At 52.7% G+C, this 57413-nt stretch carries 56 protein-coding genes and 2 tRNA genes (2 of these 58 only partly in view); 10 read left to right on the top strand and 48 right to left on the bottom strand.

Features of this window, described 5'->3' with window-relative positions; genetic code table 11:
- Both cdaA and murB read right to left on the bottom strand, forming a co-directional pair.
- Positions 1-119, bottom strand: partial view of a diadenylate cyclase CdaA gene (cdaA, locus tag FG166_RS02400; protein WP_035430936.1) — the start only. 724 nt of this gene lie to the left of the window's left edge; only the first 119 of its 843 coding nucleotides appear in the window; its start codon is at positions 117-119; its stop codon lies off the left edge, out of view.
- Between the two features lie 14 nt (positions 120-133).
- Positions 134-1030 carry a UDP-N-acetylmuramate dehydrogenase gene (gene murB / locus FG166_RS02395; RefSeq protein ID WP_003682662.1) on the bottom strand — a complete coding sequence of 299 codons (897 nt, stop codon included), beginning with the start codon at positions 1028-1030 and terminating at the stop codon, positions 134-136.
- A 127-nt stretch (positions 1031-1157) separates the two neighbouring features.
- Here murB and FG166_RS02390 point away from each other — a divergent pair, with 127 nt between their 5' ends.
- Positions 1158-1697: a 3'-5' exonuclease gene (locus tag FG166_RS02390; protein WP_004563262.1), complete on the top strand. Its 540-nt coding sequence runs from the start codon at positions 1158-1160 to the stop codon at positions 1695-1697.
- A 129-nt stretch (positions 1698-1826) separates the two neighbouring features.
- Here the strand turns inward: FG166_RS02390 and FG166_RS02385 are convergent, their stop codons facing one another.
- From FG166_RS02385 to FG166_RS02370, 4 genes are read right to left on the bottom strand one after another with little or no spacing between them, the layout of a single operon-like run.
- Positions 1827-2342: a GNAT family N-acetyltransferase gene (locus FG166_RS02385; protein ID WP_003682660.1), complete on the bottom strand. Its 516-nt coding sequence runs from the start codon at positions 2340-2342 to the stop codon at positions 1827-1829.
- Complete coding sequence (gene tsaE, locus FG166_RS02380) at positions 2342-2794, bottom strand: tRNA (adenosine(37)-N6)-threonylcarbamoyltransferase complex ATPase subunit type 1 TsaE (RefSeq protein WP_003682659.1); 453 nt, start codon at positions 2792-2794, stop codon at positions 2342-2344. Before tsaE ends, FG166_RS02385 begins: the two co-directional genes overlap by 1 nt.
- A gap of 8 nt (positions 2795-2802) precedes the next feature.
- Complete coding sequence (gene pta / locus FG166_RS02375; RefSeq protein ID WP_003682658.1) at positions 2803-3777, bottom strand: phosphate acetyltransferase; 975 nt, start codon at positions 3775-3777, stop codon at positions 2803-2805.
- Between the two features lie 32 nt (positions 3778-3809).
- A complete protein-coding gene (locus FG166_RS02370; protein WP_004563264.1) occupies positions 3810-4499 on the bottom strand; it encodes a uracil-DNA glycosylase in 690 nt (229 codons plus the stop codon).
- A 140-nt stretch (positions 4500-4639) separates the two neighbouring features.
- Here FG166_RS02370 and FG166_RS02365 point away from each other — a divergent pair, with 140 nt between their 5' ends.
- Positions 4640-5221, top strand: a complete 582-nt coding sequence (locus FG166_RS02365) for an LURP-one-related/scramblase family protein (protein ID WP_003682653.1) — start codon at positions 4640-4642, stop codon at positions 5219-5221.
- A gap of 27 nt (positions 5222-5248) precedes the next feature.
- Here the strand turns inward: FG166_RS02365 and smpB are convergent, their stop codons facing one another.
- From smpB to gap, 9 genes are all read right to left on the bottom strand, one after another.
- On the bottom strand, positions 5249-5722 hold the full coding sequence (gene smpB, locus FG166_RS02360) for an SsrA-binding protein SmpB (RefSeq protein WP_003682651.1): 474 nt from the start codon (positions 5720-5722) through the stop codon (positions 5249-5251).
- A 20-nt stretch (positions 5723-5742) separates the two neighbouring features.
- Entirely contained in the window at positions 5743-8136 is a 2394-nt protein-coding gene (gene rnr, locus FG166_RS02355; protein WP_003682649.1) for a ribonuclease R, read from the bottom strand.
- A gap of 52 nt (positions 8137-8188) precedes the next feature.
- On the bottom strand, positions 8189-8428 hold the full coding sequence (secG, locus tag FG166_RS02350; RefSeq protein ID WP_004563267.1) for a preprotein translocase subunit SecG: 240 nt from the start codon (positions 8426-8428) through the stop codon (positions 8189-8191).
- Between the two features lie 62 nt (positions 8429-8490).
- Positions 8491-10041: a ClC family H(+)/Cl(-) exchange transporter gene (locus FG166_RS02345; protein ID WP_003682644.1), complete on the bottom strand. Its 1551-nt coding sequence runs from the start codon at positions 10039-10041 to the stop codon at positions 8491-8493.
- 89 nt (positions 10042-10130) lie between these two features.
- Complete coding sequence (locus FG166_RS02340) at positions 10131-11525, bottom strand: amino acid permease (RefSeq protein WP_003682642.1); 1395 nt, start codon at positions 11523-11525, stop codon at positions 10131-10133.
- A 193-nt stretch (positions 11526-11718) separates the two neighbouring features.
- Entirely contained in the window at positions 11719-13041 is a 1323-nt protein-coding gene (gene eno, locus FG166_RS02335; protein WP_012390876.1) for a phosphopyruvate hydratase, read from the bottom strand.
- Positions 13042-13157: 116 nt separating this feature from the next.
- Positions 13158-13925, bottom strand: coding sequence for a triose-phosphate isomerase (tpiA, locus tag FG166_RS02330; protein ID WP_003682638.1), 768 nt, complete (start codon positions 13923-13925; stop codon positions 13158-13160).
- Between the two features lie 105 nt (positions 13926-14030).
- A complete protein-coding gene (locus FG166_RS02325) occupies positions 14031-15236 on the bottom strand; it encodes a phosphoglycerate kinase (RefSeq protein ID WP_003682636.1) in 1206 nt (401 codons plus the stop codon).
- An 81-nt stretch (positions 15237-15317) separates the two neighbouring features.
- Positions 15318-16331: a type I glyceraldehyde-3-phosphate dehydrogenase gene (gene gap / locus FG166_RS02320; protein ID WP_012390875.1), complete on the bottom strand. Its 1014-nt coding sequence runs from the start codon at positions 16329-16331 to the stop codon at positions 15318-15320.
- 271 nt (positions 16332-16602) lie between these two features.
- Here gap and FG166_RS09515 point away from each other — a divergent pair, with 271 nt between their 5' ends.
- On the top strand, positions 16603-16734 hold the full coding sequence (locus FG166_RS09515; RefSeq protein ID WP_003682630.1) for a hypothetical protein: 132 nt from the start codon (positions 16603-16605) through the stop codon (positions 16732-16734).
- A gap of 287 nt (positions 16735-17021) precedes the next feature.
- Here FG166_RS09515 and FG166_RS02315 read toward each other — a convergent pair.
- Both FG166_RS02315 and FG166_RS02310 read right to left on the bottom strand, forming a co-directional pair.
- Positions 17022-17105, bottom strand: a tRNA-Leu gene (locus tag FG166_RS02315).
- A gap of 17 nt (positions 17106-17122) precedes the next feature.
- Positions 17123-17194 (bottom strand) — tRNA-Arg (locus FG166_RS02310).
- Between the two features lie 292 nt (positions 17195-17486).
- Here FG166_RS02310 and FG166_RS09510 point away from each other — a divergent pair.
- The 4 genes from FG166_RS09510 (at position 17487) to FG166_RS09500 (ending at position 19390) form a co-directional block, all read left to right on the top strand.
- Positions 17487-17621, top strand: coding sequence for a hypothetical protein (locus tag FG166_RS09510; protein WP_003682628.1), 135 nt, complete (start codon positions 17487-17489; stop codon positions 17619-17621).
- Between the two features lie 416 nt (positions 17622-18037).
- Complete coding sequence (gene clpP / locus FG166_RS02305) at positions 18038-18628, top strand: ATP-dependent Clp endopeptidase proteolytic subunit ClpP (RefSeq protein WP_003682627.1); 591 nt, start codon at positions 18038-18040, stop codon at positions 18626-18628.
- 113 nt (positions 18629-18741) lie between these two features.
- Positions 18742-19074 (top strand): thiaminase II/PqqC family protein, encoded by a 333-nt coding sequence (locus tag FG166_RS09505; RefSeq protein WP_003682625.1) that lies wholly within the window; start codon positions 18742-18744, stop codon positions 19072-19074.
- The gene (locus tag FG166_RS09500) at positions 19031-19390 is read left to right on the top strand and encodes a thiaminase II/PqqC family protein (protein WP_258409083.1); all 360 of its coding nucleotides are present in this window, start codon (positions 19031-19033) and stop codon (positions 19388-19390) included. Before FG166_RS09505 ends, FG166_RS09500 begins: the two co-directional genes overlap by 44 nt.
- A gap of 120 nt (positions 19391-19510) precedes the next feature.
- Here FG166_RS09500 and whiA read toward each other — a convergent pair whose 3' ends face one another.
- From whiA to FG166_RS02250, 10 genes are all read right to left on the bottom strand, one after another.
- Positions 19511-20449 (bottom strand): DNA-binding protein WhiA, encoded by a 939-nt coding sequence (gene whiA / locus FG166_RS02295; protein WP_003682621.1) that lies wholly within the window; start codon positions 20447-20449, stop codon positions 19511-19513.
- Positions 20450-20466: 17 nt separating this feature from the next.
- The gene (locus tag FG166_RS02290) at positions 20467-21444 is read right to left on the bottom strand and encodes a gluconeogenesis factor YvcK family protein (RefSeq protein ID WP_003682620.1); all 978 of its coding nucleotides are present in this window, start codon (positions 21442-21444) and stop codon (positions 20467-20469) included.
- Between the two features lie 21 nt (positions 21445-21465).
- Positions 21466-22335, bottom strand: coding sequence for an RNase adapter RapZ (gene rapZ, locus FG166_RS02285; RefSeq protein ID WP_003682618.1), 870 nt, complete (start codon positions 22333-22335; stop codon positions 21466-21468).
- A gap of 218 nt (positions 22336-22553) precedes the next feature.
- A complete protein-coding gene (locus FG166_RS02280) occupies positions 22554-23639 on the bottom strand; it encodes a 3'-5' exonuclease (RefSeq protein WP_003682615.1) in 1086 nt (361 codons plus the stop codon).
- Between the two features lie 89 nt (positions 23640-23728).
- Positions 23729-26590, bottom strand: coding sequence for an excinuclease ABC subunit UvrA (gene uvrA / locus FG166_RS02275; protein ID WP_003682613.1), 2862 nt, complete (start codon positions 26588-26590; stop codon positions 23729-23731).
- A gap of 9 nt (positions 26591-26599) precedes the next feature.
- Entirely contained in the window at positions 26600-28615 is a 2016-nt protein-coding gene (gene uvrB, locus FG166_RS02270; protein ID WP_003682611.1) for an excinuclease ABC subunit UvrB, read from the bottom strand.
- Positions 28616-28714: 99 nt separating this feature from the next.
- Positions 28715-28945: a hypothetical protein gene (locus FG166_RS02265; protein ID WP_003682609.1), complete on the bottom strand. Its 231-nt coding sequence runs from the start codon at positions 28943-28945 to the stop codon at positions 28715-28717.
- A 5-nt stretch (positions 28946-28950) separates the two neighbouring features.
- A complete protein-coding gene (locus FG166_RS02260; protein ID WP_003682608.1) occupies positions 28951-29586 on the bottom strand; it encodes an HD domain-containing protein in 636 nt (211 codons plus the stop codon).
- Between the two features lie 214 nt (positions 29587-29800).
- Positions 29801-31525 carry a phospho-sugar mutase gene (locus tag FG166_RS02255; RefSeq protein WP_035430931.1) on the bottom strand — a complete coding sequence of 575 codons (1725 nt, stop codon included), beginning with the start codon at positions 31523-31525 and terminating at the stop codon, positions 29801-29803.
- Between the two features lie 62 nt (positions 31526-31587).
- Complete coding sequence (locus tag FG166_RS02250; RefSeq protein ID WP_223209154.1) at positions 31588-32364, bottom strand: HAD hydrolase family protein; 777 nt, start codon at positions 32362-32364, stop codon at positions 31588-31590.
- Between the two features lie 126 nt (positions 32365-32490).
- Between FG166_RS02250 and FG166_RS02245 the strand changes: the two genes are divergently transcribed.
- Both FG166_RS02245 and FG166_RS02240 read left to right on the top strand, forming a co-directional pair.
- The gene (locus tag FG166_RS02245; protein ID WP_003682605.1) at positions 32491-33432 is read left to right on the top strand and encodes an L-lactate dehydrogenase; all 942 of its coding nucleotides are present in this window, start codon (positions 32491-32493) and stop codon (positions 33430-33432) included.
- 25 nt (positions 33433-33457) lie between these two features.
- Entirely contained in the window at positions 33458-34486 is a 1029-nt protein-coding gene (locus FG166_RS02240; protein ID WP_003682604.1) for a branched-chain amino acid aminotransferase, read from the top strand.
- Between the two features lie 189 nt (positions 34487-34675).
- Here FG166_RS02240 and cysK read toward each other — a convergent pair whose 3' ends face one another.
- The 18 genes from cysK to FG166_RS02150 all read right to left on the bottom strand — a co-directional run bounded on the left by cysK (position 34676) and on the right by FG166_RS02150 (position 52480).
- A complete protein-coding gene (cysK, locus tag FG166_RS02235; protein WP_003682603.1) occupies positions 34676-35602 on the bottom strand; it encodes a cysteine synthase A in 927 nt (308 codons plus the stop codon).
- A 20-nt stretch (positions 35603-35622) separates the two neighbouring features.
- Positions 35623-36441, bottom strand: a complete 819-nt coding sequence (locus tag FG166_RS02230) for a homoserine O-acetyltransferase/O-succinyltransferase family protein (protein ID WP_003682600.1) — start codon at positions 36439-36441, stop codon at positions 35623-35625.
- A gap of 12 nt (positions 36442-36453) precedes the next feature.
- Positions 36454-37395, bottom strand: coding sequence for a thioredoxin-disulfide reductase (trxB, locus tag FG166_RS02225; protein ID WP_003682598.1), 942 nt, complete (start codon positions 37393-37395; stop codon positions 36454-36456).
- A 149-nt stretch (positions 37396-37544) separates the two neighbouring features.
- Positions 37545-37961 carry a cupin domain-containing protein gene (locus FG166_RS02220; protein WP_004563287.1) on the bottom strand — a complete coding sequence of 139 codons (417 nt, stop codon included), beginning with the start codon at positions 37959-37961 and terminating at the stop codon, positions 37545-37547.
- A gap of 101 nt (positions 37962-38062) precedes the next feature.
- Complete coding sequence (locus FG166_RS02215; protein ID WP_003682596.1) at positions 38063-39037, bottom strand: ketopantoate reductase family protein; 975 nt, start codon at positions 39035-39037, stop codon at positions 38063-38065.
- A 24-nt stretch (positions 39038-39061) separates the two neighbouring features.
- On the bottom strand, positions 39062-40240 hold the full coding sequence (locus FG166_RS02210; RefSeq protein ID WP_003682595.1) for a pyridoxal phosphate-dependent aminotransferase: 1179 nt from the start codon (positions 40238-40240) through the stop codon (positions 39062-39064).
- 15 nt (positions 40241-40255) lie between these two features.
- Complete coding sequence (locus tag FG166_RS02205; RefSeq protein WP_003682594.1) at positions 40256-41035, bottom strand: carbon-nitrogen family hydrolase; 780 nt, start codon at positions 41033-41035, stop codon at positions 40256-40258.
- 523 nt (positions 41036-41558) lie between these two features.
- On the bottom strand, positions 41559-42470 hold the full coding sequence (galU, locus tag FG166_RS02200) for a UTP--glucose-1-phosphate uridylyltransferase GalU (RefSeq protein ID WP_003682593.1): 912 nt from the start codon (positions 42468-42470) through the stop codon (positions 41559-41561).
- Between the two features lie 62 nt (positions 42471-42532).
- The gene (locus tag FG166_RS02195; RefSeq protein WP_035423892.1) at positions 42533-43549 is read right to left on the bottom strand and encodes an NAD(P)H-dependent glycerol-3-phosphate dehydrogenase; all 1017 of its coding nucleotides are present in this window, start codon (positions 43547-43549) and stop codon (positions 42533-42535) included.
- Positions 43543-44388, bottom strand: coding sequence for a prolipoprotein diacylglyceryl transferase (gene lgt, locus FG166_RS02190; protein WP_003682591.1), 846 nt, complete (start codon positions 44386-44388; stop codon positions 43543-43545). The genes FG166_RS02195 and lgt overlap by 7 nt, the downstream gene beginning before the upstream one ends.
- Positions 44381-45343 carry an HPr(Ser) kinase/phosphatase gene (hprK, locus tag FG166_RS02185; RefSeq protein WP_003682590.1) on the bottom strand — a complete coding sequence of 321 codons (963 nt, stop codon included), beginning with the start codon at positions 45341-45343 and terminating at the stop codon, positions 44381-44383. The genes lgt and hprK overlap by 8 nt, the downstream gene beginning before the upstream one ends.
- Positions 45344-45357: 14 nt before the next feature.
- On the bottom strand, positions 45358-45711 hold the full coding sequence (locus tag FG166_RS02180) for a phage holin family protein (RefSeq protein WP_003682589.1): 354 nt from the start codon (positions 45709-45711) through the stop codon (positions 45358-45360).
- Positions 45711-46034, bottom strand: a complete 324-nt coding sequence (locus tag FG166_RS02175; RefSeq protein WP_015638619.1) for a PspC domain-containing protein — start codon at positions 46032-46034, stop codon at positions 45711-45713. Before FG166_RS02175 ends, FG166_RS02180 begins: the two co-directional genes overlap by 1 nt.
- A gap of 61 nt (positions 46035-46095) precedes the next feature.
- Positions 46096-47212 (bottom strand): peptide chain release factor 2 gene (gene prfB / locus FG166_RS02170; protein WP_178958862.1). Its coding sequence is split into 2 segments (ribosomal slippage): positions 46096-47151 and positions 47153-47212, totalling 1116 coding nucleotides; the frame shifts between segments, so codons are not numbered across the junction.
- 59 nt (positions 47213-47271) lie between these two features.
- On the bottom strand, positions 47272-49641 hold the full coding sequence (secA, locus tag FG166_RS02165) for a preprotein translocase subunit SecA (RefSeq protein ID WP_003682585.1): 2370 nt from the start codon (positions 49639-49641) through the stop codon (positions 47272-47274).
- A gap of 170 nt (positions 49642-49811) precedes the next feature.
- Entirely contained in the window at positions 49812-50357 is a 546-nt protein-coding gene (gene hpf / locus FG166_RS02160; protein ID WP_003682582.1) for a ribosome hibernation-promoting factor, HPF/YfiA family, read from the bottom strand.
- Positions 50358-50492: 135 nt separating this feature from the next.
- Positions 50493-51167 (bottom strand): ComF family protein, encoded by a 675-nt coding sequence (locus tag FG166_RS02155; RefSeq protein ID WP_035430927.1) that lies wholly within the window; start codon positions 51165-51167, stop codon positions 50493-50495.
- Positions 51164-52480, bottom strand: a complete 1317-nt coding sequence (locus FG166_RS02150; protein WP_003682579.1) for an ATP-dependent helicase ComFA — start codon at positions 52478-52480, stop codon at positions 51164-51166. The genes FG166_RS02155 and FG166_RS02150 overlap by 4 nt, the downstream gene beginning before the upstream one ends.
- Positions 52481-52543: 63 nt before the next feature.
- Between FG166_RS02150 and FG166_RS02145 the strand changes: the two genes are divergently transcribed.
- Positions 52544-53182, top strand: coding sequence for a YigZ family protein (locus tag FG166_RS02145; RefSeq protein WP_003682578.1), 639 nt, complete (start codon positions 52544-52546; stop codon positions 53180-53182).
- Between the two features lie 196 nt (positions 53183-53378).
- Here FG166_RS02145 and FG166_RS02140 read toward each other — a convergent pair whose 3' ends face one another.
- The 3 genes from FG166_RS02140 to groL all read right to left on the bottom strand — a co-directional run.
- Positions 53379-53633, bottom strand: coding sequence for a hypothetical protein (locus FG166_RS02140; RefSeq protein ID WP_015638616.1), 255 nt, complete (start codon positions 53631-53633; stop codon positions 53379-53381).
- A gap of 218 nt (positions 53634-53851) precedes the next feature.
- Positions 53852-55690 carry an APC family permease gene (locus tag FG166_RS02135; protein WP_003682574.1) on the bottom strand — a complete coding sequence of 613 codons (1839 nt, stop codon included), beginning with the start codon at positions 55688-55690 and terminating at the stop codon, positions 53852-53854.
- 139 nt (positions 55691-55829) lie between these two features.
- Positions 55830-57413 carry the 3' portion of a chaperonin GroEL gene (gene groL / locus FG166_RS02130; protein WP_003682571.1) on the bottom strand. The gene runs 48 nt beyond the window's last position, so 1584 of the gene's 1632 nt are visible here — the last part of the coding sequence; the start codon falls outside the window, past its right edge; the stop codon is at positions 55830-55832.

Raw genomic sequence — 57413 nt, 5'->3', positions numbered from 1 at the left:
TGGACGGCTCGGGTCCCCCGAACCAGAATCATCAACTCGTAAATTAAAAACCAAATTACCAGGATGTCGATTAAATTAATGAAGTTGCGCCACGTTAAGAGTGCCGCCAAATAGGTCATCATAACCACCCCCGCTAGCTTTGCCGACCGATAATGCGCACCTCAGTCTCCAGTTGGACACCAAACTTTTCTTGCACAGTTTCCTGAACGTGGTGAATAACGTTTAAGTAGTCAGTGGCCGTGCCGTGGTTAACGTTGACGATAAAACCGGCGTGCTTGGTGGACACTTGCGCCCCACCAGACGTGTAACCCTGCAGGCCTGCATCGTGAATTAGCTTGCCGGCGAAGTAGCCCGTTGGCCGCTTAAACACGGAACCACAGGAAGGGAGCTCAAGCGGCTGCTTAGCCGCACGGCGGGCGTTTAAATCCTCCATTTGGGCCGTAATGGCATTTTGGTCCCCCAACTTAAGGGCAAAGGTGGCGTCTAAAACGATCGCCCCGCTTGCTTGAACGGCGGAGTGGCGGTAGCCAAAGTCCATTTCTTCGTTTGATAGCTGGTGGATTTGGCCGTCGCGTTCCATAACGGTAACGTGATCGACAACGGTCTTAGTTTCCCCACCGTAGGCCCCGGCGTTCATGAAAATGGCCCCACCAATCGACCCCGGGATCCCGGCCGCAAATTCTAAACCGGTCAGGGAATGATCCCTAGCGATCTTGGTTACTTCGATGTAAGAAGCCCCGGCGGCCGCTGTTACCATCGTGCCTTCAACCTTAACCGTTTGCATCCGGGTCAGGATCATCACTAACCCCTCAATCCCGCCGTCTCGGACGATTAAGTTAGAGGCATTACCAATCACCGTTAGCGCTAACCCCGTTTGGTGGCAGTAGTCAACTAATTGCTGAACTTGGGCCACGTCGACCGGAAAGGCCAGCCAGTCCGCTGGGCCTCCGGTTTTGGTGTTGGTGTAGTGAGCCAGGGGCTCGTGTTCTTTAATTTCAATTTCTGGAAAGGTGGTTATCAAGTTTTCCATCTGCAAGATCCCTTCTTTTTGATATCACTTTGCCAATTATAGCATTTACTCCCCCAAGATTCTTGTTCGTTTGCCAATCCGGCAACCATCACTTAAAATGAAGTCAGCAATGAAAGGAGGCTTGTTCGTGAACTTTATCGCCATGGACTTTGAAACGGCTAGTGCGAAACGTTTTTCGGCTTGTTCACTGGCTATCACCATCGTTCGTAACAGTCAGATCCAAGATGAGTTTTATACCTTAATTAACCCACAAACGCCCTTTTTTTGGCGTAACACCCAGGTTCACGGGATCCACGAGCGCGATGTAAAAGACGCCCCTACCTTTCCGGAGGTGTGGGAGCACATCCAAGAATTCTTCACGCCCGATAAGCTCGTGATTGCCCACAACGCCACCTTTGACAACAGCGTTTTGAAAAATACCCTGCTCCACTTTGAAATTGAGCCCCCGGTCTACCAGACGCTAGACACCTTAAAGACCAGCCGCCAGCTGTTCCCGGCGTTTCCCAACCACAAGCTCAATACAATCTGTGACCAGCTCAATATCGACCTACATCACCACCATAATGCCTTAGACGACGCCCACGCCTGCGCCAACATCCTTTTGTACCAGGCTAATCACTTTGGTACGGCGCCACTTAGACCCTTCGTTCGGGTGGTCAACCGCTAAGAAAGGTCGTAATTAGGTGACGTGGACGACTAAGCTAGGGTAAGGGTCGGCTTCAGTTTAACACTTACAAATACAGCAAGAGGCTGGGAGAAAACACGGTTTTCTCCCAGCCTCTTAGCGTTTACGGAATCACAATTCCTCAATTCCTTGATACTCCATTGAAACAGCCGGCTGGTCATGGCCATCACTGTCCTTGATGGTGCACTCCGCCACCTCGACAAAGCCGTAGTGTTGATAAAGCCGGCGAGCCCGGTTATTACTCTTGTAAACGTCCAGCACCAGGTGATCTAGCTGGGCAAAATTTACAAACCAATAGAGGGCCTCGTCAAGTAGCAATGAGCCAATTCCGTTGTGCCAGTAATCCTTGAGGACCGCTAAGCCTAGTTCGCCGGCGTTCGCGTCTCCTTCTATGCGCATCACGGTGGCCAAGCCGATTAACTTACCTTGGTAAGTGGCCACCAGAATGATCCCAGTGTTAGAGCGGGCGATCTGGGCAAGGTTTTGGGCCTCACGTTCGACCGTCATGTTCGCTAGGTCACTGTAGACAATCGCGTTGGTTTCCGTTTGTAACTGTGTTAACAGGGCTAACAGCGCGGCCGCATCGGTCGGCTTAGCTTCACGTAGGGATACCGTTTCGTCTGCCATTACAACGCCTCCACTAGGGAAGTAAAGTGTTCGCCATGGGGGTCTAACTGTACTTTCCGTTGGTTATCTTGATCGGTGCGCGTAAAGGTTAGGGCTAGGTAATCAGCTGGTAATTCGTCAGCCGCAAATTGGGCCCACTCCACCACGCTAACCCCATCACCGTCAAAGTATTCATCCAAACCCAGGTCCTCTGCCCCGCCGTTTTCCAGCCGGTAGACGTCCATGTGGTAAAGCGGTAGCCGCCCCCCTTGGTATTCACGAATAATGGTAAAGGTGGGGCTTTTAATCACCTCATCGATGCCTAAGCCCTTGGCCAGCCCCTTGGTGAAAGTGGTTTTCCCGGCCCCGAGGTCGCCGTTTAAAACGAGCACGTCCCCGGCCCGCAACCCCGACGCGATTATTTGGCCGAGTTCTTTTGTTTGTTCTGGAGTATTAAAGGTAAATTGCTTCATGGTGATCCTTAAAGTGCCTGGGCGGCCGTAATCAAGGCCACCTTGTAAACTGCTTCTTCGTCCGTTCCCCGGGATAGGTCAGCCACCGGGGCGTTTAATCCTTGCAAAACTGGACCGATGGCTTCAAAGCCGCCGAACCGTTGGGCAATCTTGTAGCCAATGTTCCCGGCTTCTAGACTCGGGAAGATGAATACGTTAGCGTGGCCAGCAACGTCTGAACCAGGGGCCTTTAGTTCCCCAACTGATGGAACGAAGGCAGCGTCAAATTGCAGTTCCCCATCGATAGCAAGGTCCGGGTTGGCTTCCTTGGCTAGCTTAGTGGCTTCAGCGACCTTGGTAACCATGTCCCCCTTGGCTGAGCCCTTGGTGGAGAAGCTTAACATGGCTACCTTAGGGTCAATCCCAAACAGCTTGGCCGTTTCAGCGGATTGGCTAGCCACCTCGGCCATCGTTGGCGCGTCTAATTCAATGTTGATGGCACAATCAGCAAAGACGTAACGTTCCTCACCCTTTTGCATGATGAAGGCACCGGAAATCCGGTGGGAACCTGGCTTAGTCTTGATAATTTGAAGGGCTGGGCGAACGGTATCCCCAGTTGCGTGAACCGCCCCGGAAACCATTCCATCAACCTTACCCATGTAAACTAGCATCGTAGCAAAGTAGGAAATGTCTTCCAGCATTTGGTCCACTTGTTCCGGTGTGTTCTTCCCGTTTCGGCGTTCCAATAGGGCATCGTGCATTGCTTGCTTGTCTTCGGCTGGGTAAGTTGCCGGATCAAGAATTTGCAGGCCAGTCAGGTCGAACCCATTTTCCCCAGCGACCTTTTCAACGGCCTCTTGGTTACCAAGCACCACTGGTTCAACCAATTGATCCTTCTTCAGGCGAATTGCTGCCCCTAACACACGTGGGTCCTCACCTTCCGGGAAAACGATCGTCTTATCTTGGCCGCGCAGTTGGTCAGCTAACTTTTCAAAAATGTCCATTCGATGTTCCTCCGTTCTAAATGTACCAAATACTACAGGTGGTCGACAGTCGACGGCAGTTGCCAGTTAATTGGGGCTTGGCCGGTCATCTCCAAAAACTGATTGGTCTTTGAAAACGGCCGCGAACCAAAGAAGCCCCGGTAGGCCGACAGGGGACTCGGGTGCGCCGATTCCACCACGAAGTTGCGCTTTAGGTCAATCAAACGCTTCTTATCCCGGGCCGCCCGCCCCCATAAGATGAAGACCACCGGGGTCGGCCGTTTAGACAGGGCGACGATCGCCGCGTCGGTTAGCTGTTCCCAGCCGTGCCCTTGGTGGGAGTAAGCCTGGCCAGCCCGCACCGTCAGAACCGAGTTTAGCAGTAAAACACCCTGCTCGGCCCAGGACCTGAGGTAGCCATGCTTGACGGGCGGGCACCCCAAATCGGCTTGGAGTTCCTTATAAATATTCTGCAAGGACGGCGGTACCGCCACTCCCGGTAAAACCGAAAAGGAACACCCGTGGGCCTGCCCCGGTCCGTGATACGGGTCCTGCCCCAAAATAACCACTTTGACCTTCGAAAAGGGGGTCCAATTAAAGGCCTCAAAGATGTGGTGCATCTCGGGGTAGACCTGCTGGTGGCCATATTCATCCACCAAGAAATTATGCAATTGCTGGTAGTTGGCCGTTTCAAACTGTGGTTTTAACACCGGCCACCAATCATTGTTGATTAACTGTTTCACTTCTGCCACCTCGTAAACATTTTAGCACACTCACCCAAGCGGGAGTAGCCTTGAACGAAACCGTTTTCGTTGTCGATTCGTGAAATTAAGCGCAGTTCCTGTTAGAATACAGATAGCTAATCTTTAAGGGAGGGATTTTGGTGCGCACCCTATACCTACGTGAGCACGGTGGTCAACGTCAGGCAACCACCATCGTTCACGATGAATTCAATAATGCATGTTACTTGCTTACCGGTAAGTGGGGGCTGCGCCAAGACGTTCTTTCCTTGTATACCATGCAAGGGAGCCTGCTCGCTGAGGTGAAGCAGGTTACGCTAGGGCTGTGGCCCAAATTTGTTCTCTACCAAAACCGCCAACGGGTTGGCGTGATCGCTAAATCGCTAGGGTTTGTACGCCAGGTCATCTACATCCGTGGGCTCAACTGGATGGTGGTCGGCTCTCCCCTCTCTGACCGTTACCGGGTCTATCAAGGGAACCGGCTGGTCTTTTCAACTAGTCCCCTTGAAGACACCGGGGGGCTCTACCAAGCAGTTCACATTGCCGACCAAGACGAAGAACCCCTCGCCATTTTAGTGGCCACCATCCTAAACCACTGGTCCCACCGTCCCGATCACGAACTAGCGGTTACCTGGCACCCCCGCAGGGTCGATGATCCCCACCCGCTCCGGGGACTGTCCCCACTAGTAACCACCAGTCCAATTACAAAGCCCAACCGCCGATAACTTCGGCGGTTGGGCTTTTGGCTTTTATTAGTAATGCTTCATGACCCGATCAATCTGGCGGTCCTGCTCACGCTTTTTAATGGCGTTACGCTTATCGTACTCGTGCTTCCCTTGAGCAAGGCCCAAGAGCACCTTGGCGTAGCCGTGTTTCAAGTACATTTTTAACGGTACGAGGGTAACCCCCTTGGCCGTTAATTCGCCTTGTAACTTCTTGAGCTCCTTTTTGTGCAATAAGAGCTTCCGGTTACGTAACGGGTCGTGGTTAAAGATGTTACCACCCGCGAATTCGGCAATGTGGACGTTCATTAACCAGAGTTCACCATTATGAAATTGGGCGTAGCCATCCTTTAGGGTGACCCGCCGTGCACGCACCGACTTGATTTCGGTCCCGGTTAAAACGAGCCCAGCTTCAAAGGTGTCGGTAACCGTGTAGTCATGACGAGCCTTTTTATTTTGGGCAATCAGGTTGGCGTCGAGCCCCTGGTGGTTCTTTTTCGCCATTCTGTTCCCTCCTTTGCAGTCTAGTGGCGGCGGTTTTGTCCGTTACCGTTGCGGCGACGATTGCGGTTGCCATTATTATCCCGGTCGCCACGGTGACGAGTTTGCCCCCGGTTGATCTGGGTGGTGTTACGACTCCCGTTATCACGATCGTGGTCATCGGAGAAGTGACGGCGCCCGTTATTATTGCGCCGTCCATTACCGTTACCGCGACCACGACCGTTGCGGCGGTCATTTTGCCGTGGTGCCCGCAGCTTAGTCAGCGGCGCTTCATCTGCGTTCACCAGCTCGAAGTCAACTTCGCGTTGATCCTTATCAACCCGCAATAGCTTAACCTTTACTGGTTGACCAATCTGGAAGATGTGGTGGTGGTCCCGGCCGACCAAGTCCATGTGCTTTTCGATGTACTCGTAGTAGTCATCGTTCATCACCGAGATATGAATCAAACCTTCAACCGTATTCTCCAAGGCAACGAAGAGGCCAAACTTCATTACGGAAGAGACAACGGCGTCAAAGGTCTCGCCCACGTGGTCCTCCATAAACTCAGCCTTTTTCATCGAATCGACGTCGCGTTCGGTATCAATCCCCCGCCGTTCCGTCACTGAGGTGTGTTCAGCAATTTCCGCTAGGCGATCCCGGTACTTGGCCTTGGCCTCTTCGGTAGTCCCGTTTTCCTTGTACCACTTGATCAAGCGGTGAACGGTCGTATCCGGGTAACGACGAATCGGCGACGTAAAGTGGGTGTAGTACTGGGCCCCCAGCCCAAAGTGGCTTAGCTCATCTTCGGAGTACTTGGCCTGTTGCATACTGCGCAGCATCATCGTTTGGACCATTTGTTCCTCTGGCGTGCCGGCAACTTGCTTAAGCACCTTTTGCAACATCTTTGGCTCAACGTTGGCGAGGTCCCCCGGCATGTTAATCCCGAAAACGGAGAGGAATTCAGCAAAGTTTTTAATCCGTTCGGTATCCGGGTGTTCGTGGATCCGGTAGAGGAATGGTACGTGCATCAAATCGTAGTGCTTGGCCACCGTTTCGTTAGCCGCCAGCATGAAGGATTCGATCATCCGTTCCGACAGCCCGCGGTCGCGTAATTGGATGTCGGTTGGGTGACCATTCTCGTCGACGATGATCTTCGCTTCCGGGGCTTCGAAGTCAATTGCCCCCCGTTGGTGGCGGTGCTTGAGCAAGATCCGGTGCAAGTCGGCCATCGTTTCAAACATCGGTACCAGTTCCTTATATTCCTGGCGGGTCTTTTCATCGTGGGCCTCTAAAATGGCGTTGACACTCTTATAGGTCATCCGGGCGTGCGAACGAATCACCGACGGGAAGATCTCGTGGCTCACGATGTTTCCTTGGGGGTCAATTTCCATTTCACACGACATGGCTAACCGTTCTTCACCCGGGTTAAGGGAACAAATCCCGTTGGAAAGGCGCCGCGGCAACATTGGAATTACCCGGTCGGTCAAATAAACCGACGTCCCCCGCTTGAAGGCCTCTTCGTCCAGTGGCGTTCCCGGTTGAACGTAGTGGGAAACGTCGGCGATGTGGACCCCCAAGTGGTAGTTGCCGTTATCAAGCTTCCAAGCCACCACGGCGTCGTCTAAGTCCTTAGACTCAATTGAATCAATCGTTACCAAGGGTTGGTCAGTTAAATCCGGGCGCCCCGCCTTTTCTTCTGGTTGGACGGTCAACGGGATTTGGTTGGCTTGGTCCAAAACTTCCTTTGGGAATTCGTGGGGAACGTCGTGGGCGTACACCACCGAAAGAATGTCGACGCCGGGTTCATCCTTATCCCCGATCACTTCCAGGGCCGGCCCAGTCATCACCTCCGGAGCGTCTTCGCTTGGGTAGGTCGCAATGCTTGCGGTGACCACTTCATTATCCTGCGGGTGAATCCCATCGCCGGTCACGTAAAAGCGGAGGCTCCCCAGCTTTTTATCCTTTAAAATCACTTCACCGATGAAGTTGCCCATCGTCATGTTCTTAAATTCCCCCACCACGTGGTCATAGGAGCGGGTAATGATCTTCGTGATCTCCCCTTCCGGCCTCTGGTCGCGGGTTGGATCGCCCGCTTGTAAGATCTTAACGGCCACTTCATCACCGGTTAGGGCGTACATCGTGTGGTCCGGGTTAATGAAAATATCTGGCATTTCCGGGTCATAGGAAACAAAGCCAAAGCCCTTGGGGTTACGGTGAAAAACGCCAGTGAATTCCTTTACCTGGGGAACCAGCTTAAATTCACCATCATCCGTCACTTCCACTTTTCCTTCCCGCTCTAATTGAACGAGGGCCTGCACCAGGGGGGTGAATTCGTCCGCACTGGTCATTGAAAGCACCCGGGCCAACTTTTCGGCCGAGAAACTCAGGGCCGCGTTTTCCGTGAGGTAGTCTAGTATTTGTGTCTTTAAATCTGTCATCTTATTCCTTTCGCGTTCAAAAAAAGCCCCCGTTAAACGGAGGCGCTCACTACTAATGTGAGGAAACGTAAACCAGCGCCAAAGCAAGAACAAAGAAAATGATTCCCACAATGACAGTTACGATTTGCATAACGGCTTCGAAGCCCCGCGCCTTCCGCCGGGAGAAGAGGTCGCCACTTCCCCCGGTCAAAGCAGACATCGAATCGTTATCGTTTTTGGCCGGCTGCATCATCACGCACGCGATCATGACCACGCAATCGATCAAAAACAGGGTCATTAACGTATTTTCCACGATCTTCCTCCTATCTGCTCACACTATAACCCTTAGAGTTTAACATAGAAAAGCCTAAATTGCTAATCAATCACCTGGTGGGCACCGCTAATGATCGCTTGTTGGGACTTGAGGTGACTGGCCCCGGTTAGCTGGATTACTAGGGTGTCACCGACCTGGAGGCGGGTATCACCGTGGGGAACGATTTCTTCTTCGCCCCGGTAAACCATTAAAATCAAACAGGATGGTGGCCACGGGTAGTCTTTAACTAAGGCGCCGTCAAGGGCGGTCCCGGCGTAGATGGTCGTCGTCATCTGCGTAATCCCCTCCAGGGACTGGTGTGGTTGACGATGAATGAAGCTTTCAAACATGGCCGTGTAGACGGGAGCACCGCCTAAGACGTCCACGACTAGGTAGGCCACCACCGCCACCACCGCTAACGGCATGAGGTGGGCTAGGGAACCCACCATTTCCGTAATCAACAGGATCGCCGTGAAGGGCGCCTTGGAAATGCAGGCAAAGTAGCCGGCCATGGCGTAAATCACGTAGTTGGCTAAAAAGCGCGCCGGAATTAGGCCCAGGTGAATCAAAATGACGCAGTACAGCCCGCCGAGAACGGCTCCCAAGGTCAAAATCGGCAAGAAAATCCCCCCGGGCAATTCAGAACCGTAGGAAATCATGGAGAAGACAAACCGGAGGACAAACAACCACAAAAAGAGGCTCACTGAGGTCGGCAGGTTGGTCAAACTAATAATCAACCCGTTACCGCCCCCCAGCGTGTTTGGCCACCACCAAGCAATTGGAATCACCAACAAGAATGGGATCACCGGGTACCAAGCGGGCTTAAACCACGTTACCTTGCGGCTCCACGTCCCTAGCCGTAGGATCACGTACTGATACAGCCGCCCTAAAATCCCCAAGAAGAGCCCTAATAACAATAGGTACCCGTACTGATTGACCGGGAAATACATTTCGTGGGGCAGGTCTAAATCCGGCTTGAGGCCAAAGAATTGCATCGACACAAAGTTGGCACTGATCGAGGAAATAAACACCGATAGCCATACTAACGGGGAGAAGTTATGGTAAACCTCTTCTAAGACAAACATTGAGGAGGCGATCGGGGCGTTGAAGGCCGCCGAAAGCCCAGCAGCCGCTCCGGAGGCGATCCCCACCCGACGCTCAATGGCGGTCAGTTTCTTCTTTCCCCGCCCCTCGACGATGCCTTGGCCAACCGTGGCCCCGACTTGAATTGACGGTCCTTCCCGTCCCAAGAAGAGACCGGGACCGATGGAAAGGATGCCCCCAAAGAACTTGCGCCACAAGACTGGCCACCATTGCTCGTCGAACTGGCCCGTTAACTGACCTTCGACTTGCGGAATCCCCGAGCCCTTAATGTTGGGGTTCTTTTGGGCCATCCGCCCCAAGAAAAGGGCTAACGGGACGGTTACCGCTACCCACGCCAATAGCCATAGCGGCTGCTGGTGGAAGAACAAAAAGGCCAGCTTGGTGAGGACCAAGACGTCTTGAATCGCCAACCGAAAGACCGAGGCCACTAACCCAACGGCCACCCCAATCACAATTGCCCGTCCCACCGACCGGGCGTTGCTATACTTTAAAAATTTAAATCTGAACACTACTCCAGAGCCCCCTTGTAAGTTACCAAATTATTTTAGCACAAAAAAAGGGCGGCGCTTAGGGCTGAAAGCGTCGCCACCTGTTTAAGCTAATTTTCTTTTCGCAAGTTGCCCCGGTACCGGATCAGGTAGGCTAAAACGGCCACCACCAAGACGACCGTCCCGGCAATCACTGAAATCCGGGTATCTGGGTTAACGAACATGAAGACCACAATCACCACCAGCATGGCAAAGGCGAAGTAATTAGATAGGGGGTACAAAGGTAATTTGAAGGGATGATCCTTCATTAGGGACGGGTTGTGCTTGCGGAAGCGCAACTCAGCCAAGAGGATCACAAACCACGGGATCATCCCCGGTAAAACGGAAGACGAGAAGACAATCACGAACATATCGGTGGTCGTCTTTGAAAAGACCGTTGCGAAAATGTCGGCAATGAAGCCAAGTAAAATCCCCCCAGAAATCCCCAGGATCGCCATGTCCGGAACCACGTGCTTGGACAAGCGGCCAAAAATCTTAGGCGCATCGCCCTCGTGAGCCAATTTAAAGAGCATCCGGCTTGAAGAATAGATCCCCGAGTTGGCCCCGGAAAGGGCGGCCGTCAGGACCACGAAGTTAATCAAAGAGGCAGCCGCGGTGATGCCCACCTTGGCGAAGGTGGAAACAAACGGCGACCCCACCGCACTTAGGTGGTTCCACGGGTAGATGGTGACAATCACAAAGATCGCCCCAACGTAGAAGATCAGGATCCTGAAGAGGACTGACTTGACCGACTTAACAATCGCCTGTTGTGGGTTAGCTACTTCCCCGGCCGAAATTCCCAGCAACTCAATCCCCTCGTAGGAACCGACGATGATTGACATCGAAAAGAAGAAGCCCGAAATGCCGCCGGTAAAGAACCCGCCGTGGCTCCACAGGTTGGAAAAGCCGGTGGGGTGCCCGCCGTTACCAAAGCCAAAGAAGATAACCATAAAGCCCAAAAGGATCATTAGGATAATGGTGATTACCTTGATCATCGCAAACCAAAACTCTAATGACCCGTAAGCCTTGGCGCTGGCTAAGTTAGCGAGGGCCAAGAAGGCGATGATGACCAACCCAGCCGCCCAGGGCTTGGTGTGTGGCCACCAGTACTGCAGGTATTCCGTGGCGGCCACCACTTCCGACATCCCGACGACGATGTATTCAAAGACGTTGGCCCACTTAGCTAAGTAACCGGCAATTGGGTGAACGTATTCGGTAGCGTAATCGGCAAAGGAGCCGGTCCCCGGGTTAACGTAAATCATTTCTCCCAGGGCCCGCATGACAATGTAGAGAATCAAACCAACGAAGGCGTAAGCTAAAATCACCGATGGTCCCGTCCACTTAATCGTCGACGTCGACCCCATGAACAAACCAACCCCGATGGCTCCCCCTAAGGAGATCATCTCCATTTGACCAGCTGTCATCGAACGCCGCAGTTCGGGCGCCCCACTTGATTGCTGTTTCATTATTTTCAATTCCTCTCTAAGTTAAAGGGGGACCGTGCCCCCTTGACGATGGCAAAGCGCCAAAACAACTATTTTTCATTATAGGCGATCCGTCCCGAGGGGGCAATAAGCGGGTCTCATCAAATTATCACCAGAAATTAAAAAAGACCGGAAGAAAACAGGGTTTCTTCCGGTCTCTTTTTAATCAACCAAATTAACGGTTTTCGATGTCTTGCTTAGCTTGTTCACTAAGGTTGTAGAAGGAACGGATTCCCTTGTACTTAGCAACGTCGCCAAGGTTGTCTTCAATCCGCATTAATTGGTTGTACTTAGCAAGACGGTCGGTCCGGCTCATGGAACCAGTCTTGATTTGGCCGGCGTTAGTAGCAACCACCAAGTCAGCGATCGTCGTGTCTTCAGTTTCACCAGAACGGTGGGAAACGATGGCCGTGTAACCAGCTTCCTTAGCCATTTCGATGGCTTCAACGGTTTCCGTCAGAGTACCGATTTGGTTCAGCTTGATCAGGATCGAGTTGGCAGCGCCCATCTTGATCCCCTTAGCAAGGTAGTCGGTGTTAGTAACGAAGAAGTCGTCACCAACCAATTGAACCTTCTTGCCAAGCTTGTTAGTCAATGTTACCCAGTCATCCCAGTTGTTTTCGTCGATCGGGTCTTCAACAGAAACAACCGGGTACTTAGCGATGATGTCGGAAAGGTATTCGATCCATTCTTCGGTGGTGTATTCTTCACCAGTGGACCAGTGAAGCTTGTACTTCTTGTCTTCGTCGTTCCAAAGTTCAGAAGCAGCCACGTCAAAGGCAATCGCAACGTCCTTACCAGGCTTGTAGCCGGCAGCTTCGATGGCCTTGATCAGGTATTCGAACGGTTCTTCGTTGTTAGCGAAGTCTGGGGCAAACCCACCTTCGTCACCAACGGAAGTAACCTTGCCATCTGCTTCCAAGGCCTTCTTTAAGGCGTGGAAAGTTTCGGAACCCATCCGGATGGCTTCGCGAACGGTTGGGGCACCAACCGGCATGATCATGAATTCTTGGAAGTCCACCTTGTTGTCAGAGTGGGCCCCACCATTGATGACGTTCATCATTGGCGTTGGCATTACGTGTGCGTTAAAGCCGCCCAAGTAGTTGTAAAGAGGAACTTGCAGTTCATCTGCAGCAGCCCGTGCGGTTGCCAAGGAAACGGCCAGAATGGCGTTAGCCCCTAACTTACCCTTGTTTGGCGTCCCGTCGAGGGCAATCATTGCCTTGTCAATCGCGATTTGGTCCGTAACTTCCATCCCGACGATTTCCTTAGCAATAACGTTGTTAACGTTGGCAACGGCCTTTAAAACACCCTTGCCACCGAAGCGGTCCTTGTCACCGTCACGAAGTTCAACGGCTTCGTGTTCACCAGTTGAAGCACCGGACGGGACGATCCCCCGCCCAACACCACCAGCTTCGGTGTAGACTTCTGCTTCAACGGTTGGGTTCCCACGTGAATCAAGGACTTCACGGGCGTAAATATCTGTAATAAGTGACATTAGATGACTCTCTCCTCTTGATTTTATTTGGAAAGCAATTCCGCCTTCCATTCTATTATTTTGATCAGTTTAAAACAAGTCAGATCGCTAATTTCCTGGGAAATTTAAACAGTCCATCAGTGACCAAAGCGTTGGTAGTTAACCATCTCTAAAAAAGTGGTGGCGTCCAAACTAGCCCGTCCAATCAAAACCCCGTCAATATCGTCTTTTTGCATTAAGGTCTTGATGTTAGACAAATTAACGCTACCCCCGTATAGGATCCGTACTTGGTTGGCAACTTCATCGTTGTAGAGGTGGGCAATCGTTTGGCGAATCAGGTAACACCCCTCATTGGCTTCTTGCGGGGTGGCCGCCTCGTTACCACTACCAATTGCCCAGCTTGGTTCATAGGCGATCGTCACCCGCGAAAGCTCGCTTTCTTTGACCCCTTGGAGGCCGGAAATGACTTGGCTGACCACCCAGACAATCCGATCGTGCTCCTGCTTGCGTTTCATCGTTTCATCGACGCACAAAATCGGGCAAATTCCGGCGCTCAAGGCAGCATGGACCTTTTTGTTAATCGTGGCGTCGTCTTCATAAAACAAGCGGCGCCGCTCTGAATGGCCGATGATGACGTGCTTAATTCCTAATTCACGCAGGGCCAAGGGGCTGGTCTCACCAGTAAAGGCCCCTTCGTCTTGGTAAAAGCAGTTTTCGGCTACAATCTTTAAATTGGTCCCCCGGGTGTGTTCGACGAGCGACTCCAAAAAGAGGGTTGGCACCGCCAACTCCACTTCTTCTTGTTCCGGATCCGGCAGGGCGTCTTTGATTTGGTCAACGTAATCGACCGCTTCCGTAATTGTCTTATACATCTTCCAATTGCCGACAATCAATGGTTTTCGCATTCAATCACCCCCACGTAAAAAAGAACATGGAATTCAACCTACTCTGTATTCCACAAAAAAACGAAAAAGGGGTGGGAAACTTTTTCTTTCCAACCCCTTTCAAGTTTACTTATCAGAAATGGCAGCAATCCCCGGAAGAACGTCCCCTTCCAGGTAGGCCAATGAAGCTCCCCCACCAGTGGAGATGTGAGTTAACTTGTCAGAAATGCCCAGTTGCTTAGCGGCCGCCGTGGAGTCACCCCCACCAACGATCGTCGTTGCGCCTTCAAGCGTCCCCAAGAATTGACCAACTTCCAAGGTTCCCTTGGCAAAGTTACTCATTTCAAAGACACCCATTGGGCCGTTCCAAACAACGGTCTTAGCGTCTGCCAGCACCTTCTTAAATTCTTCGATTGACTTTGGACCAATGTCTAAGGCCATCCAGCCGTCATCGATGTCGCCTTCAACCACCTTGGTGTTAGCGTCGTTGGCAAACTTGTCGGCAACTACGTTATCCACTGGTAAGACTAACTTGTCGCCAGCCTTTTCCAAGATTTCCTTAGCAACGTCAATCTTGTCTTCTTCAACCAGGGAGTTCCCGATCTTGATGCCCTTGGCAGCGTAGAAGGTGTAAGTCATCCCCCCACCGACAATGACCTTATCAGCCTTGTCGAGCAGGTTGTTGATAACCCCGATCTTGTCGGAAACCTTGGCACCACCCAAGATGGCAACAAATGGGCGTACTGGGTTGGTAACGGCGTCACCTAAAAACTTGATTTCCTTTTCCATCAGGAAGCCCGCCGCTGCCTTGCCTGGCATGTTGGAAGCAATCCCCACGTTGGAGGCGTGCTTACGGTGAGCAGTCCCGAAGGCATCGTTGATGAAGAGGTCACCCAAGGATGCCCAGTACTTACCCAATTCTGGATCGTTACCAGATTCGCGCTTAACGTATTCGCCGTCCTTAACGTCTTCGTAACGGGTATTTTGAACCACCAGTACTTGGCCGTCTTCCATCTTGGCGATGGCGTCTTCTAATTGCGGACCTTCCGTAACCGGTACAAAGGTTACCGGCATGTTCAGCAGGTTAGAAAGGCGTTCTGCCACCGGACGCATGGACAGACCCGGCTTGTCGTCTTCCTTCTTGATCCGGCCCAGGTGGGAGAAGAGAATTGCCTTCCCCTGGTGGTCCAATACGTACTTGATGGTTGGCAAAGCAGCCACAATCCGGTTGTCGTCGCCAACAACACCATCCTTAATCGGCACGTTGAAGTCAACGCGCATTAAGACCTTCTTGCCGGCCAAGTCTAAATCTTCAACCGTTAATTTAGCCATGAAATCTTCCTCCTTATTTAAAAGAAAAGACGGGGGAGTCGCCTCCTCCCGCCTTTTTGATCACCTTAATTCAGCTTGCAATTAAAGGCTTGCAAAGTGGATCAGGGTGCGGATCATGTTGCTGGTGAAACCGTATTCGTTGTCGTACCAAGCAACCGTCTTAACTAATTGGGAACCATCGTCGGCTTCCATGATTTCGGTTTGAGATGGGTCAAAGACAGAACCGTAAGTGGAGCCAATGATGTCGGAGGAAACGATTGGGTCTTCAGTGTAACCAAAGGCGTCGTTACCTTCCGTAGCCTTCTTCATAGCGGCGTTGATTTCGTCAACCGTAACGTGCTTGTCCATGATGGAAACAAGTTCCGTCAGGGAACCGTCAACAACACCAACACGTTGAGCGTGACCAGAAAGCTTACCGTTCAGTTCTGGGATAACCAGACCAATGGCCTTGGCAGCACCAGAAGAGTGCGGAATGGTGTTCGTGCTTGCAGTACGGTTGTTACGCATCTTCTTACCACGAGGACCATCGAGGATAGCTTGCGTGGAAGTGAAGGCGTGGATGGTCGTCATCGTACCAGCCTTGAGACCGAATTCCTTGTTCAGGAAGTAAGCCATTGGGGCCAGGCAAGAAGTGGTGCAGGAACCTGCAGAAACGATCTTGTCGTCAGCCTTCAGCGTGTCCAGGTTAACCCCAGGAACAACAGTAGGAATGTTACCAGCAGGAGCGGAGATCAGAACCCGCTTAGCACCAGCATCCAGGTGTGCTTGGGACTTTTCAGCAGAAGTGTAGAAACCAGTACATTCAAGGACAAAGTCAACCCCGTCGTTTGCAACCCACGGAATGTTCTTAGCGTCGCGTTCTGCGTAAACTGGGTACTTCTTACCGTCAACAATGATCCCTTCTTCGTAAGCAGAAACTTCACCAGGGAACTTGCCGTGCGTAGAGTCGTACTTCAGTAAGTAAGCCAGCATGGACGGCGTCGTCAAGTCGTTGATTGCAACAACTTCGATTTCGTCAGAGTTGAGTTCGTGAATCCGACGGAAAGCCAAACGACCAATCCGGCCAAAACCATTAATACCAATCTTTACAGTCATACTGTAATTTCCTCCTTTAGGAAAATAATTCATGTACCCATTAAGTGTATCACCATTAGCCAAAAAATACAGCCATCGTCGTGCATTTTTTAACAAAGTTCACCTAAATTGGGTACCACCAATATAAACAACATTGTACCCATTTCACTTGTGCTTGTCCAATCATGCCGCCTAGATTTTCCGTTGGCGATTGACGGTTGCTATTTAAGGTGACTTTCGTTATAATCGGAATGTTGAAATATTTACGAGAGAGATAAAGGAGGCATGAACCATGCGCAAAGCACATCCACACGGCGTTCAAGGCCGGCGTCCAATTGCTCCGAAGTACAAGCGGGCTTTAAAAGAAAAGAAGATTGAAGCTATCCGTAAGTGGGCTAAGGAAGCACCTGCTGACGAAAAGTAATTTCAATTATGATCCCCTCCCCCATTTGGGCGGCGGGGATTTTTTATTTCCTTGAAAAAAAGCCGTCCCCTTAAGCCCACTAGTCACCTTCACATCGGCAAAGTTGACCAAACAAAAAAGAGCTATCTAATTCGATAACTCCCCACATGGTCCCATGCCAAAAATTTTTACCTCAGTTTTACCACAGTTTCGATTTAAAACTATGTTGACTGATTTTCAGTAAGAATAAAAAATGCCGTCATCCCAAGGATTTAACCATCCCTGAAAATGACGACAATAAAACTTAGTGCCCCAAACAGGATTCGAACCTGTACATGGTTACCCATACAACGACCTGAACGTTGCGCGTCTGCCAGTTCCGCCACTGGGGCATAATATTCGTTTTTAATGCGCCCCCGGGGAGTCGAACCCCGATCTCGAGAACCGGAATCTCGCGTGCGATCCATTACACTAAGGGCGCGCTACCTTTTGGCGCATTTCTTTGCCTCGCTGCTTTGTTATCAAGCAACGTATATAATAATACACATTCAGCGCCTTTTTGACAAGCCCCTTTTTTAAATTAATTTTCCTCCCCTAAAGCGAGCATCTAGACCAATTTATATCAACCGGTTGTTTAAATTTGGTCATTAAAAGGACTTGCCAACTAGACCATTGAGGGATATGATAGGTATTGTCAATTAACGACGGGCATTCCCTCGTCATTAACCAATTTAAAACATAAACCAATTAAATAATTATGGAGGACCTAGACCATGACGAAACACGAACGGATGTTAGCAGCCTTAGACGTTTACAAAAACGGCGATGACAAAGCAGAAATGAGTCAATTGGCTGCCGAAAGCGCCAGCGCTGAATTAGATCTTTTATGCCAAGACCTGGATGACTAATCACTAATTATCTGGCTCGCCGACTGTCCCGGGGGGAGCACCGCCTTCTATGGCCGAAATCTGGTTAAGATGCTGATCATCTCCACCTTTTTTCTACCTAACATTTAAAAAGCTAGCATGAGTCCGTGAGAGTACTTTACTCGCGGACTTTTTTCACACCAAGTGTCAACTAATCGAGGATGGCCCCACCTCGTTACTTCTTGCCGTTCACGTTAATTTAAAAATAATTCTCTCAATATGTTAACGGTGTGACAGATTGCGAAAACGCCCCCAATTGGGCCTGGTCCATGCCAATGGGGTGAAAAACTTTTGCCAACGAGTGGGTAAATGATTTGACCTTTTTTGACCTATAGAGTAGACTATCCCCATAAGTTAGCAAACAGTACTAACTAGTGCTAATTAAGGAGGCCAACTGAATGAACTTAGTACCAACCGTCATTGAGCAATCGTCCCGTGGCGAACGCGCTTATGACATTTACTCCCGTCTTTTAAAGGACCGGATCATCATGTTATCTGGTCCGATTGAAGACAACATGGCAAACTCAATTGTTGCCCAACTGCTCTTCTTGGACGCCCAAGATTCCACCAAGGACATCTACTTATACATCAACTCCCCTGGTGGGGTGGTTACCTCTGGGATGGCAATCTACGACACGATGAACTTCATCAAGTCTGACGTTCAAACGATCGTGATCGGAATGGCTGCTTCAATGGCATCCGTCCTGGTTTCCTCCGGGACCAAGGGGAAGCGGTTCGGTCTTCCACACTCAACCGTGATGATTCACCAACCATCCGGTGGTGCCCAAGGTCAACAAACCGAAATCCAAATTGCCGCCGAAGAAATCCTGAAGACCCGCAAGATGATCAACGAAATTCTTGCTAAGAACTCCGGGCAAAGCTTCGAGCAAGTTGAACAAGATACTGAACGGGATCACTACTTAACCGCCCAAGAAGCCGTGGATTACGGCCTGTTGGATGGGGTTATGGATTCAAACAATCTGAAGTAACCCCCGCATCTAGGCACTAGGCAGAATTTATTTCTGCTTGGTGCCTTTTTTGATTGACAGCGGGGTGCCCCTCTTTTATTCTGGGGCTAAATTTAAATTGAGAGGAGCTCACCATGAACTACACCGACCAGTGGCGCCAAGCCGTTTTACCGACCTGGCAAGCTAGCTTTGACCACCCCTTTATCACCGCCTTGCACGACGGGACCCTGCCCGAAGACACCTTTCGCTACTACCTCATCCAAGATCACCACTACCTCACCGCCTTTGCCGCCCTCCACGAGGCCATCGCTGAACACCTACCGGCCGATCAAGCTCAGGTCTTGTTAGCCCTAAACGAAGGGAGTGGTGAAGACACCATCCGCGACAAGATGCACGCGGAGCTAGGGATCACCGCTACTGACTTTGCCACCACACCGGTCGGCCCCAACCGCCTACGCCTACATTAGCCACATGTATTACCAGCTCAATGAGGTTAACCCCCAGGCCGCCGTGGCCGGCTTGCTGCCTTGCTACTGGCTTTACGCCCAAATTGACGCCCACCTGGCCAAGTTAACTAGTCCCAAGCCACTCTACCAAGCCTTCTTTAACGCCTATGCTAGCGACGACTTCACCACGTCAACTAACCAAATGCTCGACCTAGTTAACCAAACCGCAGCCGCTAGCTCCCCGGACGTGCAAACCCAAATGGCGACGGCCTTTAAGCGCAGCGCCGTTTACGAAAGCCACTTTTGGCAAATAGCCTACCAAAAAGAACGGTGGTAATCAAAAGAAGCGTGCGGCCCAACCTCCGATACGGGCCGTTTGACCAAGCTAGAGCAGGAACATTAGTTTTAAAGACAACAAGAGGCTGCGAGAAATTCCTCGCAGCCTCTTGTTTATTATTTAGATTGCCTTGCCCTGCCGCAATTCGTCGGCGTAGGCATTTAGCTTGCGGAGCCGGTGATTGACCCCCGACTTTGAAATTGGGCCCCCGGGTACCAACGTCCCCAGTTCCTTTAGACTTACTTCCTGGTGAGCCAACCTAGTTTCGGCGATGGCACGTAGCTTTTCAGGGAGGCTACTTAGCCCCACCGTCGCCTCAATCAGCATAATATTTTCCACCTGGCGATTGGCGGCATTGGCCACCTTATCCATATTGGCGTTCTCACAATTAACCAGCCGGTTGACCGAATTACGCATGTCGCGGACAATCCGGATGTTTTCAAATTCGAGCATTGAAGTGGTTGCCCCGATCAACTGTAAGAAGTTCGCGATCTTTTCGGCTTCCTTTAAGTAGACAATGTAGCCACTGCGCCGGTTGGTGGTGCGGGCGTTTAGGTCATAGCGGTTGATCATTTCAGCGATCATCTCGTTGTGCTCTTCATACAAAGAATAGATCTCGAGGTGGTAGCGCGACGTCTCCGGGTTATTAACGGAACCGCCCGCCAAGAAGGCCCCCCGCAAGTATGACCTGATCATCAAGTCGTCGGTCAACAAGTCCAAGGGAACCCGTTCCTTGATTTGAAAACCGTCCAAAATGGCCAGGTCCCCCAAGATTTCCTGGACGTGGTGGCGTAAGCGAACCACGTAGGTGTTATTCTTTTTGAGTTTCATTTTCTTGCGGACCAGAATATCACTTTCTACCTTGTAAAGTTGCTTAATCAGTGAATAGATCCGCCGGGCGATGGCCGGGCTTTCGGTCTGGACGTTTAAAATCATGGCATGGTTAGCCAGCCCAATGGAGCCGTTCATCCGGATCAGGGCCATCAATTCGGCCCGGGCGTTTTTTTCGTGTACCGTGATCCCGGTGAGTTCTTTCTTCACTTCGCTAGCGTAAGACATGGAATCTCCCCTTCAGTTTAGTAATGAACGTCATGGAGCCGGTTGATCAGCTCTTCGACGACCTTGTCGCGATCATGGAAGGCCCCGTTATCGCGCAAGCGCAAAAAGTTACTAGAAATCACCCGGCACCCCATTTCCCGCAGGGTACGGAAATCATGGGTAACCGGCTGTGAAATCTCATTCCACTCCTTAAAGTCAATGTAGTCGTTTGGCACCGGCTGAATGTTGACCAAGACGGTATCGACAAAGTTCTTTCCCAGGTGCTTATTTAAAACCCGGACGTGGTCGGCATCGGTGAAGTGATCGGTCTCCCCCTTTTGGGTCATGATGTTGCAAATGTAGACCACCTCTGCCTTGGTTTCACAAACCGCCCTCCCAACGTTTTCGATCATCAGGTTCGGTAGGATCGAGGTGAACAAACTCCCCGGCCCCAAGACGATTTGATCGGCGTCCATAATGGCCTCGATTACCTCCGGCACCGCTTCTGGCTGGTGGTGTTCCCCGTCACTAACCCAAACGTGGTCGATTTGCCCGTGGGCGGCCGTAATCTCCGACTCGCCCCGAATGACCCGGCCATCGGCAAAGGCCGCGTTTAAAGTCAGCGGTTCGTTGGCAACCGGGTAGATGTGACCATGGATTTTCATCATCATCCCTAGTTCTTGGACGGCCTCAAAAATCCCGCCCCGCATTTCTGCCAAGGCCGAGATGATTAAATTGCCGATCGCGTGCCCCGCCAAAAATTGGTCGGTACTCCGGAAGCGGTACTGGAAAATATCCTTTTCAATCCGGGGCATTTCCGCCAAGGCCACCAAGGCATTGCGAATGTCGCCAGGGGGAACCACGTTCACGTAATCACGCAGGATCCCCGATGAGCCCCCGTCGTCAGCAACGGTCACAATGGCAGTAATATCAACATTATGGTCTCTTAGGCCGCGTAAAATGATTGGCAGGCCGGTCCCGCCACCAATCACCACAACCTTCGGGAGATGATGCATCAAAACGACTCCTTCTTTCTGTTAGTTGGCCTTGTCCACGTCACGGTGATGGACGTGAACTGGGTATTGGTTATTCTTCAGGTCAGCGGCCAGCCGGTTAGCAATCGTTACTGACCGGTGTTGGCCCCCCGTACATCCAATGGCAATTATCAAACTACTCTTGCCCTCCTTGATGTATCCCGGCAAGGCGACTTCAATTAGCGAATACAAGTGTTGGTAGAAGTTTTGGGCCAGCGGATTATCCATTACGTAAGCTTGGACCGCCGGATCGTTCCCCGTCTGGTGCTTTAGGTCTGGAATGTAATACGGGTTAGGTAAAAACCGGACGTCAATCACCAAGTCAGCGTCCAGGGGAAGCCCGTACTTAAAGCCAAAGGACATCACGTTAACGTAAAACGAGTGGGCCTCGTCCGGTGAAAAACGTTCCGTAATTCGTTGCTTAAGCTGGCGGGGCGTCAGGGTGGTCGTATCAACTACCAGATCCGCTTGCGACTTCAGGTCATTTAACAGCTGGCGCTCCCGCATGATGCCTGGTAAAACACCATCTTGGTGACTCAAGGGGTGGGCCCGGCGCGATTCTTTATAACGCGAAACTAGCTCCTCGTCCGTAGCCTCCAAAAATAAGAGCCGTAGCGTAAGATCAGAACGCCCCCGTAGTTGCGCTACGCACGGCACCACCTGATCGTAAAATCCCCGTGACCGGGAGTCCATCACCATTGCCATCCGGGTAATTTCACCGGACTGCTTAACCGCGTCAACGAACTTGGTGGCCACGCTAGGAATCATGTTGTCAATGACAAAGTAGCCCAAGTCTTCAAAGGATTGGACGGCCACCGTCTTTCCGGCCCCGCTCATTCCCGTGATGATGACCACTTCTAATTGTTCCGCCATTATCAAACCCTCCCGTCTTTTCAAACACCCGTCTATTGTAACACACCGGGCGTGTCATGCCTAGCAACGCTACCCGGCGTATCAAAAAAGGAGGCCGGAAGCATCGTTTCTCCCGGCCTCCGACTGTATTCACGAACGTTAGACAGAAAGTGCGCCAACCAACCGTGGCCCTTCACTTGGGGCTACGTGGTTGGTGAGTTCCCACCTTCTTGTTACGCCTAGTTACTTTCGGGGGTTCCCTTTTCGGTTTTGATATTTAATTCCTTGGCCAGGTTAGCGACCGACAGAATCGGTACCTGGTGCTCTTCTAGGTAACGGAATTGCGCACTCTTCTTGCTGGCCGCCCGTGGCACCGTACTATTGGTGTCCAAAAGCAAGCCGAGCCGGGCTTCCTTTGGTGAAACCCGCTTAAATTGATGCTGGTAGTGATTAGCCAATTGGTCAATCACGGACTGATCGTTGGTGATCCGGGCCTGCTTGGGGTTAAAGACCACCGCCACCGGTACGCTACCGTCATCTTGGGCCAGTTTCTTTAAGGAAACGGGGTGCTCACTTAGGTCAACCAAGTGACGGTCAGCCGGTTGGTCAATTACCATCGGCACCTGCTTAGAGGAATTGGTGTTGGTCGTTGCATTGGCGGACTTGGTCACTTGGCGGTTTCCCTTCTTGGTCGCCTTGGTCCGCCCAGCCTCCTTGGTAGACTTGGTATTGGTCGGGGCTTTTTTCCAACTAGCAATTTCCGGCAGGGCGACTAAGTAGTCGTAAACCTGCGCGGTTAACAAGACATCTGAAAGGGCATGGTGCATATTTGAGACGTCAAAGCCCAGCAAACGCCCTACCCCACGCAGGCTCGGTTTATTGGGTAGTTCCCCTAACCAGCTGACCAACTCGTCAACTTCAAAGCAGCAGACCGCCTTCTCATCAACGAGCGGGCCACCGTGGTTTTTAATTGCCTCTAACAACACCTGGAGATCGCCGTGGACGTTCCACCCCCCAATCGGTAGGCTAAAGTCGATAAAGTTTAAGAGGTCGGCAACGATCTTATCCCACTGTCCCTGCTTCTTGTAGGTCTTGTAGGTGACGTTGGCGTAATCCATTCCACGCAAAATATCGTCGGCCTCGGCGTCGGCCCAGTAAACAAAGCGGTGGAATTGCTTACCGACCTTGCGCCCGTTTTGGTACTTGACCACCCCAATTTCTAAGGGGAGGTGCTCCCGGGTCTTTTTATGGGTGGCAAACTCAAGGTCTAGCATGTAGTACTTGCTTGGTAGACTCTGGAGTTTGGCCAGTTTCATTTCTTGCATTCTAAAATCCTTTCCATTAGGTGATTTATCCGAACGTGATCGTTAAATCAAGGATAGGAGGGCGCGCCCCTTTTTGTCAAGAAAGGTCCTTACTTCTTCTTTTTAGCGGCCCGTTCCGCCGCCCACTTGGCATCCCGGTCCAACATCTCCTTGAGGTAGTGACCCGTGTAAGAAGCTGGGACCTGGGCCACTTCTTCCGGGGTTCCGGTAGCGACAATTTCTCCACCGGCTTGACCCCCCTCGGGACCGAGGTCAATCAACCAGTCGGCCGACTTGACCACGTCTAAGTCGTGTTCGATTACCAAAACGGTGTTCCCAGCGTCAACTAGGCGCTGTAGCACTGCTAGCAGGCACTTGATGTCGGCCATGTGGAGCCCGGTCGTTGGTTCGTCGAGGATGTAAAAGGAACGCCCGTTAGATTGACGGTGCAACTCACTAGCCAGTTTCATCCGTTGGGCTTCCCCCCCGGACAGGGTGGTGGCTGGCTGGCCGAGGTGAACGTAGCCTAGGCCAACGTCTTGAATCGTTTGAAGCTTACGCCGAATCTTGGGAATCGCACTGAAAAAGTGGAGGGCCTCTTCAACGGTCATGTCTAAGATCTGAGCGATATTTTTGCCCTTGTATTCAACCTCCAAGGTTTCCGAGTTGTAACGGGTGCCGTGGCAAACCTCGCAGGGAACGTAGACGTCGGGCAAGAAGTTCATCTCAATCTTGATAATTCCGTCCCCGTGGCAGGCTTCACACCGTCCCCCCTTGACGTTAAAGGAGAAGCGGCCCTTTCCGTAGCCCCGTAACTTGGCCTCATTAGTTTGGGCGAACAGGCCCCGGATGTCGTCAAAGACCCCCGTGTAGGTGGCCGGGTTCGAGCGCGGCGTCCGCCCAATTGGTGACTGGTCGATGTCGATCACCTTTTCCACGTTTTCCAAGCCGCGGATCTCCTTGTATCGCCCTGGCTTGTCGCTGGCCCGGTTTAGTTGCTGGGCCAGGATCCGCTTGAGGATCTGGTTAACCAGGGTCGACTTACCGGAGCCAGACACCCCGGTGACGCAGATAAACTTCCCCAGCGGGAACTTAACGGTGATGTCTTTGAGGTTGTTTTCCTTGGCCCCCACGAGGGTCAAGACGTGGCCATTGCCGGACCGACGCTCGCTGGGTACCGGAATCATCTCCCGTCCCGACAGGTACTTACCGGTCAAAGACTTGCGTGAGCGCATAATCTGTTTCGGGGTCCCAGCCGCCATCACCTGACCACCGTCTTCGCCGGCCCCCGGACCAATGTCGATGATGTAATCGGCCGCCCGCATCGTATCCTCATCGTGTTCCACGACAATCAGGGTGTTCCCCAGGTCACGCATCTTCTTCAGTGAGTTAATCAAGCGGTCATTATCGCGCTGGTGGAGCCCAATCGATGGTTCATCTAACACGTACATGACCCCGGACAAGTTGGAACCGATCTGGGTCGCCAACCGAATTCGCTGGGCCTCCCCCCCGGAGAGGGTCCGTGCCGACCGGGAGAGGGTCAAGTACTCAACCCCCACGTTTTGCATAAAGGTCAGCCGGTCGAGAATTTCCTTTAGAATTGGCCGGGCAATCTCTTGGTCTTGTTCAGACAAGTGAACCCGCTGGAAAAAGTCAATTTCTTCAGAAATCGGCAGTTCCGAAACCTGACCAATGTTTTGGCCCGCCACCTTCACTGCCAAGGCCTGTTCGTTGAGCCGGTAACCGTGGCAGGCTGGGCACGGCAACTCGGCCATGTACTTACGCATCTGCTCGCGGGTGAAGTCGGAGTTCGTTTCCTTGTAGCGGCGGGAAACGTTATTGACCACCCCCTCAAAGGTCACGTCGACGTCACGAATGCCGCCAAAGTCATTTTGGTAGTGGAAGTGGAAGGTTAAGTCATCACCGTACAAAAGCTGGTGCTTGGTTTGGTCATCGAAGTCTTCAAAGGGGGTGTCCATGTCAATCCCGGCGGCCGCGCAGTACTGGGCCAACAGGCTGGGGTAGTACTTAGAAGAGATTGGGTTCCACGGCACTAAGGCCCCCTCGTTTAAGGTCTTCGTTTGATCGGGAACCACGAGGTCGACGTCAACTTCTAACTTACTCCCGAGCCCCTCACAAACCGGGCAGGCACCCAGCGGGGCGTTGAAGGAGAACAACCGTGGTTCCAGTTCGGGCATCGAGAAGTCACCGTACGGGCAGGCGTAGTGTTCGGAAAAGGGGATCTTCTCACCGCCAATAATGTCGGCCACCGCCACCCCATCGGCCAGGCGCAAGGCCGCTTCAAAGGAGTCAAACAGGCGTGAACGAACGCCGTCTTTCACGATAATGCGGTCCACCACCACGTCAATGGAGTGCTTCTTGTTCTTCTCCAGTTCCGGTACCTCATCGACGTCGTAGGTTTCACCGTCAACTTGCACCCGGACAAAGCCGTCCTTTTTGATCTTGGCTAACACTGCCTTTTGGGTCCCCCGCTTTTCGTGGACGACCGGCGCCAGTACCTGCAGGCGGGTCCGTTCTGGCAACTCTAGGATCTGGTTAACCATTTGCTCAGGTGATTGGCTGGCAATTGGTACCCCGTGGGTGGGACAAAGCGGCGTCCCCACCCGGGCCCACAAGAGGCGCAAGAAGTCGTTAATTTCCGTCACCGTCCCCACCGTTGAACGGGGGTTATGGGAAGTCGTTTTTTGATCAATCGAGATCGCCGGCGATAGCCCTTCAATTGAGTCCACGTCCGGCTTATCCATTTGGCCAAGGAACTGGCGCGCATAAGCCGACAAGCTCTCCACGTACCGGCGCTGCCCCTCAGCGTATAAGGTATCAAAGGCTAAGGAAGACTTGCCGGAACCAGACAGCCCCGTGATGACGACCAACTTATTCTTGGGGATCGTCACGTCAATGTTCTTTAAGTTATGTGCCCGGGCACCCCGAATTACAATCTTTTCGTTTGCCATCAATAACTCCTATTTCTTCTTCATTCGACTAGTCAGTTCCATGACCGTATCACGTAAAGTAGCGGCCTGTTCAAAGTCTAGGCGCTTGGCGGCCGCCTTCATCTGCTCGGTTAGCTCGGCGATCATCTGGGCCTGGGCCTCTTTATCTAGGGCCGCAAAGTCCTTGCTGGTAAATTCTGCCCCCTTATCGGCTTGCTCATCTTCTACCGGCTTAACGGCCTTAATTGCCTCTTGGATCGGCTTAACGATCGTCTTTGGCGTGATGCCGTGCTCCTTATTGTAGGCCTCTTGGATCGTCCGCCGCCGCTTGGTTTCGTCGATGGCGGCCCTCATCGAATCGGTAACCGTGTCGGCATACATAATCACGGACCCGTTGGCGTTGCGGGCCGCCCGCCCAATCGTTTGGATCAAGGAGCGTTCGTTACGCAAGAAGCCTTCCTTATCGGCATCCAAGATGGCCACTAAGGAAACCTCCGGAATGTCTAATCCCTCCCGTAAGAGGTTGATGCCGACTAAGACGTCAAACTTACCCAGCCGCAAGTCGCGAATGATTTGGGTCCGTTCCAAGGTCTTGATATCTGAGTGCAGGTACTTGACCTTTAAGCCAAGGTCCTTTAAGTAATCCGATAAGTCTTCGGACATCTTCTTGGTCAAAGTGGTGACCAATACCCGTTCGTTTTTTTCGATCCGCTTGTTAATCTCGCCAACCAGGTCGTCGATTTGCCCCATCACCGGTCGTACTTCAATGGTCGGATCCAAAAGCCCCGTTGGCCGAATAATTTGTTGGACCACCCGGTCAGTTTGAGCTTCTTCGTACGGGCCTGGCGTCGCCGACATGTAGATGACCTGGTGGACGTGACCCTCAAACTCCTTCAGGGTCAACGGCCGGTTATCTAAGGCGCTGGGCAGGCGGAACCCGTAGTCGATTAGCTGCTGTTTGCGGGCGCGGTCACCGTTATACATTCCGCGGACTTGGGGCATCGTCTGGTGTGACTCATCGACAATTAACAGGAAGTCCTTGGGGAAGAAGTCTAAGAGGGTGAAGGGGGGTTCGCCGGGCTTGCGCCGGTCCATGTAACGGGAATAATTTTCGATCCCGTTGGTGTAACCCATCTCCCGCATCATTTCGATATCGTAAGTCGTTCGCTGTTGGAGGCGCTGGGCTTCTAAGAGCTTGCCTTCCTTGGTAAACTTAGCGACCTGGCTCTTCATGTCGGCTTCGATTTCCGGCAGGGCTAGGTCCATGATGTCTTCGGAGGTCAAAAAGTGGGTGGCCGGGAAGATCGAAACGTGTTCCCGGTCGCCGATTACCTCGCCGGTCAAGGCGTCAACTTCGCGAATCCGGTCGATCTCGTCACCGAAGAACTCAACCCGGATCGCCTTTTCCTCCCGGGAGGCTGGGAAGATTTCCACCACGTCGCCCCGGACCCGGAAGCGCCCGCGTTGGAAATCAATGTCGTTACGGTCAAATTGGATCTCAACTAACTCACGCAGGAGCCGGTTACGAGGGATTTCTTGACCGACCCGCAGGGAAACGACGTGGTTTTGGTATTCGGCTGGCGAACCCAACCCAAAGATCGAGGACACCGACGCCACCACAATCACGTCGTTGCGTTCGATCAAAGACGAAGTCGCCGAGTGGCGGAGTTGGTCGATTTCGTCATTAATGGAGGCGTCCTTTTCGATGTAGGTATCGCTAGAAGGAACGTAGGCCTCCGGTTGATAGTAATCGTAATAGGAAACAAAGTACTCCACCGCATTATTAGGGAAAAACTTCTTCATTTCCCCGTACAACTGACCGGCCAAGGTTTTGTTGTGGGAGAGAATTAGGGTCGGACGGTTGACGTTTTTAATCACGTTGGAAATCGTAAAGGTCTTCCCGGTCCCGGTCGCCCCAAGCAGAATTTGGGCGTGGTCACCCTCTTCAACCCCCTTGGTCAAGGCCGCAATGGCCTCGGGCTGGTCCCCGGTTGGTTGGTAATCCGATACAAGTTGAAATTCTTTATCCGGTTGGCGATAAATCATCGTCTGGCCCCCTTTGTTGCTAGCGTACAAGGGCCCGCGGTCAAAACTCCACCACGGGCCCACAATTAAGTTAAGTTTAGCACACGAACGTTTATTCGTCTAATTAGATGACTTTTCCTTGTTGACAGGGGTGCGCCCCTTCTCCTCTTCGATCCGTTGCTGCCAAAGGTGGACGTAATTAAGCCAGGCAAACTGGTAGCTAGCGGCCACCACGTAGATGACCAGGGTGATGACCAGGGGCCACCATAGTTTTAAAATCACCAGCGCCCCGGCGACAAACATGGCTAGGTTGGCAATTACCGTCACTAAAACGGGAGTCTGTTTTTTCATCTCTGTTACCTTTGAATAATCTGGGTGGTGATGATGGCTAGCTGTTGGCTGTTGGTGGCGACGTTATCCTTTAACAGTTCCGGCAAAATCTTCTTTAAAAAGTACTGAACGCTGGCCAGGTTGGAAAAGTCCATGATCGCCTCCAGGCTGGAGCGGTAGATATCCATGTAAACTGGCTCCGGGTTGCCCTTTTGGATCTCTTCAAAAGATTCGTACATCAGGTCAATCTTGTCGGCCACCGATAAAATCTGCCCCTCCAAGCTCTCATCCTTGCCCTCACCTAGCCGCCGTTCGTAGGCCGCCCGGAACTCGGCCGGGATTTCAGATTGGATGAAATTCTCGGTTAGCGACCGGTCGACCTTGGCTAACATCGTACGCAACTCGGGGGTGGCGTACTTAACCGGCGTCTTAATATCGCCGATGAAGCGCTCGGTGTAATCGTGGTTAAGCGCCTTCTCGTACAGGGAGCGCCAGTTGATTTCGTTACCAGCTTGTTCTTCAATGTCGCCCAACATCTGGGCCGCTTGGGTCACCTTAAAGGAGTGGGCGGCCACGTTATGTTCTTCAAATTTAAAGTAGCCCGGTGCCCGGTTGATCATTTCCAGGTCGCTTAGGCTCTTAAGGTATTCATGCATTCCCATGGTGATTCTCTCTTTTCTAAAAGGTGAGTGGAGTGGGAACCAACCCTAATGCAGGCCGTATGACTAAGCTTAGTCGAAGGTTGTCATGGCACGTAGCGTTCTTTGGCCTGCTTAGACACTAGGCCTGCGGTTGGTGACCACATTATCTGTGTAACATAGTGGATTTAACAAAGGGGCGGAAGAAACCAGCGTTTCCCCAACCCCCTCATTAAAATTATTCATTTGCAAACGCAGTTAGGGCTGCTTCAAAGTCTGCCAGTTTTTGGTTAGCCTCCTGGTTGCTTGACCCGGCCGTTCCAATGTAGAACTTCAGCTTCGGCTCGGTCCCGGACGGCCGGATGGCGATCCAAGTTTCGTCGGCCAAGACGTAGCGTAAGACGTTCGAATTTGGCATTCCCAGCTTTTCCACGGTTCCGTCGGCCAAAGTCTTGGTATCCTTGGCGAAGTCTTCGGTCTCTTCAATCTTGACCCCGGCAAAGTCCTGCGGCGCTTCTTCACGGAACTTCTTCATCAAAGCAGCGATCTTGGCTGGTCCTTGCACCCCGGCGTAAATCGTTGAGATCGTCTTTTCCTTGAAGTAACCGTACTTGGTAAAGAGTTCTTGCACCCCGTCAAATAAAGTCATTTCCCGGCTCCGGTAGTATGCGGCCACTTCTGCCAACAAGACCAGGGTCTGGATGGCATCCTTGTCGCGAACGAACGGCTTGATCAGGTAACCGTAGGATTCTTCAAACCCAAACATGAAGGTGTGGTTGTGCTTGGTTTCGTATTGGTGAATTTGGTCAGCAATCCACTTAAACCCGGTCAAAACATTGACCATCGTTACCCCGTAACTTTGGGCGATCTTGGTGGCAAAGTTCGTTGAAACGATTGACTTAACGGCTGCCGCGTTGTCCGGCAGGGTACCGGCCTGTTTGTTAGCTTCCAAGATGTAGTGGAGCAAGACGGCGGCAATTTGGTTCCCGGTCAACAATTGGTACTCACCGTTTGGTTGGCGAACCGCGCAGCCCAGCCGGTCGGCATCCGGGTCGGTTGCGATTAAGATATCGGCGTCGACTTTCTTCCCGAGGGCCGTTGCCCGCACGAAGGCTTCCGGAAATTCCGGGTTCGGGTTCTTTAAGCCCGGGAAGTCCCCGTTCGGCGCTGCTTCTTCTTCAACCAGCTCGTAGTTAGTGAAGCCCGCTTGCTTGAGGGCCCGTTCCCCGAGCATCCGGCCAGTCCCACACAACGGGGTGTAGACAAACTTCATGTCCTTGCCAAATTCCGTGGCCAAGTCGCTGTTGACCGTAACCGTCTTAACGTTGGCCAGGTAGGCTTGGTCGACTTCTTCGCCGATTACAACCTCTAAGCCCTGGGCCTTAAGTTCTTCTTCGTCAGCTAATTCGATGTTAAAGAGGTCTTCGATTTGGCGGATGTAGCCGGTCATCATGTCCGATTCCTTCGGTGGCATCTGACCACCGTCTTCACCGTAGATCTTGTAGCCGTTGTATTCCTTCGGGTTATGGCTAGCCGTGATCATGATCCCGGCGTAGGTGTGCAGGTGCCGGACGGCAAAGGACAATTCTGGCGTTGGGCGCAGGTCGTCATAAATGTAGGTCTTGATCCCCTGGGCCCCTAAAACCCGGGCTGCTTCGTGGGCGAAGAGGCGGGAGTTATTCCGGGAGTCGTAAGAGATGGCCACCCCACGGGCCATCGTTTCTTCCCCCAAGCTGGTCATTAACTTGGCCAACCCGGCCGTGGCCTGGCGAACCGTGTAAACGTTCATCCGGTTAATCCCGGGACCCATCAGTCCCCGCATTCCGGCCGTCCCAAAGGAAAGCGGGCCATAAAAGGCGTCCTCTTTCTCTTGGTCATCATCCATTGCTACGAGTTGTTCTTTCAGCGCTGGTTCCAATTGGTCTTGGTTTAACCATTCTTGGTAGGTATCTTTCCAGGTCACAGCAAGCATCTCCTTATGGTGTTTATTTCAATAGTTTTAGTATACCGCACTCGTGTAAGGGGTTAAATAGAAGACCACGATTTAATCAAAGTCGCTACCCCATCTTCTTCATTAGTTGGCAACAGGACCTGCGCCCGTTGTTTAACCACTGAAGCGGCATTGCCAACCGCGGCGGCGTGCCCGGCCCGGTTTAATAAGGGTAAGTCGTTTTCGTCATCGCCAACGGCCACCACCTTCGCCCGGGAAATTCCGGTACTAACAAGGTAGTCAACCGCCCGTCCCTTATCAACCCCCGGCGCCGTGATCGTTAGGTACCCGTCACCAGCCGGGCTGATCGTCAGCTTAGGAAAGGCGCTTTTCAACAACTGCCCCAACGTTTGAAACATCCCCGGGTCGCTGACGATCATCAACAACATCAGGGCGCCGGCCGGTTTTAAACCATCCATTGCTAGGGGAACGGGAACTAGGCATTGATCGAACTCGACGGCCGCGTCAACAAAGCTAACGTGCCAAGCCGCCGCGTCCATCCAGGTGAAGTTAACCTCCCCGAAGCGTTCGGCTACCAACTCCACCACCGCTTGGGCATCCCGGTCATCGATTGGCTGCGCCCTCAAAGTCTCCCCACTGGCCCCCGCAAAAATCAGGGCGCCGTTTAAGGCCACCTGGGGACCCGTCAAGCCCAGTTGGTCAATCAAAACCGTCATCTGCCCGGGGTGGCGGGCCGACGCCAGCATCACTCGATCGGCTACGGCCGCAACCGCCGCTTGGGTGACCGGACTCAGGGCGCCCCGTTCGTTTAATAGGGTGTGATCAAGGTCAGAAACGAGGTAATTGGTCATGGTAAGTCCCCCTTTCCCAAACATTTTACCATCACTTCGCTAAAATAATCGTTGCACTTTCCTTTTCAACGCGCTATATTAAAAAATAATTAGAAAATTAGACAACAGTGTAAAGGAGATGTTCAAATGGCACGAAAAGTTGCTGTTGTTGGGATGGGGAACGTTGGTGCAACCGTCGCCCACTACTTAGTCGCCGGCGGGTTTACCGACGACCTCGTCCTAATTGATCCGCGCGAAGAAAAGGTGGTGGCCGATGCCGTCGACTTTGAAGATGCGATGGCTAACCTGGAATATCACACTAATATCTTCGTTAACGACTACGAGGCCCTAGCCGACGCTGACGTGGTGGTTTCCGCCCTTGGTAACATTAAGCTCCAAGATAACCCCGACGATGACCGCTTTGCCGAACTACCCTACACCCGGGTTCAGGTCAAAAAGGTCGCCACAAAGCTTAAGGAAGTTGGCTTCAACGGGATCATCGTCGCCATCACTAACCCGGTCGACGTGATCACCTCCTTATACCAAGAAATTACCGGCTTGCCAAAGAACCACGTGATCGGAACCGGGACGCTCTTGGACTCCGCCAGGATGAAGCGCGCCGTTGCCAAGAAGCTCAACCTCGACCCCCGCTCCGTGGCCGGCTACAACCTTGGTGAACACGGTAACTCTCAGTTCACCGCTTGGTCAACCGTCCGGGTCTTGGGGAAGCCAATCGAGCAAATCGCCGACCAAAAGGGCTTGGACCTGGTGGACCTGGATAAGGCGGCCCGCGAAGGTGGCTTCATTGTTTTTCATGGAAAGAAGTACACCAGCTACGGGGTGGCCACGGCCGCCGTTCGCCTGGTTAACACGATTCTCTCTAACGCCCTAACCGAACTGCCGGTTTCAAACTACCGCGAGGAATACGGCGTCTACCTTTCCTACCCGGCCGTGGTCGGGCGCGATGGAATCGTCGAACAGTGCCAATTAGACCTGACCGCAGAAGAGTTGCAAAAGCTTCAAGTTTCCGCTGACTTCATCAAGCAAAAGTTTGCCGAGTCGCTGGAAGCCGCTGACCAAGAAGACTAACCGTTCATTGAGGAGGAACACATTTATGGCAAAAGCAACCGTCGCTAACCTGGATTGGAACCACCTGGGCTTTGAATACCACGACCTGCCGTACAGCTTCAACGAAGAGTTTAAGGATGGCCAATGGCAAGGTGGTACGCTGACCGAAAGCTCCACTTTAACCCTCTCGGAAGCCGCCGAAGTACTCCACTACGGCCAGGAGGTTTTTGAAGGGCTCAAGGCCTACCGGACCAAGGATGGACACATCAACTTATTCCGCCCCGAAGAAAACGCCAAGCGGCTCGCTAACTCTGCCAAGCGAATGCTGATGGAACCCTACCCGAAAGACAAGTTCGTCGAGGCCGTTAAGCAAGTTGTTCTCGCCAACGAGGAATTTGTCCCACCGTACGGGACGGGCGGTTCCCTCTACATCCGGCCATTTTTGATTGGGACCCAACCCATCGTGGGGGTTGCCCCGGCCGACACCTACACCTTCCACATTTACGCCACCCCGGTTGGTGCCTACATCAACGGCCTCGCTCCTTCCCCGTACACGGTTTCCAACTACGACCGGGCGGCCGGTGCCGGAACTGGTCAAGCCAAGACGTCCGGGAACTACGCTAGCTCGCTCCTGCCAGAAATTGAGGCCAAGAAGGCTGGCTTTGCCGACTGCCTCTACCTCGACCCACGCGAACACAAGTACATCGATGAATTCTCTGGCGCCAACTTCTTTGGTATCACTAAGGATGGTCAGTTCGTAACGCCAAAGTCCGACTCGATCCTGCCATCCATCACTAAGAAGTCGCTCCTAGTTCTCGCTGACGACTTGGGCCTCAACCCGGTTGAACGTAAGATCGAAATTGACAAGGAACTCGATGACTTTGCTGAAGCCGGCGCAATGGGGACCGCCGCCGTGATTTCACCGGTGGGCTCCTTAACTTACAAGGGCCAAAAGCACGTCTTCTACTCCGAAAAAGAAGTCGGACCGGTTACGACCAAGCTTTACAACACCCTTTACGGGATCCAAGAAGGTGACTTAGAAGACACCCACGGCTGGATCACTCACGTTAAGTAATCAATGGAGTGGGAAATAACCTCCTTGGCAGGTCGTATGTAAGATCGGACGAACGGTTGATGCGGTACGCACCGTTCTTCGGCCTACTTAGGCACTAGACCTGCGGTTATTTTCCACGTTTTCTTTCTAACATTCAGGAATAAAATAAGAGGCTGGGAAAACAGATTTCCTCAGCCTCTTTTTGATTGATTAAAAGTTGTAAAGGTCGGTTGATAGGTAGCGGTCCCCACCATCTGGGGCGACCGTCACGACCTTATGGCCGGCCCCCAGTTGCTTAGCCAACTGGAGGGAGCCGGCCACGTTTGCCCCCGCCGAGATCCCAATCGAAATCCCTTCTTGTTGGGCCACCGCTTGGGCCGTCTTGATTGCCTCTTCGCTTGAAATCTCGACCACCCCGTCGTAGATTTCCTGGTCGAGGGTGGCCGGGATAAAGCCGGCCGAGATCCCTTGAATCTTGTGCTTGCCACCGTGTCCTTCCTTGAGTAACGGTGATTCCGCTGGTTCCAGGGCGTAGACCTTGACCTGATCATCGACCTTCTTGAGGGCCCGGCCAACCCCGGTCAGGGTCCCACCGGTCCCGACCCCCGCCACAAAGGCGTCGGGGAGGTTCTCCTTGCCAAAGGCGTTAATGATCTCTTGGCCGGTCGTTTGTTCGTGAATGGCCGGGTTAGCCGGGTTTTCAAACTGCATCGGCATGAAGTAGCCCTTCTCGTTAACCAATTCGGTCGCCTTTTCAATCGAGCCCTTCATTCCGGCGTCCCCGGGCGTCAGGATTAGTTCGGCCCCGTAACCTTGCATCATCTTACGCCGTTCTACAGACATCGTTTCCGGCATTACGATCACCAAGTGATAGCCCTTAGCGGCCGCCACCATCGCCAGGCCAATCCCGGTGTTTCCTGAAGTTGGCTCCACAATCGTCCCCCCGGGGGTGAGCTTACCCTCTTGTTCAGCCTTTTCGACCATCGCTAGGGCGATCCGATCCTTGATCGAGCCAGCCGGGTTTAAGGATTCCAGCTTCAGGTAAACGTCGGCCATCCCTGGTTCCACTAACCGGTTTAACCTAACCAGCGGGGTGTTACCAATTAATTGATCAACAGAATCATAGATTTTACTCATTGGACATCTTCCTTTCATCGTTAACTGACTTTACACACGCCCAAGAGGCGCTTAGTGGCCACCATGTTCAACCAGTTTGCAAAATAGCGTTGCTGGGTGGCTCGCCAACGAAACTTTGGTCCTTGCATTCGCCCCTCATCTTTAAAGTAGTGCACGGGTTTTTGGTAGTGACGCGTGGGATGGGCAGCCACCTCACGCTGGTACTCTTCTAACAGGGCATTTTGCCCGTATTCCAGGTGGGCAAACAAGAAGCTCTGGTACGCGGTTGCCCGAGCGGCTAGCAAGTAGCCCTCACTTGAACGCGCCGTTACCACCATTTCTGGGGCCAACTCCCCCTCGTTTAGCTCGGCGTAACGGGCGTGGGGGGCCAAGAAGTTAGGTTCCAGCCCAACTAAGAGGGGGTCGGGGGCCACGACTTGGTTTTCAAAGACGCCGAAGTACTTCTTTGCCAGCCGGTGTTTTTCAACGCCGTACAGGTAGTTGGCCGCCACCATCGCCCCCCAGCACACGTAAAGTTGAAAGACCCGGGCCCGGTTCAAAACGTCAATCAGGTCACACACCTCGGCGAAGTACTCTACCTGGTCAAAGGGCAAGTTTTCGATCGGCGCCCCAGTGATGATAAAACCATCCATCTGGGCGGCTAGTTCCAGGTCCAAGGGCCGGGCAATCTTAGCCACCGCCTCTGGTACCGGGCGACCAGTGTAGTGGGTAACCGGGTAAAAGAAGGTCAGCTTAACCGGCAGGCCGGGTTGTTCAAGGACCCGGGTAAAACGACGCCTAGTCGCCTCCTTGTCGTGCATGAGGTTTAGCACCCCAATCCGCAGGGCCTCCATTGCCATGCCCCCCTATCCTTAATCGTTTTCGCTAATATAGTTGAAGATTTGTTGACCGGCGATCGCCCCGTCACCAACTGCCGTTGCAATTTGGCGAAGGACGGTGTTGCGGACGTCACCAACCGCGTAGACACCGGGAACGCTGGTGGCCATCTTCTCGTCGGTCTTGACCCAGCCCCGTTCGTCTAAGATGCCCAGGTCCTTAAAGGCACTGGTCATTGGCACAACCCCCACGTACACGAAGACCCCATCAGCGTCGATGTAACCATCCTCGTTAGTCTGGTTGTTGTGGGTCTTGACCCCGGTCACCTTGTTATCGTCACCCTTAATTTCGGTTACCTCAGTGTTGAAGATGAACTCCATTTGTCCATTCTTCTTCGCCCGTTCCTGGGCTACCATTTGGGCCTTCAAGTGGTCGTGGCGCACCAAGACGGTTACCTTGTCGGCAAACTGAGTTAAATACATCCCCTCTTCAACGGCGGAGTCACCCCCGCCGACCACGATCAGGTGCTTGTTGCGGAAAAAGGCCCCGTCACAAACGGCACAGTAGGAAACCCCGCGGCCGGAGTATTCCTGTTCACCCGGTGCGCCGAGCTTACGTTGATCGGACCCGGTGGCAATCACGACCGCCTTGGCAATGAAGGTGTCACCCATGTCGGTCGTCACGCTCTTGGTGCCATCTTCGTTGACGGTCAGCGCCGTTACCGTCCCGTAGCCGTAAGTCGCCCCAAACTGGGTCGCCCCGTCGTACATATTCTGGGCTAATTCCGGCCCCTGAACGGTCTTGAAGCCGGTGTAATTTTCGATCGTGGCAGTGTTGTTAAGGTTCCCCCCGTAAATTCCGCGGTCCAACAGTAACACGGACAGGTTCGCTCGGGAAGCGTACATGGCCGCCGTCATCCCCCCTGGGCCAGCCCCAATTACCACTACGTCATAGTTCATTTGCTTCTCTTCTGCCATCGTGTTTCCTCCTTTAATCTTCGCTTGGTCATATGTTGATTTTATGATACTTGCTAACTAAAGGAAAGTCTAACGATTTAACTTACTTTTTGTTAGTTGGATGTGAATAAAAAGGGCGCCGGTCATTCACTCATCGGCACCCCATTTTTTTAATCAGCTAACTTAGCGTAATCGGCGTCGGAAACTTCTTCCAACCATTCCGAAGAGCCCTTGGTGATGGCGATGTGGCTAAACCAAGAGTCCTTGGTGGCCCCGTGCCAGTGCTTAACCCCTTCGTGAATTGCCACGGCATCGCCCGGGTGCAACTTTTGGGCCGGCTTACCAAATTCTTGGTACCAGCCTTCCCCAGCGGTTACCAGCAGTAATTGGTAGCCGTTGTGATGAACGTGCCAGTTGTTGCGGCAGTCCGGTTCAAAGCTAACGTTGGCCACGTGAACATCAATGTTGTCATCGGCGGAGATCAAACTATTTAAGTAGGAGTCACCGATAAAGTACTTAGCAAAGGCGACGTTCTTGTCACCAAAACCAAACAGGTCGTTTTTAACTGCTTCTTCGTTGTTTGCCATCATTAATTCCTCCATTTATTGAACTAAGTTAATGATAGCGCCGGGTTAATTAAATGTGAAAAACCTATTCTGACTCACCTTTGATACCCAAATTGTATTAATTATTCGCCGTGGCCCCGTTGCTGGCGGGTCGATTCGGCCAGGTGCACTAAGTTACGCAAGAAGTTGTGAGTGTCGGCTTGGTAGCCGTACTTTTGCCCCAGGTCGTAAAGGTAACCATTGATGTAGTCAACCTCGGTCGGCCGGTTCTTGCTCATGTCCTGGTACATTGATGGGTAGTGAAGGGGATTAGAGACGGCGGAAACGTAGTGGATCGTCTCCCATTCCTCTTCTCGGGTCGACAGGAGCTGGATCCCCGCCCGTTCTACCACGTCGTAGGCCTCATTGATTAACTGTTTGCCCAGTTTTTCAGCGGCCGGTGACTTAATGAACTGACCCATCTGGATTTCAAAGAGGGTGCAGATCGTGTTGATCACCGAGTTAAAGACCACCTTGGTCAACAGGGTACCGTAGAAATTATCGGTTAGGTTACAGTGGATGTTGGCCTTTTCAAAGTCGGCGACAATTTCTTGTACCCGCGGGTCGTCCACCCGACCACTTTGCGGGGCCAAGTTGATCGAACCGGCACCAGCCTTACCGATGAAGTCAACGTCCCCCGCCTTGTTTAGGACCGTCCCGATTAAACAGGTGCCGCCGATCACGTTTTCTTTGGGGAAGTACTGGTTGATCTTTTCGATATGGCCCATCCCGTTCATCCCGGAGAAGACGTACTGGTGATCCGGGGCAAAGAAGTGGCTGCTGCGCTCCAAGAGGTCTTGTAAGGTCATTTGCTTGGCAAAGATGATTAAGACGTCTGGGTCGCCGTGATATTCTTCCGGGGCGTAGATGTTCACCGGAACCAAGTGCCGATTTTCGTGGTCGCGGGAAACGTAGACGCCCCCCTGCTCCTTAATCGTGTCAACTTGGGGCTGCCAGTTGTCAACAAAGTCCACCTTCACGCCCGTTAATTCTTGCAGTAATACCCCGAAGCGTAGTCCCATCGCCCCAGCACCTAAAACCGTATATGATAAAGCCATTGATTTATCCTCCTATGTACTGTGTTAATCAAACAAGTGTAAATTGCCAATCCGCTCGACGGCCTCGACCAGGCGGGCCGGTTCAATCAAGAGCCCAATCCGAACGTAACCCTCGCCGTTTTTCCCGAAACCGTTGGCCGGGGCCACCGCCACGGCCGCCTTCTCTAACAAGAGGTCGGCAAAGGCTTCGGAAGTGTAGCCGGCCGGCGTCGGCATGTAGGCGTAAAAGGTCCCCCCCGGAATGATTGGACGCCAACCGATCTTTTGGGCCGCCTCAATAAAGGCGTCGCGCCGGGCCTGGTAACGGTCAACTATTTCTTGGATTGCCGCATCCCGCCGCGGGTCGGTCAAGGCGTTAATGGCGGCGTATTGCAAGGCCGGGAAGAGTGACACAAAGAGGTGGTCTTGGATCAAGTTGAGCGCCTCAATGATGTCGGCATTCCCGACCGCAAAGGCCACCCGCCAACCAGCCATGTTGAAGGTCTTGGAGTAGGTGTAAAACTCGATCCCGACCTCCTTGGCACCCGGTGTTTGCATGAAGGAGACCGGGGCCTGGCCATCAAAGCCAATTGCCCCGTAGGCAAAGTCGGAGACCACGCCAACCTGGTATTTTTTGGCCCAGGCTACTAACTCCTCATAAAAATCAAGGGTGGCCACCACCCCGGTTGGGTTGTTCGGGTAGTTAACGTAGATGAACTTAGCCCGCTTGGCCACCTCCGCGGGAATCTTAGCTAGGTCCGGTAGGAAGTTGTTTTCCTCTAGGAGTGGGTAAGTTTCAAACTTGACCTTGCCCAGTGCCGCCCCCGATAAGTAATCCGGGTAGCCCGGGTCCGGCAACAAGAAGGTCTCCCCGGGGTTCATTAGCGCCCAGGGTAGTTCGACCAACCCGATCTTAGAACCCCCCAAAATGGCCACTTCCGTTTCCGGGTCGAAGTCAGCCCCATACTTTTCTTGGTAGAAGTCGGCTGCCGCCTTCTTAAAAGCGGGCAGTCCCCGGAAGAGGGAGTACTTATGGGTGGCCGGGTCGGCAACCCACTTTTGGGTGGCGGCCACAATGTAATCAGGGGTTGGCTTATCGGGGTTCCCCTGGCCTAGGTTAATTACGTCCGCCCCCGTCGCCACCTTAGCGTTGACCTTGGCCACTAAGTTAGCGAAGAATTGTTTGGGTAAGCCCTGCAGTAGTTCTGATTCCGGAAATTCCATGTTCTTGCTTCCTTTCTATTCGTACAGGTCTGGGCGCCGGTCATTAAAGACGGGAATCGGCCCCCGGATTGCTAGGGCCTCAGCCGGGTCGATGTCCACGTAAAAGAGGCCCTGTTCCTCGCCCGCTTCAAATAAAACCTTCCCTACCGGATCTATCACCATTGAATTCCCACCAAAGTGATTGGCGGCGTCATCACCAACCCGGTTAACCGCCACGACAAAGCACTGGTTTTCAATCGCCCGGGCCTGGAGCAGGATTCGCCACTGATCAATCCGCTGAACAGGCCACTGCGCCGGTAAAAAGAGGATTTGACTCCCACCCTTAGAAATCGTCCGTAGCCACTCGGGGAAGCGGAGGTCGTAGCAGATCGCGCTGGCGGCCTTCACCCCGTCTAATGCAAAGCGGTTCGGGGCGTGGCCGGCTGAAATGAATTCTCCTTCGTTCATCAGGCCGAACAAGTGCACCTTGTCGTAATCGCCAACCAATTGACCGGTTCGATCATAAACGTAGGTCGTGTTGTAGAACCGTTTCCCCCGCTTAATCGCCACCGAACCGCCAACGATGTTAATTTGATTGTCCCTGGCTAACCTTGCTAGGGTCTGCTTAGTGCGTTGACCATCAAGGTCGGCTAAGTCCCCCAGTTGGTCAAGGGCGTAACCGGTATTCCACATTTCCGGAATCACGATTACGTCCGCTCCCGCCTTAGCCGCCTCTTTAACGTCAGCTGCTACCTGAGCAAAGTTTTGGTCTGGCCTTGCCAACGCCACGTCTAATTGATCAATTGCCACCCTCATTTGAACACCTCCTAAAATTAAAAGCCCGCCCCTTCCGTCGTTTTCGACGCAAAGGACGGGCTGACGATCCCGTGGTACCACCTTTTTTCACGCCCCCCTCACAGGGAGCACCTCAATGGGTCAATGACCTACCGGCCGGTAACGGCGCCGCACCGCCCAAGGCTTGTTCCCTCACCCTGGGGCTGGTGGTGACCATCTTCAAGCGGGGCCCTTTTCCCTTCCAGCCACCGGGAAATCTCTGGCGTAGTGGCGTACCGCTTTACTCATCATCACATTTGCTCTTAATTATTTTATCATTTGTTGGTTAGATATTAATTGCTTTTTAATCTAATGTCAACCCTTGATGGAAAATAAAAGAGAAGTGTGAACCAACCTTCCTCGACAGGCCGTGGGCTAAGCTAGGGCCTCAGTTAGTACCCACGCACTGTTCTTTGCCCGTACTTAGTCACTAGGCCTGTGGTTGAAATTGGTGCACCAAAAAAGGAAGTGCGAACCAAACTTGGCTCCACTTCCTCATGATCGTTTATTTTGCTGGCTTCTTCTTGTCTTCAGCGGCGAACTTAACGCCCAAATCCTTGATGTACTCACGGAGTTCATCCTTGGTTTCCGGGTGCTTGAGGCCGTATTCAATGTTAGTTTCAATCCAGCCAAACTTGTTGCCGACGTCGTAACGGTGACCCTTGTATTCGTGTGCAAAGACCCGTTGCGTCTTGTTTAAGGTGTTGATGGCATCAGTCAGTTGAATTTCGTTACCCTTACCCGGCTTGGTCTTGGCCAGTACATCAAAAATTTCTGGCGTGAAGACGTAGCGGCCGATGATGGCCAAGTCACTTGGCGCATCCTTTGGTTCCGGCTTTTCCACGAAGGAGGTAACGTTGTAAAGACCCGGCATTACTTCCTTGCTTGGGTTGATGACCCCGTACTTGGCGGTGTCTTCGTGCGGCACCCGCATAACTGCTAAGGTTGATGCACCGGTTTCTTCGTAAGAGTTGATTAATTCCTTGGTCAACGGTTCGGCATCGCCGTTAATGTTGTTCAAGTCGTCACCAAGCATTACCACGAACGGTTCGTCGCCAATGAAGTCACGGGCGGTCAACACGGCGTCCCCCAAACCACGTGGGTGGGATTGGCGGATGAAGTAGATGTTAATGTCAGTGGTTTCTTGAACCAGCTTGAGCATCTCATCCTTGTGCTTATCGCGCAGGTTATCTTCCAGTTCTGGGTTAGAGTCGAAGTGGTCTTCGATGGAGCGCTTGTTCTTCCCATCAACCACCACGATGTCTTCAATCCCGGACTTACGGGCTTCTTCAACGATGAATTGAATGGTTGGCTTGTCGACGATTGGTAACATTTCCTTTGCTAAGGCCTTGGTGGCTGGCAAAAAGCGCGTCCCTAAGCCGGCTGCCGGAATAATTGCTTTTCTTACTTGTTTCATACTAACTTAAATCCTTCCATGTTAAATTCTCAATATGGAGCCGCTCTCATTTTACCACAAATTTATTCTTTTTCCGAAGTAACTTCCCGTTCCATCAAGCCGTCAATGGCGGACTTAATGTCTTCGTCTTCATAGAGGACCCGGTACAAAGCGGCGGTAATTGGCATCTGAACGTGACGCTTTTGGGCCAACTCGTAAGCAGCTTTGGTAGTCGCTACCCCTTCGATGACCATCCCCATGTTTTCCACCACGTCGGCGAGTTTCTGGCCCTGACCGAGTTGGTAGCCGGCCCGCCAGTTCCGCGAGTTCTTGGAAGTGGCGGTCACCACTAGGTCCCCAACCCCAGAGAGGCCAATAAAGGTCATCGGGTCAGCGCCAAAGGCCACCCCGAGCCGACGGATTTCCGCTAAGCCCCGGGTAATCAAAGCGGCCCGGGCGTTATCGTGGTAACCTAACCCGCTTAAGGCCCCGGATCCCAGGGCGATGATGTTCTTTAAGGCGGCCCCGAACTCGGCGCCAATTACGTCGTCATTAGTGTAAACCCGGAAGTAGTGGTTTGAAAAGAGTTCTTGGATCTCTTTTGCGCACGCTAAGTCACCACAGGCTGCGGTAACCGCCGTCACGTCCTTGATGGCAACGTCTTCGGCGTGACTCGGCCCGGACAAGACCACGATCCCGCGGCGAGAAGCCGCCGGGATTTCTTCGGCTAGCATTTCCGAAACCCGCTTGTAGGTATTTTGTTCTAAGCCCTTAGTGGCGTGAACTAACAATGGTGCCGGCGTGACGCCGTTTAGTAGTTCAGCCAATTGACCGGCAACCTGACGAACCCCCTTGGTGGGGATCACCATCAAGATGACCGCTGCCCCACTCACGGCCGCTTGCATGTCGCTAGTGGCTACTAACCCTTCGTTGTAGGTAAAATCCTTCATGTAGTGTGGGTTCTTGTGTTCTTGGTTTAACTGGTCAACTTGGGCTTGGTTGCGGGACCACAGCATTACTTGGTGCCCATTTTCGACGAGGAGGTTGGCCAAAACGCTCCCCCAGGATCCGGCCCCGAGGACGGCTACTTTTTTCATGATTTCTGACTCCCTTCTGGTACGAATAAACTCGTGTACCAAGGCAAGTCGGCTTGGTGGCGCCGACGGTAGATAAAGGTGCAAACAGCTACAACTAAGAAAATTACCGATAGCCACTGGGAAACCCGGAGGCCCCCGAGCATCAAACTATCGGTCCGCATCCCCTCAACCACCATCCGGACGCACGCGTACCAGGATACGTAGGCTAAGAAGACCTCCCCCCGTTTAAAAAGGTGGTGGCGGTGGCGAAGTAACATTAACAAGGCGAAGCCCACTAGGTCACCCAACGACTCGTATAAAAAGGTGGGGACCCGGTAGTGGCCACCAATGTACATTTGTTGGATGATCCAGTTGGGAAGGTGTTGGGCGACCAAGGCAGCCCGCGTGGTAATCACCCCGAAGGCCTCTTGGTTCATGAAGTTACCCCACCGCCCAATCCCCTGGGCCATGATTACGGTCGGGGCAACCACGTCTAATAGGGTCCACATGTTAACGTGACGGTAATGGCAAAAGATCGCCATCGTCAAAAAGCCCCCGATGATGGCCCCGTAGATGGCAATTCCCCCGTCCCAAATAGCGATAATCTCACTCGGGTGGGCGGAATAATACTGCCACTCAAAGGTCACGTAATAGGTCCGGGCACAAATAATGGCAACCGGCAGGGCGCACAATAAGTAGTCATAAAAGACGTCTTCGTTTAACCCCAGGCGGGCCCCCTCCCTAATTGATAGCCACAGGGCCAACACCACCCCGCTGGCAATTATCACCCCGTACCAGTGGACGGTAAAAGGGCCAAACTGGAGGGCAATTGGATTTAGGGCCCTCAGCACAATCTTAGTCATTCTCCGCTTCCTTTCGGTCACGTTCTGAGTTTTGCTGGATCAGGCGGTTAAGGTTTTCGTCAAAGGTCTTAGTGGCATCGTACCCCATCGTCTGGGCACGGAAGTTCATTGCCGCCGATTCGATAATGATGGCGAGGTTGCGCCCGGTCTTCACCGGTACTGACACCTTCGGAATGGCCACGTCTTGGATGAACTGAGTATCGCCCTGATCGCCTAAGCGGTCAAACTGGGAATCGGGCGTCCAGATTTCTAGGTGGACAATGAAGTCGATCGTGTCCTGCGGCAAGACGGCCCCCGATCCGTACAAGGTCATAACGTCGATGATCCCAATCCCCCGAATTTCCATCAGGTGCTGGAGGATCGCCGGCGCCGCCCCAACCAGGGTCTGTTCATCGCGGGCGTATACTTCAACCCGGTCATCGGCGACCAGCCGGTGGCCCCGACGCACTAATTCCAATGCCGTTTCGGACTTGCCGACTCCGGAGTCACCGGTGATTAACACCCCCACCCCGCTAATGTCGACCAAGACCCCGTGTAAGGATTCACGTGGGGCCAGTCGACCGACCAAATAGGAAGTCATGTTCCCCAAAATTCGCGAGGACGTTAGCGGGGTCCCCAGGATTGGGATGTGGGCCTTTTCGGCGGCCGTTTTGAGTTCGTCCATCACCGGCAGGTCGGTGGAGACCACAAAGCACGGCGTTTGCGAGGTGCACATTCTTTCAATGTACTCGCGTCGCTTGTCCGCCGGCACTTCCTTAGCAAAGGAAGTTTCGGTGATTCCGAGCAGCTGAATTCGCATGGCCGGGTAGTGCTTAAAGTAACCGGCAAACTCTAAGGACGGGCGACAAATGTCACTCGTGGTAATCTGGCGGTTCAGGTAATCTTCCCCCTGTAAAACCGTTAGGCGCACGTTTTGGGCCAAGTCGGCGACGGTAACTGAATCAACATTAGGCATGTTGTTTCTCCTCCTTATTGATTAGCGAAGTGATTGCTAATAATGGTGTTGCAAATTGACATAATCAGGGCGATCAACATCGCTGCCCAAAACGAAGAGAAATGAATCCCCGGGCCGACAAAACTCGCCGTCAACTGTAGCATCAAGCCATTGATGACGATCGAAAACAAACCGAGGGTCAAAATGGTAATTGGTAACGATAGGAATACTAGAATCGGTTTAATCAGGGCGTTTAAGATTGCCAACACGATGGCCGCTACTAGAGCCGTCCAAACGCTCGTGACGTAAAACCAGCCGGTGTTAGCAAACAGACCAGCTAGGGCCACAAATAGGATGGCATCGATAATGATGTTTTTTAAAAAGCCCACTATTTATCAGCTCCCCTTTTGACGTCTTCTTCCTCTACATCCTGGAGTTCGCGCCGGCTTTTCTTGGTTGCTTCAGTCCCGCGGTTACCCCAAAAGAAGTTATCTAAGGCCCCGTTGCTACTTGGCGCCGGGGGCATGATAATCGCCGTCATCACGTAGATCATGGTGCCGGGAACCAAGCCGGACAGAGCGGTCAACACTAGGTAGGCAATTCGAAGCCAGGTAGCGGAAATTCCAAAGTACGTGGCAAAGCCTCCAAACACCCCCGCCAAGACGCGATTGGTTCGGGAGCGGGTCAGCTTTTGATGCCGTGGTCGTTGCATAAGCATCCTTCCCTTCTTTTGCGATTATCTTACTTGCTTTTAGCCCCGGGCGCAATCCATGCTACCGGGGATTCTTCTGGGCGAGGTTCCACTGAAGGTAGGCGTTAATGAAGGGATCGAGGTCCCCGTCCATCACCCCGATCACATCGTGGGTTTCGTAACCGGTCCGGGCGTCTTTGACCAACGTATAGGGGTGGAAGACGTAGGAACGAATCTGTGACCCCCAGCCGATTTCCCTTTGTTCCCCTTCAATTTGGGCCCGTTCCTTGGCCTTCTTTTCTTCCTCTAGTTCATAAAGCTTCGATTTCAGCATGTTCATGGCGGTGATCCGGTTTTGCAACTGCGACCGTTCCGCTTGCGAGGACGTTACGATCCCGGTCGGCAAGTGGGTAATCCGGACCGCCGATTCCGTTTTGTTAATGTGTTGCCCACCGGCCCCGGAAGCGCGGAAGGTGTCGACCCGCAAGTCGGACGGGTCAATTTCAACTTCAATCGATTCATCCAGGATCGGCATCACGTCAACCGAAGCAAAGGAGGTGTGGCGCCGGGCGGCCGAATCAAACGGTGAGATTCGGACCAGTCGGTGAACCCCCTTTTCGGGGTGCAGGTAGCCATACGCATTGTGGCCCTTAATTAACAGGGTCACACTCTTAATCCCGGCCTCTTCACCCGCTTCGTAATTGGCCGTTTCCACCGCAAAGCCGTGCTGGTTGGCCCACCGCATGTACATCCGTAACAGCATTTCGCCCCAATCCTGGGCTTCGGTTCCCCCGGCACCGGGGTGGATTTCTAAAATGGCGTCGCTTTGGTCGTAGGGCCCGTCAAGTAACTGCTCCAGGCGATAAGCCCGGAGGTGTTCTTGGACACCAGGGAAGTTGTCGTCTAGCTCGGCTTTTAGCTCCGGGTCTGGTTCGGCTTGGAGCATTTCCGCCGTCAAGGCGAGCTCTTCGACTTGGTCTTGTAAGGTTAAGAAGTTGTCCCGACGCTTTTTTAACTCGTTTAACGCCGCCACCTTTTCTTGCGCCCGTTGGTTATCATCCCAAAAATCCGGCGCCGTCATTTCGTTTTCACCCTGGGCAATCGATTCGTTTAAAGCATCGAGGTCAAAGAGACCTCCCGAAGCGTGCAACCTCAGCCTGCATTGCTTCTATCTGTTTTGTGGCTTCACTTAGTTCCATTTTTTACCTCAATTCAAAAGGCGGTCGCGGTACCGTTTCGGACTGCCACCGCCTAATTGTTAACGCGTTACGTTTTGCCGAATTTCTGACTTCATGAACAGACGGGTGGTTTCATATTCAATGTCTGCCACCATTTGTTCAAACATCCGGTACCCCGTCGTTTGGTATTCGACCAACGGGTTTTGCTGGCCATAACCTCGCAGCCCAACCGACTGCCGGAATTGGTCCATGGCGTCGATGTGGTCGGTCCAGTGGGCGTCAACTACCCGCAAAATTACGACCTTTTCAAATTCCAGCATCTGGGAGTCATCGTAGAGCTGGTGCTTCTTTTCTTCGTAAACCTGTTCGGCAAAGTCCATCATCAGGTCGACCATTTCATCCTTAGACTTGCCCTCAAGCATTCCAACCGTGATTTGGTCCGGCTTAACCAAGACTTCCACCGCAAAGTCAACGATTTCTTGGAGCTTCCAGTCCTTTTTATCCCCCAGGGTGTGGGCATCAATCGCCCGCTGAATCGTCCGCTTGACCATCGGCATCAGGACCCACTTGAGCGAGTCGGTTTCGGTGATCACTTGTTGTCGCTCGCGGTAGATGATTTCCCGCTGTTCGCGCATCACGTCGTCGTATTGCAAAACGTTCTTACGGGAATCGTAGTTGTTCCCTTCCACCCGCTTTTGGGCCGATTCAACCTGGTGGGTCAGGAAACGGGACTTGATGACCACGTCTTCGTCATCGTCGTCAGTTTGTAACCGTTGCAAGAAGTTCTTAATTCTGTCGCCCCCGAAACGCTTCATTAAGTCGTCTTCTAGGGAAAGGTAGAACTGTGACAGCCCCGGGTCCCCCTGACGCCCGGACCGTCCCCGTAACTGGTTATCGATCCGCCGTGATTCGTGCCGTTCGGTCCCGATCACCGCTAGGCCGCCGAGTTCTTTAACCCCCGGGCCCAGTTTAATATCGGTCCCCCGCCCGGCCATGTTGGTGGCAATCGTGACGGCCCCAACTTGACCGGCGTTCTTGACGATTTCGGCTTCCCGGGCGTGGTTTTTGGCGTTCAAGACCACGTGGGGAATCTTTTGTTGGTCCAACAGGTGGGAAAGGTATTCGGAGGTTTCAACGGCCACCGTCCCGACCAGGACTGGTTGGCCCTTTTCGTGGAGAGCTTGGATCCGCTTTACGACCGCCCGGAACTTGCTCTCTAAAGTTGGGTACAAGAGGTCCGGCTCGTCCACCCGGGCCACTGGCCGGTTGGTTGGAATCGTGATCGTTTCCATGTTGTAGATTTCCCGGAATTCTTCCATTTCGGTCCGCGCCGTCCCGGTCATCCCGGCTAGCTTAGAGTACATCCGGAAGAGGTTCTGGTAGGTGATGTTGGCCATCGTCTTGTTTTCTTCTTGAATTTCGACGCCTTCCTTGGCTTCAATCGCCTGGTGGAGGCCATCGGAGAAGCGCCGGCCTTCCATTACCCGCCCGGTAAAGGAGTCCACGATCAGGACTTCCCCATCGTTAACCACGTAGTCCTTGTCCAAGAGCATGATGTAATTAGCCCGCAAGGATTGGTCCAAGTGGTGGGTCAAGGCGGTGTTTTCCGGGTCGTAGAGGTTCTTTAAGTTAAAGTACTTCTCGGCCTTTTTGATCCCCTCGTCGGTCAACGAAACGGTCTTTGATTCCAGGTCGACCTTGTAGTCGTCTTCGTTCTTGAGGGTCTTCACGAAGCGGTCGGCCTGTTGGTAAAGCTTTGACGTTCCCGTTCCCGGTCCCGAAATGATTAAGGGCGTTCTGGCTTCATCAATCAAGATTGAATCCACTTCGTCGACAATTGCGAAGTTCAACCCCCGCTGAACTTGGTCCTCCTTGTAAACGGCCATGTTGTCACGCAGGTAATCGAACCCGATTTCACTGTTGGTCGAGTACATGATGTCGCAAGCGTAGGCGGCCCGCTTTTCATCCGGTGACTTTTGGGCCCCGTTGACCCCCACGGAACAACCCAGCCACCGGTAGAGTTGCCCCATTTCTTCGGCGTCCCGTTCGGATAGGTACTCGTTAACCGTGATAACGTGAACCCCCTTACCACTCAGGGCGTTTAAGTAGACGGGCATCGTGGCGGTCAGGGTTTTCCCTTCCCCGGTCTTCATTTCGGCGATGTTCCCCTCGTGAAGAACAATCCCCCCCATCACCTGAACGTGGAACGGGAAGAGTCCCAACACCCGCTTGGCGCCTTCCCGGGCGACCGCAAAGGCTTCCGGCAAGAGGTGATCGAGGTCCTCACCATCTTGAATCCGTTGCCGAAACTCGGGTGTTTTCGCCTTTAATTCGTCGTCGGTTAATTTGGCCATTTGGTCTTGGTAACTATCCACCCGGTTGGCCAACCGGTTAATCCGGCGTAGTTCCCGCCGGTCACTTTCAATCCACTTTCTGAGTATGTTCGCCATGAAGCGTCCCTTTCCTTTGTTCACAGATTTGGGGTGTTTAGGCCTTCGCCGACCCCTTTTTTTATCGAAATAACCTTATCAGCTTTCAATTTTACCATGTTTGCCCCGGCAATGAAAACTAATCACGCCAACTAAAAAAGGCGCTAGCACAAGTGCTAACACCTTTTTGCCTAGTTAACTTCGATTAAACCGTAGCGCCCGTCATTACGCCGGTAAACAATGCTCGTACCATTGGTTTCGGCATCTTGGTAAACGAAGAAGTCGTGGCCCAACATATCCATCTGAAGAACGGCTTCTTCAGAGTCCATTGGCTTCAAGGGGATCTGCTTCGTCCGAACAATCTTCAGGCTGTCGCTTGCCTCTACTTCTTCACTCGGGGTGTCAACGAATTCCAGGTTCTTGTAACCCTTCTCCCGTGACTTCCGGTTAACCTTCGTCTTGTACTTACGGATTTGACGTTCTAGCTTATCAGTCACCAGATCGACACTTCCGTACATGTCGTTAGAGGTTTCTTCCGCCCGCAGCGTTAGGTAAGGCAACGGAATCGTTACTTCCACCTTGTAAGTACGGTTAGAGTACACCTTCAGGTTAACGTGGGCGTTGGCTTCCACGTTGGGTTCAAGGAACCGCTCTAACTTGGAGATCCGCTTAACTACGTAATCACGGATGGCATCAGTAACTTCAACGTTTTCACCACGAATATTGAATTTTAACATTGCACTTCTCTCCTTTCAGTACAAGCACTGGCTTGTTCTGATATCAGAAGGACCACTCTTCTCATATCCTATCTTCATTATAAGGGATCCAACCTCATTTAACAAACAAGATCCGGAAATCGCTTCCACTATCTCCTAATTAGCTAACGTTACCCCGCAAATTGTCTTGCATCCAGCCGCGCGCATTAGCTGGGCCGCATGGTACATAGTGCGCCCGGTCGTGAAGACATCATCGACTAAAACCACTGTCTTCCCCCGTACCCGTTTTCGATCCGTTAAGTCAAACGGTTGGGGCGTCTGTAGGCGTTGCTCCCGCGTTTTGGCCGACTGGGGTTCTTGTTTTTCCTGGTCCTTAGTCACCAACAACCTTTCAAAGGGGCACTCCAGTAACCCTTCGACCTGGTTAAAGCCACGCAGAAGCTGGGTCTTTTGGTGTAAGGGAAGCGGAACCACCATTTGCGCCCCCTGTTCTTGTACTAACTTGGTCAACGGGGCACTAAAGGCTTGGCGCAAACGGTAATCCCCGACGAACTTATAGGCGTGCATGAATTCCTTCATCGCCTCGTTATAACCAAAGCAAGCGCGGACCGTTAAAATGAAACCGGCCCGCACTTGCCACTGCTCACATTCCGGACAAGTCGTCGTAAACCCCGGGCGCTGACAATACGGACACCCCCGTCCTGCCTCCCGGGCGGTGAAACGCTGGGAACAAGTGCCACATAGTTGCGGCGGCACTAACCGCTTAAAACTGAGAATATCTTTGACCGGGGGGCGCCACTTAATCGGGGCGTCACACAATAGGCAGTTCATTTGCTCACCCCCCGTGCCCGCCGGTTCATCGATTTAATTTGTTGCTTGGCCTCCTCAATGCGCCGGCTATTTTCCTGAACCCAAAAGGTCACGGCGCCGCCCGGTCGCTCCTTAGAACGCCCCACTCGACCAGCAATTTGGACTAACGCCGCCGTGGAAAAAACCTCCTCGTCCGCCCCCAAGACGCCGACGTCAATTCCCGGAAAGGTAACCCCACGCTCTAAAATGGTGGTGGTCACCAAAAAAGACAACTGGCGCTCCCGCATCGCCTGAACCTTCTGAAGGCGCTGCGGATCGCTAGCGTGCACCGTCATAAACTTAACCGCCCCCAAGTTTTCTTTGAGCGCCCGGGCCACCGGAGCGAGGTCGGCGACGTGGGGCAGGAACAACAAAAACTCCTGTCCCTTAGTAACCCGCTGTTTTAACCAGGCCGAAACGGCGTTGGGTAGTTTTCCCTTTGTTAGCTTCGCCCGCCACTTGCCAACCAGCACGGTTTGAATCTGGGGTAGCGGGTGGCCGTGGAAACGTTGGGGCAAGTAAGAAACCGCCAACTTCTTTTGGTGAACCTGCTGGAGCAATTCCTTGCTCGGGGTGGCGGTGAGAAAAAGGAGTCCCCCGCCCTCTTTGATCGCTTGGTGGGCGGCAAATAACAGGGCCGGATCCCCAGCAAAGGGAAAGGCATCTACCTCGTCGATCACCAGGTTGTCAAAGGCGTGGTAGAAGCGTAATAACTGGTGGGTGGTACAGATGGTCAACTGTCGGTACTGGTAGGGTGCCGGATTCTTGCCGTGCAACAGGGCAATTGGTACCCCCGCAAAGGCCGCTTGCAGGCGCGGGTAGAGCTCCAAGCATACGTCGACGCGCGGCGAGGCCACCGCCACCCGTTCACCCCGTTTTAGTGCGCCGGTTAGTGCCGGAAAGATCATCTCGGTCTTCCCGGCACCCGTGACCGCCCATAATAGCCGGTGCTGGTGGGCCGCCATCCCGGCCGCCACCTCACTCGCTACCCGCTCTTGCAGCGGGCTCAGTTGCCCCTGCCAGGTGCACGGGTTAGTGGGCGGGGTAAATTGATTTGGTTCGGCTAAGTGATAAAATCGATCATGACTTGTCACCCGCCCCAAATTCAGGCACACTGGACAGTAATAGGCCCCACTTGGTAAGCGAACCCTTTCCTTAATTAAGCGGGCGTTACACCGGCGGCAGGTAACCCAGCGTCCCCGTTCATCCATCGTCTTTTCCCCCGTTAACCCAAACGGAGCGGGCAAGGCTTGGTTAATTAAAACCCGGCGCCCGTATAATTCTTCTTTTTGCATGGTTTTTCCCCCTTACCATTAAATACGGGGAAAGTGCTTTTAGTAACGTAAGGAGGCCCTTTTTTGGCAGCACAATATTTGACCATCCACCAAAATACGGAATTCGAATTAGTCATCAAAAAATCCCGCTTCATCTGTAGCCTAGCCCGGGTACACAGTGAACAAGAAGCCCAAGACTTCATCACCCACATCAGCAAGGAAAACCGCAAGGCTAACCATAACTGCTACGCCTACCTGCTCGGCGATAACGATCAGATCCAGCGGGAAAGTGATAACGGTGAACCCAGTGGCACGGCCGGTGTCCCCATCTTAGAGGCCCTCCAGCTCGCCCACGTCCACGACGTCTGTGCCGTGGTCACCCGCTACTTCGGTGGAATTAAGTTGGGCGCCGGCGGGTTAATCCGTGCCTATTCCAACGTCACCACCGAGGCAATTGCCCAGGCCGGCTTGGTTGAGCGAATCACCCAGCAGGTGGTCGCCATCACTGTTCCCTACCGCCTCAACGATCAGGTCCACTACTACTTAGAACAAGCGGGGTTGGCCCTGGCTGGGGAGGAATATGGCGTTGACGTCACCATCCGGGTCTTCATCAACCTAGAAGAAGTCGACGAACAGATCCAAACCCTCACCGACCGCTTCAACCACCAACTCCAAATTAAAAAGGAGGACCAACGTTTTCACGAGGTCCCCTTAAATAATTAGTAGGAAACAACCCTCTCGGCAGGTCTTCTGACTAATCCTAGCCGAATAGGTGGTGCAAAATGTACCGTTCTTCAGCCTGCTTAAACACTAGGCCGGCGGTTATTTACCACGTTTTCTGTCTAACATTCGAGAATACAACAAGAGAGGCTAGGAGAAAACAGTGTTTCTCCTGGCCTCTTGTTGTACTGCCACTTTTTTATATAAACTGCTCCACCAAGTTCAGTGCTACCAAGAGAACGCAGAGCACCGCTAAGGTGATGGTAACGTGGCGCACCCGACGGTCATGTTCCCGCCAGGCTTCGTAGTGGGCACTAACGTAAGCACCCACCAATAGAATACTCCCGAGCACCCCGTAAATTCCCGAGTGAAAGTGCTCTTGTTGAATCGTAAAGGACATCATTAAGATAATCCCCACCAGTCCCGTAACCACGGTTATAATTTTTCGTTTCATAAGTGCATCCATTTCCCGGGAAATATTCCCGTTAAGGGGGAATGGGAAACAACTGGTTGGCAGGTCGTTAGGTTAAGCTAGGGGGAGGTTAGCGCGGAACGCGGTGTTCTTCACCCATACTTAGCCACTAGGCCGACGGTTATTTCCCACGTTATCTGTGTAAAATTCAAAAATCAAAAAGGGGCCGGAAGAACTCTAATTCTCCCCTCCCCCATCAATTATTCATGCAAGTGATAGTTGTAAGTTGAAACAATGATGTTTTCCCGCGAATTCAGTAGGGTCCGCAAGCGTAGGCTCGTTTGGTTGTGCAAAGCCATTTGCCACGGGTGCTTTGGAACGAACTGCGGAACCAATACAGTAGTCGAATAATTCTTATCGGCCGCCCGCTTGGCGATCACGTCTACGAACCGTAACGTTGGCGTGGCAATCGAGCGGTAGGACGAGTGAATATCAACGAAACGCACGTCCGGGAACTCGGCCTTAAATTCGTTGGCCGTCTTATGTTCCTTACCCGGGTTTTCATCAAAGGACACGTGCATGGCGATGACGTAATCCCCAATTGAACGGGCGTAATTAATGGCGCCCATGGTGACCCGTGTCACGTTCCCGACTAAAACAATCACGGTGGCCCCGTCGTAATCATGCAACTGAACCTTAGCCTTTTCCGCTACCCGCAGTTGCATCCCCACCTTGATGTAGTGGGTGTGAATGACGTGGAACAGGTACAAGAGGGCCGGCATGATGATCAGGTACGGCCACACGTTGGAGAAGTGTTGCCAGAACAAGAAGATCACGAGGGCTAGTGAGATTAACGCCCCCACCAGGTTAATGGTTGACTTAACCAGCCAATTCCCTTCCTTTAAGCGGAACCAGTGGATAATCATCCCGGACTGCGAGAGGGTAAACGGTACGAACACCCCGACGGCGTAGAGCGGGATCAATAGGTTGGTCTTCCCGTGGAAAAGGATGATCAACACGATCGCCCCGACCGCCAGGGAAATAATCCCGTTGGAATAGCCTAGCCGGTCCCCACGGTCCATAAAGGCGTGCGGGAGGTACTTATCCTTGGCCATGTTGAAGGCCAAAATTGGAAAGGCCGAGAACCCAGTGTTAGCCGCCACGGCTAAGATCATCGCCGTCGACAGTTGCAAGAGGTAGTAACCTAGGCCCTCGCCACCAAAAACGGCCGCCCCAATCTGGGACAAGACGGTGTGGTGCGGGTTCGGTACAATTCCCAGGTAAAAGGACAGGAAGGTCACCCCACCGAAGAAGGCCGCTAAGATCAGGCTCATCATTGCCAAGGTGTTGGCGGCGTTTTTCTTCTTAGGAGGGTTAAAGTTCGGTACGGCATTGGAGATCGCCTCGACACCGGTCAAAGAAGATGACCCGGCCGAAAAAGCCCGGATGAACAGGATGGCAGACATCCCGGCTACCGGCGTCCCGTAATTGGCCGTGGCGTGGTAAGCCACGTGACCGGTAGCAATGTTATAGCCACCCCAGACGATCATCACCGTCATCATGATTATGAAAAAATAGACCGGAATGGTCAGGAAGTTAGCACTCTCACTCATCCCCCGTAGGTTCATGAACATGATGATCAAGACAATCACCACTGAAATATGGACCGAATAATTATATAGGAAAGGAATTGCAGACGTGATCGCTTCCGTCCCCGACGTCGTTGATACCGCCACCGTCAACATGTAGTCGACTAGCAGCGAGCCCCCGGCGATTAGGCCCCCGTTGCTCCCCCAGTTTTTGGTGGCGACAACGTAGGCGCCCCCACCGCTCGGATAAGCGTGGATGATTTGCCGGTAAGACAAGGTAATTGCTAACAACAGAACTAAAACAATGCCGGCAATCGGTAAGGAATACCAGATGGCGGCCGTCGAAAGGGTTACTAAAACCGTGGTAATCTGTTCGGTACCGTAGGCCACTGACGAAAGGGCGTCGGACGAAAGCATGGCCAAAGCCTTAAACTTCGTCAAGTGCGACTGGCCCTCGTCAAGCGTCTTTAATGGTTTCCCGATCAAGACACGTTTAAGATAGCGCCACATAAAATTTGTCTCCTCTTAAAAATAAGTCAACAGCTATTCTACACCCCGGGTGAACCGAATACCACCGTTTCTACGCAAAAAAGGTGGGTGCCCGAAGCCACAGCTCCGGTCACTCACCTCCCAAAAATTAATTTTCAAATTACATCATGCCGCCCATACCACCGGCTACTGGTGCTTGTGGTGCAGCGTCAGCGGGTTGTGGCTTGTCGGCAACAACGGCTTCCGTCGTCAAGAGGAGGGCGGAAACGGAAGCTGCGTTTTGCAGGGCCGAGCGGGTGACCTTCGTTGGGTCAACAATTCCGGCAGCGACCATGTCTTCAAACTTGTCATCAGCGGCGTTGTAACCAACTCCCGGCTTTTCTTGCTTCAGCTGGTTAACGATCACGGAACCTTCCAAACCGGCGTTTTCGGCGATTTGACGAACTGGGGCTTCCAGAGCCGCCTTCACAATCTTAATCCCGGTTGCTTCGTCGCCAGTTGCGGATGCTTCCACTTCGTCCAAGGCAGGGATAACGTTAACCAGTGCCGTTCCACCACCAGGAACAAAGCCTTCTTGCACGGCGGCCCGGGTGGCGTTTAAGGCATCTTCGATCCGGTACTTCTTTTCCTTGAGTTCGGTTTCGGTAGCGGCCCCAACCTTAACAACGGCCACCCCACCGGCTAACTTAGCGAGCCGTTCTTGGAGCTTTTCCTTGTCAAAGTCAGAGGTCGTTTCGGCAATCGCCTTCTTGATTTGGTCAACCCGTTCTGCAATGGCTTCCTTGTTGCCACTGCCATCAACGATCGTGGTAGCGTCCTTGGTTATCGTAACCTTGTTAGCAGAACCAAGTTGGTCAATCGTAGCGTCCTTCAATTGCATACCAAGGTCGTCGGAAATCACGGTCCCACCAGTCAGAACGGCGATGTCTTCCAATTGAGCCTTGCGACGGTCACCAAAGCCTGGGGCCTTAACGGCAACTACGTTGAAGGTTCCCCGAATCTTGTTCAACACAAGGGTTGGCAGTGCTTCACCAGTGATGTCATCAGCAATGATTAACAGGGCGCGCCCTTCTTGAACAACAGATTGGAGTAGTGGCAAGATGTCTTGAATGTTAGAGATCTTCTTGTCCGTAATCAAAACGTACGGGTTGTCCAGGTTGGCTTCCATCTTGTCGTTGTCGGTTACCATGTATTGGGACATGTAACCACGGTCAAAGCTCATCCCTTCAACCACGTCAACGCTAGTATCAACCCCACGGGAATCTTCAATCGTGATGACCCCGTCGTTACCAACCTTTTCCATGGCGTCGGCGATCAACTTACCAACTTCCTTGTTAGCAGCGGAAATGGAGGCGATTTGAGCGATGTCGTCCTTGGTCTTAACGTCGTGGCTCATCTTTTTCAGGCCTTCAACGGCTGCGGCCGTCGCCTTTTCAATCCCGCGCCGAATGCCCACTGGGTTAGCGCCGGCGGTCACGTTCTTCATTCCTTCGGTCACAATTGCTTGGGTTAAAACAGTGGCCGTCGTGGTCCCGTCCCCGGCAATGTCGTTAGTCTTAGAAGCAACTTCGGAAACCAGCTTAGCCCCCATGTTTTCGAAGTGGTCTTCTAATTCAATGCTCTTAGCGATCGTTACCCCGTCGTTAGTGATCGTCGGGGAGCCGTAACTTTGTTCCAACACCACGTTACGTCCCTTTGGCCCAATCGTCGTCTTGACGGTGTCTGCTAACTTATCAACCCCACG

It is taken from the genome of Limosilactobacillus fermentum (assembly GCF_013394085.1).
Classification (GTDB): domain Bacteria; phylum Bacillota; class Bacilli; order Lactobacillales; family Lactobacillaceae; genus Limosilactobacillus; species Limosilactobacillus fermentum.
The sequence above is the reverse complement of the archived record's forward strand: the minus strand, read 5'-3'. Positions and strand labels throughout refer to the sequence as shown.

Bases quoted from the DNA above. Each gene is read 5' to 3' on its own strand.
- galU (WP_003682593.1), bottom strand. From the start codon at position 42,470: ATGAAACAAGTAAGAAAAGCAATTATTCCGGCAGCCGGCTTAGGGACG.
- FG166_RS09510 (WP_003682628.1), top strand. From the start codon at position 17,487: ATGACGAAACACGAACGGATGTTAGCAGCCTTAGACGTTTACAAAAAC.
- FG166_RS02280 (WP_003682615.1), bottom strand. From the start codon at position 23,639: ATGCAAGAAATGAAACTGGCCAAACTCCAGAGTCTACCAAGCAAGTAC.
- FG166_RS02325 (WP_003682636.1), bottom strand. From the start codon at position 15,236: ATGGCTAAATTAACGGTTGAAGATTTAGACTTGGCCGGCAAGAAGGTC.
- FG166_RS02175 (WP_015638619.1), bottom strand. From the start codon at position 46,034: ATGCAACGACCACGGCATCAAAAGCTGACCCGCTCCCGAACCAATCGC.
- eno (WP_012390876.1), bottom strand. From the start codon at position 13,041: ATGTCACTTATTACAGATATTTACGCCCGTGAAGTCCTTGATTCACGT.
- FG166_RS02250 (WP_223209154.1), bottom strand. From the start codon at position 32,364: ATGACCAATTACCTCGTTTCTGACCTTGATCACACCCTATTAAACGAA.
- smpB (WP_003682651.1), bottom strand. From the start codon at position 5,722: ATGGCGAAAAAGAACCACCAGGGGCTCGACGCCAACCTGATTGCCCAA.
- uvrA (WP_003682613.1), bottom strand. From the start codon at position 26,590: ATGGCAAACGAAAAGATTGTAATTCGGGGTGCCCGGGCACATAACTTA.
- hpf (WP_003682582.1), bottom strand. From the start codon at position 50,357: ATGTTAAAATTCAATATTCGTGGTGAAAACGTTGAAGTTACTGATGCC.
- pta (WP_003682658.1), bottom strand. From the start codon at position 3,777: ATGGACATTTTTGAAAAGTTAGCTGACCAACTGCGCGGCCAAGATAAG.
- FG166_RS02260 (WP_003682608.1), bottom strand. From the start codon at position 29,586: ATGGGAATGCATGAATACCTTAAGAGCCTAAGCGACCTGGAAATGATC.
- gap (WP_012390875.1), bottom strand. From the start codon at position 16,331: ATGACTGTAAAGATTGGTATTAATGGTTTTGGCCGGATTGGTCGTTTG.
- tsaE (WP_003682659.1), bottom strand. From the start codon at position 2,794: ATGAAGCAATTTACCTTTAATACTCCAGAACAAACAAAAGAACTCGGC.
- secA (WP_003682585.1), bottom strand. From the start codon at position 49,641: ATGGCGAACATACTCAGAAAGTGGATTGAAAGTGACCGGCGGGAACTA.
- rnr (WP_003682649.1), bottom strand. From the start codon at position 8,136: ATGACAGATTTAAAGACACAAATACTAGACTACCTCACGGAAAACGCG.
- FG166_RS02245 (WP_003682605.1), top strand. From the start codon at position 32,491: ATGGCACGAAAAGTTGCTGTTGTTGGGATGGGGAACGTTGGTGCAACC.
- FG166_RS02230 (WP_003682600.1), bottom strand. From the start codon at position 36,441: ATGGCAATGGAGGCCCTGCGGATTGGGGTGCTAAACCTCATGCACGAC.
- clpP (WP_003682627.1), top strand. From the start codon at position 18,038: ATGAACTTAGTACCAACCGTCATTGAGCAATCGTCCCGTGGCGAACGC.
- FG166_RS02210 (WP_003682595.1), bottom strand. From the start codon at position 40,240: ATGGAATTTCCGGAATCAGAACTACTGCAGGGCTTACCCAAACAATTC.
- FG166_RS09505 (WP_003682625.1), top strand. From the start codon at position 18,742: ATGAACTACACCGACCAGTGGCGCCAAGCCGTTTTACCGACCTGGCAA.
- FG166_RS02220 (WP_004563287.1), bottom strand. From the start codon at position 37,961: ATGGCAAACAACGAAGAAGCAGTTAAAAACGACCTGTTTGGTTTTGGT.
- FG166_RS02155 (WP_035430927.1), bottom strand. From the start codon at position 51,167: ATGAACTGCCTATTGTGTGACGCCCCGATTAAGTGGCGCCCCCCGGTC.
- FG166_RS02135 (WP_003682574.1), bottom strand. From the start codon at position 55,690: ATGTGGCGCTATCTTAAACGTGTCTTGATCGGGAAACCATTAAAGACG.
- hprK (WP_003682590.1), bottom strand. From the start codon at position 45,343: ATGCCTAATGTTGATTCAGTTACCGTCGCCGACTTGGCCCAAAACGTG.
- cysK (WP_003682603.1), bottom strand. From the start codon at position 35,602: ATGAGTAAAATCTATGATTCTGTTGATCAATTAATTGGTAACACCCCG.
- murB (WP_003682662.1), bottom strand. From the start codon at position 1,030: ATGGAAAACTTGATAACCACCTTTCCAGAAATTGAAATTAAAGAACAC.
- FG166_RS02215 (WP_003682596.1), bottom strand. From the start codon at position 39,037: ATGGCTTTATCATATACGGTTTTAGGTGCTGGGGCGATGGGACTACGC.
- FG166_RS02240 (WP_003682604.1), top strand. From the start codon at position 33,458: ATGGCAAAAGCAACCGTCGCTAACCTGGATTGGAACCACCTGGGCTTT.
- rapZ (WP_003682618.1), bottom strand. From the start codon at position 22,335: ATGGCGGAACAATTAGAAGTGGTCATCATCACGGGAATGAGCGGGGCC.
- whiA (WP_003682621.1), bottom strand. From the start codon at position 20,449: ATGTCTTACGCTAGCGAAGTGAAGAAAGAACTCACCGGGATCACGGTA.
- FG166_RS02205 (WP_003682594.1), bottom strand. From the start codon at position 41,035: ATGAGGGTGGCAATTGATCAATTAGACGTGGCGTTGGCAAGGCCAGAC.
- lgt (WP_003682591.1), bottom strand. From the start codon at position 44,388: ATGACTAAGATTGTGCTGAGGGCCCTAAATCCAATTGCCCTCCAGTTT.
- FG166_RS02150 (WP_003682579.1), bottom strand. From the start codon at position 52,480: ATGCAAAAAGAAGAATTATACGGGCGCCGGGTTTTAATTAACCAAGCC.
- FG166_RS02140 (WP_015638616.1), bottom strand. From the start codon at position 53,633: ATGAAACGAAAAATTATAACCGTGGTTACGGGACTGGTGGGGATTATC.
- trxB (WP_003682598.1), bottom strand. From the start codon at position 37,395: ATGGCAGAAGAGAAGCAAATGAACTATGACGTAGTGGTAATTGGGGCT.
- tpiA (WP_003682638.1), bottom strand. From the start codon at position 13,925: ATGCGAAAACCATTGATTGTCGGCAATTGGAAGATGTATAAGACAATT.
- uvrB (WP_003682611.1), bottom strand. From the start codon at position 28,615: ATGATTTATCGCCAACCGGATAAAGAATTTCAACTTGTATCGGATTAC.
- FG166_RS02340 (WP_003682642.1), bottom strand. From the start codon at position 11,525: ATGAAACAGCAATCAAGTGGGGCGCCCGAACTGCGGCGTTCGATGACA.
- FG166_RS09515 (WP_003682630.1), top strand. From the start codon at position 16,603: ATGCGCAAAGCACATCCACACGGCGTTCAAGGCCGGCGTCCAATTGCT.
- FG166_RS02385 (WP_003682660.1), bottom strand. From the start codon at position 2,342: ATGGCAGACGAAACGGTATCCCTACGTGAAGCTAAGCCGACCGATGCG.
- FG166_RS02290 (WP_003682620.1), bottom strand. From the start codon at position 21,444: ATGCATCATCTCCCGAAGGTTGTGGTGATTGGTGGCGGGACCGGCCTG.
- FG166_RS02265 (WP_003682609.1), bottom strand. From the start codon at position 28,945: ATGAAAAAACAGACTCCCGTTTTAGTGACGGTAATTGCCAACCTAGCC.